At 45.9% G+C, this 57,671-nt stretch carries 48 protein-coding genes and 4 pseudogenes (1 of these 52 cut by a window edge); 24 read left to right on the plus strand and 28 right to left on the minus strand.

Annotation, left to right across the window (positions count from 1 at the left end):
• Both V7126_RS06265 and V7126_RS06270 read left to right on the plus strand, forming a co-directional pair.
• Positions 1-346, plus strand: a pseudogene (locus tag V7126_RS06265) (glycosyltransferase family 2 protein); the annotation flags it as partial.
• Positions 347-355: 9 nt separating this feature from the next.
• A complete protein-coding gene (locus tag V7126_RS06270) occupies positions 356-1,030 on the plus strand; it encodes a hypothetical protein (protein WP_046130170.1) in 675 nt (224 codons plus the stop codon).
• 83 nt (positions 1,031-1,113) lie between these two features.
• Here the strand turns inward: V7126_RS06270 and V7126_RS06275 are convergent, their stop codons facing one another.
• From V7126_RS06275 to tagD, 4 genes are all read right to left on the minus strand, one after another.
• On the minus strand, positions 1,114-3,612 hold the full coding sequence (locus tag V7126_RS06275) for a CDP-glycerol glycerophosphotransferase family protein (protein WP_438823794.1): 2,499 nt from the start codon (positions 3,610-3,612) through the stop codon (positions 1,114-1,116).
• Between the two features lie 432 nt (positions 3,613-4,044).
• Positions 4,045-6,180 carry a CDP-glycerol glycerophosphotransferase family protein gene (locus V7126_RS06280; RefSeq protein ID WP_046130106.1) on the minus strand — a complete coding sequence of 712 codons (2,136 nt, stop codon included), beginning with the start codon at positions 6,178-6,180 and terminating at the stop codon, positions 4,045-4,047.
• A 48-nt stretch (positions 6,181-6,228) separates the two neighbouring features.
• Positions 6,229-7,770, minus strand: coding sequence for a glycosyltransferase family 2 protein (locus V7126_RS06285; RefSeq protein ID WP_046130107.1), 1,542 nt, complete (start codon positions 7,768-7,770; stop codon positions 6,229-6,231).
• A 126-nt stretch (positions 7,771-7,896) separates the two neighbouring features.
• Complete coding sequence (gene tagD, locus V7126_RS06290) at positions 7,897-8,286, minus strand: glycerol-3-phosphate cytidylyltransferase (RefSeq protein ID WP_023857183.1); 390 nt, start codon at positions 8,284-8,286, stop codon at positions 7,897-7,899.
• Positions 8,287-8,690: 404 nt separating this feature from the next.
• Between tagD and V7126_RS06295 the strand changes: the two genes are divergently transcribed.
• Together V7126_RS06295 and V7126_RS06300 are read left to right on the plus strand one after the other, a co-directional pair.
• Positions 8,691-9,470: a WecB/TagA/CpsF family glycosyltransferase gene (locus V7126_RS06295; protein WP_046130172.1), complete on the plus strand. Its 780-nt coding sequence runs from the start codon at positions 8,691-8,693 to the stop codon at positions 9,468-9,470.
• A 19-nt stretch (positions 9,471-9,489) separates the two neighbouring features.
• Positions 9,490-10,653, plus strand: a complete 1,164-nt coding sequence (locus tag V7126_RS06300) for a CDP-glycerol glycerophosphotransferase family protein (protein ID WP_335497286.1) — start codon at positions 9,490-9,492, stop codon at positions 10,651-10,653.
• A gap of 30 nt (positions 10,654-10,683) precedes the next feature.
• On the opposite strand, the gene V7126_RS06305 is transcribed toward V7126_RS06300, so the two are convergent.
• The 8 genes from V7126_RS06305 to V7126_RS06340 form a co-directional block, all read right to left on the minus strand.
• A complete protein-coding gene (locus V7126_RS06305; protein WP_335497289.1) occupies positions 10,684-13,317 on the minus strand; it encodes an N-acetylglucosaminidase in 2,634 nt (877 codons plus the stop codon).
• Between the two features lie 126 nt (positions 13,318-13,443).
• The gene (gene manA / locus V7126_RS06310; protein WP_175075801.1) at positions 13,444-14,391 is read right to left on the minus strand and encodes a mannose-6-phosphate isomerase, class I; all 948 of its coding nucleotides are present in this window, start codon (positions 14,389-14,391) and stop codon (positions 13,444-13,446) included.
• A 143-nt stretch (positions 14,392-14,534) separates the two neighbouring features.
• Positions 14,535-14,981 carry an anaerobic ribonucleoside-triphosphate reductase activating protein gene (nrdG, locus tag V7126_RS06315; protein WP_046130110.1) on the minus strand — a complete coding sequence of 149 codons (447 nt, stop codon included), beginning with the start codon at positions 14,979-14,981 and terminating at the stop codon, positions 14,535-14,537.
• Positions 14,978-16,846 (minus strand): anaerobic ribonucleoside triphosphate reductase, encoded by a 1,869-nt coding sequence (locus V7126_RS06320; protein ID WP_175075802.1) that lies wholly within the window; start codon positions 16,844-16,846, stop codon positions 14,978-14,980. Before V7126_RS06320 ends, nrdG begins: the two co-directional genes overlap by 4 nt.
• A 175-nt stretch (positions 16,847-17,021) precedes the next feature.
• Complete coding sequence (gene kdgT, locus V7126_RS06325) at positions 17,022-18,005, minus strand: 2-keto-3-deoxygluconate transporter (RefSeq protein WP_046130112.1); 984 nt, start codon at positions 18,003-18,005, stop codon at positions 17,022-17,024.
• A gap of 75 nt (positions 18,006-18,080) precedes the next feature.
• Positions 18,081-18,692, minus strand: coding sequence for a bifunctional 4-hydroxy-2-oxoglutarate aldolase/2-dehydro-3-deoxy-phosphogluconate aldolase (locus tag V7126_RS06330; RefSeq protein WP_175075803.1), 612 nt, complete (start codon positions 18,690-18,692; stop codon positions 18,081-18,083).
• Between the two features lie 5 nt (positions 18,693-18,697).
• Entirely contained in the window at positions 18,698-19,660 is a 963-nt protein-coding gene (locus V7126_RS06335; protein ID WP_175075804.1) for a sugar kinase, read from the minus strand.
• Positions 19,661-19,749: 89 nt separating this feature from the next.
• Complete coding sequence (locus V7126_RS06340) at positions 19,750-20,772, minus strand: LacI family DNA-binding transcriptional regulator (protein ID WP_046130115.1); 1,023 nt, start codon at positions 20,770-20,772, stop codon at positions 19,750-19,752.
• A gap of 252 nt (positions 20,773-21,024) precedes the next feature.
• On the opposite strand from V7126_RS06340, the gene kduI reads away from it, so the two are divergent.
• Positions 21,025-21,852, plus strand: a complete 828-nt coding sequence (kduI, locus tag V7126_RS06345) for a 5-dehydro-4-deoxy-D-glucuronate isomerase (protein WP_046130116.1) — start codon at positions 21,025-21,027, stop codon at positions 21,850-21,852.
• 14 nt (positions 21,853-21,866) lie between these two features.
• Positions 21,867-22,631 carry a 2-dehydro-3-deoxy-D-gluconate 5-dehydrogenase KduD gene (gene kduD / locus V7126_RS06350; protein WP_046130117.1) on the plus strand — a complete coding sequence of 255 codons (765 nt, stop codon included), beginning with the start codon at positions 21,867-21,869 and terminating at the stop codon, positions 22,629-22,631.
• 47 nt (positions 22,632-22,678) lie between these two features.
• On the opposite strand, the pseudogene V7126_RS06355 reads toward kduD, so the two are convergent.
• Positions 22,679-23,810, minus strand: a pseudogene (locus tag V7126_RS06355) (zinc-dependent alcohol dehydrogenase).
• Positions 23,811-23,960: 150 nt separating this feature from the next.
• Between V7126_RS06355 and V7126_RS06360 the strand changes: the two are divergent.
• Positions 23,961-24,107, plus strand: coding sequence for a hypothetical protein (locus V7126_RS06360; protein ID WP_175075746.1), 147 nt, complete (start codon positions 23,961-23,963; stop codon positions 24,105-24,107).
• Positions 24,108-24,131: 24 nt separating this feature from the next.
• Here the strand turns inward: V7126_RS06360 and V7126_RS06365 are convergent, their stop codons facing one another.
• Positions 24,132-25,505, minus strand: coding sequence for a sugar porter family MFS transporter (locus V7126_RS06365; protein WP_046130118.1), 1,374 nt, complete (start codon positions 25,503-25,505; stop codon positions 24,132-24,134).
• 303 nt (positions 25,506-25,808) lie between these two features.
• Here V7126_RS06365 and V7126_RS06370 point away from each other — a divergent pair, with 303 nt between their 5' ends.
• Entirely contained in the window at positions 25,809-26,765 is a 957-nt protein-coding gene (locus V7126_RS06370; protein WP_046130119.1) for an LCP family protein, read from the plus strand.
• A gap of 171 nt (positions 26,766-26,936) precedes the next feature.
• Entirely contained in the window at positions 26,937-27,797 is an 861-nt protein-coding gene (locus tag V7126_RS06375; protein ID WP_046130120.1) for a Cof-type HAD-IIB family hydrolase, read from the plus strand.
• 261 nt (positions 27,798-28,058) lie between these two features.
• Here V7126_RS06375 and V7126_RS06380 read toward each other — a convergent pair whose 3' ends face one another.
• The 5 genes from V7126_RS06380 to pgsB all read right to left on the minus strand — a co-directional run bounded on the left by V7126_RS06380 (position 28,059) and on the right by pgsB (position 32,703).
• Positions 28,059-29,279: a C40 family peptidase gene (locus V7126_RS06380; protein ID WP_438823795.1), complete on the minus strand. Its 1,221-nt coding sequence runs from the start codon at positions 29,277-29,279 to the stop codon at positions 28,059-28,061.
• A gap of 424 nt (positions 29,280-29,703) precedes the next feature.
• Complete coding sequence (locus V7126_RS06385) at positions 29,704-29,871, minus strand: hypothetical protein (protein ID WP_099047078.1); 168 nt, start codon at positions 29,869-29,871, stop codon at positions 29,704-29,706.
• Positions 29,868-31,037, minus strand: coding sequence for a CapA family protein (locus tag V7126_RS06390; protein WP_175075808.1), 1,170 nt, complete (start codon positions 31,035-31,037; stop codon positions 29,868-29,870). Before V7126_RS06390 ends, V7126_RS06385 begins: the two co-directional genes overlap by 4 nt.
• A 19-nt stretch (positions 31,038-31,056) precedes the next feature.
• A complete protein-coding gene (pgsC, locus tag V7126_RS06395; protein ID WP_046130123.1) occupies positions 31,057-31,506 on the minus strand; it encodes a poly-gamma-glutamate biosynthesis protein PgsC in 450 nt (149 codons plus the stop codon).
• Positions 31,507-31,521: 15 nt separating this feature from the next.
• Positions 31,522-32,703 carry a poly-gamma-glutamate synthase PgsB gene (gene pgsB, locus V7126_RS06400; protein ID WP_046130124.1) on the minus strand — a complete coding sequence of 394 codons (1,182 nt, stop codon included), beginning with the start codon at positions 32,701-32,703 and terminating at the stop codon, positions 31,522-31,524.
• Positions 32,704-33,489: 786 nt separating this feature from the next.
• On the opposite strand from pgsB, the gene V7126_RS06405 reads away from it, so the two are divergent.
• From V7126_RS06405 to rbsB, 6 genes are read left to right on the plus strand one after another with little or no spacing between them, the layout of a single operon-like run.
• Complete coding sequence (locus tag V7126_RS06405; RefSeq protein ID WP_175075809.1) at positions 33,490-34,479, plus strand: LacI family DNA-binding transcriptional regulator; 990 nt, start codon at positions 33,490-33,492, stop codon at positions 34,477-34,479.
• Positions 34,472-35,353, plus strand: a complete 882-nt coding sequence (gene rbsK, locus V7126_RS06410) for a ribokinase (RefSeq protein WP_175075810.1) — start codon at positions 34,472-34,474, stop codon at positions 35,351-35,353. The genes V7126_RS06405 and rbsK overlap by 8 nt, the downstream gene beginning before the upstream one ends.
• On the plus strand, positions 35,350-35,745 hold the full coding sequence (gene rbsD / locus V7126_RS06415; protein ID WP_046130127.1) for a D-ribose pyranase: 396 nt from the start codon (positions 35,350-35,352) through the stop codon (positions 35,743-35,745). Before rbsK ends, rbsD begins: the two co-directional genes overlap by 4 nt.
• A 20-nt stretch (positions 35,746-35,765) precedes the next feature.
• The gene (locus V7126_RS06420) at positions 35,766-37,247 is read left to right on the plus strand and encodes a sugar ABC transporter ATP-binding protein (protein ID WP_175075811.1); all 1,482 of its coding nucleotides are present in this window, start codon (positions 35,766-35,768) and stop codon (positions 37,245-37,247) included.
• Between the two features lies 1 nt (position 37,248).
• Complete coding sequence (gene rbsC, locus V7126_RS06425; RefSeq protein ID WP_175075812.1) at positions 37,249-38,217, plus strand: ribose ABC transporter permease RbsC; 969 nt, start codon at positions 37,249-37,251, stop codon at positions 38,215-38,217.
• A gap of 14 nt (positions 38,218-38,231) precedes the next feature.
• A complete protein-coding gene (gene rbsB, locus V7126_RS06430; protein WP_046130130.1) occupies positions 38,232-39,146 on the plus strand; it encodes a ribose ABC transporter substrate-binding protein RbsB in 915 nt (304 codons plus the stop codon).
• Positions 39,147-39,199: 53 nt separating this feature from the next.
• Here rbsB and V7126_RS06435 read toward each other — a convergent pair.
• A pseudogene (locus V7126_RS06435) lies at positions 39,200-40,133 on the minus strand (LysR family transcriptional regulator).
• 112 nt (positions 40,134-40,245) lie between these two features.
• Here V7126_RS06435 and V7126_RS06440 point away from each other — a divergent pair.
• Entirely contained in the window at positions 40,246-41,013 is a 768-nt protein-coding gene (locus tag V7126_RS06440) for a class I SAM-dependent methyltransferase (RefSeq protein WP_082094067.1), read from the plus strand.
• 46 nt (positions 41,014-41,059) lie between these two features.
• Here V7126_RS06440 and budA read toward each other — a convergent pair whose 3' ends face one another.
• Both budA and alsS read right to left on the minus strand, forming a co-directional pair.
• Entirely contained in the window at positions 41,060-41,824 is a 765-nt protein-coding gene (gene budA, locus V7126_RS06445) for an acetolactate decarboxylase (protein WP_175075813.1), read from the minus strand.
• Positions 41,825-41,875: 51 nt separating this feature from the next.
• Positions 41,876-43,594, minus strand: a complete 1,719-nt coding sequence (gene alsS / locus V7126_RS06450) for an acetolactate synthase AlsS (protein WP_175075814.1) — start codon at positions 43,592-43,594, stop codon at positions 41,876-41,878.
• A 160-nt stretch (positions 43,595-43,754) separates the two neighbouring features.
• Between alsS and alsR the strand changes: the two genes are divergently transcribed.
• The gene (gene alsR / locus V7126_RS06455; RefSeq protein ID WP_046130135.1) at positions 43,755-44,639 is read left to right on the plus strand and encodes an acetoin biosynthesis transcriptional regulator AlsR; all 885 of its coding nucleotides are present in this window, start codon (positions 43,755-43,757) and stop codon (positions 44,637-44,639) included.
• 62 nt (positions 44,640-44,701) lie between these two features.
• On the opposite strand, the gene V7126_RS06460 is transcribed toward alsR, so the two are convergent.
• Together V7126_RS06460 and ggt are read right to left on the minus strand one after the other, a co-directional pair.
• The gene (locus tag V7126_RS06460; protein WP_175075815.1) at positions 44,702-45,301 is read right to left on the minus strand and encodes a nitroreductase family protein; all 600 of its coding nucleotides are present in this window, start codon (positions 45,299-45,301) and stop codon (positions 44,702-44,704) included.
• Positions 45,302-45,384: 83 nt separating this feature from the next.
• A pseudogene (gene ggt, locus V7126_RS06465) lies at positions 45,385-46,963 on the minus strand (gamma-glutamyltransferase).
• A 231-nt stretch (positions 46,964-47,194) separates the two neighbouring features.
• Between ggt and V7126_RS06470 the strand changes: the two are divergent.
• The 3 genes from V7126_RS06470 to V7126_RS06480 are packed head-to-tail and all read left to right on the plus strand — an operon-like array spanning position 47,195 to position 48,804.
• A complete protein-coding gene (locus V7126_RS06470) occupies positions 47,195-47,671 on the plus strand; it encodes an Lrp/AsnC family transcriptional regulator (protein ID WP_046130136.1) in 477 nt (158 codons plus the stop codon).
• Positions 47,672-47,686: 15 nt separating this feature from the next.
• Entirely contained in the window at positions 47,687-48,271 is a 585-nt protein-coding gene (locus V7126_RS06475) for a chromate transporter (protein ID WP_175075816.1), read from the plus strand.
• Entirely contained in the window at positions 48,268-48,804 is a 537-nt protein-coding gene (locus V7126_RS06480) for a chromate transporter (protein ID WP_046130138.1), read from the plus strand. Before V7126_RS06475 ends, V7126_RS06480 begins: the two co-directional genes overlap by 4 nt.
• Here V7126_RS06480 and V7126_RS06485 read toward each other — a convergent pair.
• The 4 genes from V7126_RS06485 to V7126_RS06500 form a co-directional block, all read right to left on the minus strand.
• Positions 48,754-50,133, minus strand: coding sequence for a UDP-glucose dehydrogenase family protein (locus tag V7126_RS06485; RefSeq protein WP_175075817.1), 1,380 nt, complete (start codon positions 50,131-50,133; stop codon positions 48,754-48,756). The two genes, V7126_RS06480 and V7126_RS06485, sit on opposite strands and share 51 nt — an antisense overlap.
• Before the next feature lie 44 nt (positions 50,134-50,177).
• Positions 50,178-50,930 (minus strand): tyrosine-protein phosphatase, encoded by a 753-nt coding sequence (locus tag V7126_RS06490; RefSeq protein ID WP_046130140.1) that lies wholly within the window; start codon positions 50,928-50,930, stop codon positions 50,178-50,180.
• Positions 50,931-50,952: 22 nt separating this feature from the next.
• Positions 50,953-51,678, minus strand: coding sequence for a YveK family protein (locus V7126_RS06495; RefSeq protein WP_046130141.1), 726 nt, complete (start codon positions 51,676-51,678; stop codon positions 50,953-50,955).
• 220 nt (positions 51,679-51,898) lie between these two features.
• A complete protein-coding gene (locus V7126_RS06500; protein WP_175075818.1) occupies positions 51,899-52,042 on the minus strand; it encodes a hypothetical protein in 144 nt (47 codons plus the stop codon).
• A 217-nt stretch (positions 52,043-52,259) separates the two neighbouring features.
• Here V7126_RS06500 and V7126_RS06505 point away from each other — a divergent pair, with 217 nt between their 5' ends.
• From V7126_RS06505 to ureB, 4 genes are all read left to right on the plus strand, one after another.
• A complete protein-coding gene (locus V7126_RS06505) occupies positions 52,260-53,858 on the plus strand; it encodes an SWIM zinc finger family protein (protein ID WP_175075819.1) in 1,599 nt (532 codons plus the stop codon).
• The gene (locus V7126_RS06510; RefSeq protein WP_175075820.1) at positions 53,845-56,610 is read left to right on the plus strand and encodes a DEAD/DEAH box helicase; all 2,766 of its coding nucleotides are present in this window, start codon (positions 53,845-53,847) and stop codon (positions 56,608-56,610) included. Before V7126_RS06505 ends, V7126_RS06510 begins: the two co-directional genes overlap by 14 nt.
• Before the next feature lie 413 nt (positions 56,611-57,023).
• Positions 57,024-57,341, plus strand: coding sequence for an urease subunit gamma (gene ureA / locus V7126_RS06515; protein WP_046130144.1), 318 nt, complete (start codon positions 57,024-57,026; stop codon positions 57,339-57,341).
• Positions 57,338-57,671, plus strand: the 5' portion of a protein-coding gene (gene ureB, locus V7126_RS06520; protein ID WP_175075821.1) for an urease subunit beta. 41 nt of this gene lie beyond the right edge of the window; only the first 334 of its 375 coding nucleotides appear in the window; its start codon is at positions 57,338-57,340; its stop codon lies off the right edge, out of view. The genes ureA and ureB overlap by 4 nt, the downstream gene beginning before the upstream one ends.

Below are 57,671 nucleotides of genomic sequence, written 5' to 3' on the forward strand. Positions count from 1 at the left end.
TTTAGATGCGGATGAGTTTATTTATGGTGATATCAATGAAATAAAAAACAATATTATCCCAGGAAATGTATATCAAATGGATAGACTAGAATATGTGTATTTTAAAGATGTTCCATTTAACGAAAATATTTTAGATAAAATCAGATACAGAAGAAAAAAATACCAATCTGCCAAATCGATGATTTGTCATGATAAGAAGCACTATATTGACTATAAGATCGGCAATGGAAATCATTATGTTTATTATAAAGGGAAGCAAAAAATAAATGGTAAATTAAATTTAAAAATAGCACATTTCCCTTATAGATCAACAAGTCAATTCATTAATAAAAACATTCTGAATTGAATTTCACTTATGTTTAACAAACCTAAACTTCTGAATGCTGAAAGTACAATAGGTATCCATTGGAGAAACTCATATAAATACCTGCTAGACAAAAATGTGAAATTAACTTCTGATGAATTATTTTTATACCTTTATAAAAGCACCGATAAAGACGCTTTTAAAAAGGAATTGATATATGAGCCGTTAGATATTAATAATTTGAATTTAAAGTACACAAATATAGACAATGAAAAATCGTTGGAGTATATGTTAATAAAAGACCTTGAAGCAGCTATAAATCATCTTTACGAAATTAAACATAATAGTTCAGCACAAAATAATTTTGATAGAGCCGTTAAAAATGAAGAAGAAGACGATACCGGCTATATTTATAATGATGTTAAATTGTTAAATAACGCTAAAGTATATGCCAAAGACACTATCCCTAGGATAAGAAGGATTGGAAACGAAGTGGAACTATCAGGTGCGATAAAAGGTATTTCAAACGGAAATGCTGGTGAATATATCGAATTTCCAAAAGATTTAGCACCTGATAGAAACTTCCAATATACAAACGTCTCGTCTCATACAAGCTCTGCATATTGGCAGGTCCAACCAAATGGACGACTAAAGCTTCTAGGGGTTACCAATAAAAATGCTGATGAATTGTCATGGTATCCTTTTCATATTCGGTGGTTTGTTTAAAATATCTCAAAAACCCGAATGAGACATTTACGATCTCCATTCGGGTTTTCTTTTATATTTAATAGCATAGCTTTAGTGTAAGATCAGACTGATAAACTTTGAGATTGAATTTCAATTTCTTCAAAACAAACTTCCCTATAAAACATTTGCATAGCCTGAATATTATAATTTTCGTAGTCAAATTTTTTATATTTCTTTTTATAATCAAGGTCTTTTTGTAATTCGTTTATTTCAGAAAGTGCTTGATTACAATTTTGGCCACTAATTCTTTCTTTTATTGTTAAAACTTTATCTTTGAAACTTTTTTGTATGACGAATTTTTCCATTTCAATCAAAAGGCCTTGAATATTATTTTGAGCAAGTATTCCGTATCCATCTTCCAATATACTCCTAGATCCGGCAATATCAGTAGCAATAATAGGTTTGTTTAAAACTAGAGTTTCCAGCAATACCATGGGTTGACCTTCATGATTTGAAGATAAAACAAAGCAATCTGCTTTATTGATTAAATAAAATGGATTTTTCAATTGTCCTGTGAATATTACTTTTCCTTCAATATCCATTCTTTTAACTAATTCAGTCAATTTCCCCTTTAAAACTCCATCACCAATAATATAAAGTTTAATATCTAAATCGTCATATTTATTAACTAATTGATAAAATGCCTTAATTAATTTCTCTTGATCCTTTTCTGGCGATAATCTTCCCATATTGACGAAATTGATTCCATTTTCATTAGGAACTTTAATGCCTTTTATACTCAAAAGTCCTCCATTTACTTCTTCCTTTTGAATAATATACTCTTCTCCGTCAAATTTTTGAATAGTTAAGTCATGTTTTTCGACAGCATTAATTATTTTTTCTACATTCAGAGAATTATGCACATAAACCAATTTTTCTGAATCTACATATTTTTCTAGGCTTTTGACATTTAAATCCCTAGTATGTTTTGCAACAGACACAACTTTATCAAATAGTTTATAGAGCGAAAAAACAATACCCAACTTCTGTTTATGCTTATATTTCCCATTTATCTTCTTTTTCGTTTCTGCATACATATCATTATGTTGGTATATGCTTTTCTTAGAGAAATCACCAAAAGCCATTATCATTGTCCAAAAAGGTACATAGCCACTAAAATCAATTGCAATATCAATCTTTGCATTCCCCAGCATACGATTGATTTCTCTTTGATAAATTTCCCCGGGGTTTCTTCTTGCAAGTTCTTCAGTATATCCTCTTCGATTCATTAAACCATGCAAGTACCATTCCTTGATTGTTAAATTCATGCTTCCAACTCGATAAACTCTCTTAGTTTTTTCATTTAACCTATTTATATTGTAAGAAGACTCAGAGTCATAGGAACCCTTATCAATTACGACTACATTGTACCTATCATAATCAATATTATTCAATAAATTAATAGCTGAAGAAGTTATCCCGTTATTGAGAAATCCTCCACAATAAATTAAAATATTTTTCTTATCCGGCTCTTTAACATCAAATATACAATCATCTTTTTTTCTATTTTCATCAAAAATTATATTTACTACCTTTTCGGTAGAATCTCCAACTCTTTTTATAAATTTTTTATTCATTTCATGATAAATCGAGTGATATTTTTTTTGTACATACTCTATATTTTCTACATTTTTTGCAACTTCATCGGTTGTTTGACAAATGGGGCCAGCCAGAGTATTAACATCCAGGTACATACCACGCTTTTTTAAATACTGTGTTTTATCATACATAAAATAAATGATGGGTTTATTAGTCGCCATGTAATCAAAGAATATACTTGAATAATCCGTTATTAATATATCTACAATTGATAATAATTCATTTGTATCTATATAATCAGGAATACATTTCTTCATCAATACTTCATTATGTTTGATGTGTTTAAATAAAAGTGTATGTACCTTTAGAATAAGTTGATAATCACTAGGAAGCTTCTCGTTTAACTCTGTAATATGATTGATGAGCTCCTCATTAATATTGGAAACATTTCCAACCTCGCCTCTCCACGTTGGCGCATAAAGAACAGTTTTTTTATTTGGATCAAACTCTATTATATTATCTAATGTTTTTCTTATTTCGTTTTTATCTGTATCAAAAGTTAAATCCATCCTTGGATAGCCCTCTTCAATGATTTCCCCGTTATACAGACCTCTTAAGTCATGCGAGTCTATCAATTTTTCCGAAGTAAACTTATTAGGTGAAAGAATATAATCACAATGCAGAAAGTTTCTTTGAATATTTTTATGTTGCCCAATAGGGCCTTCCATATCTTTACCGAGAGTTTTTAGAGGGGTTCCATGCCAAGTGTTAACGTATATCTGCCCCTCTTTTTTTTGGAAATAAGGAGGGAATGTAACATTATTAATTAAGTATTTTGCTTTAGTTAAATACTTTATATACTCTTCACTATGTACTTTAACAAACTTTACATTTTTTGAATTTTTGTACTTTTCGGCATAAGGGTTGTCCTCTTGATCATTTAAGGCCCAGACATGAGTAAATCTCTTATATTTCTCGTCATTCACTAAAAATTTAAATAATGCATAAGGATTGTCATTCATAGCTTTGCCATGGTATGATTCATAGAGTATTATATTAGAATCGATATCATTTTTTTAAAAATTTACAGTATAATCGACCGAACGTTTAAAGTTAATATTATTTCTATAAGTTCTAAATGGATCTAATAGAAATTTCACTTTTCTTTTTGCTATTTTCACTTTTTTCTTCATTATAATCCCCTTTAATTGATTATTTATAAAAAAATAAATTTTTATGCTCTCTTCAAAATTGACTGCACAAGAACCTACAGAATTAAATCGATTTCCAAGAAAAATAAACATGTTTTCATATCTTTGAATTTATACATGGGAACTATAATAACATAATTCTATTTAAAAGTTAAGACCAATTATGGGACAGTTTACAGGGGGGGAATTACCTAGTTATAGACAAAAGAGCCATCGCAAATGCAACGGCTCTTTTTGTTTCAACTATTCAAAAACCTTCTCCACAACTCGCTCAGACGATTTCCCCGTCTCCAGATAACAGAACTTCTCATAGAAAGGCTCGAATATATCCGGCAGGCGGTAGTCCGGCGATTCCGTTTCCCTGATTTTTTTGATGACTGCGTCCGTCGTTTTGACGAGCGGGCCCGGAGCTTCTTTTTCGAAGTCAAAGTAGAAGCCGCGCAGTTTATCGCGATATGTCTCAATGTCGGGAACAAAGAAAATCATCGGCCGCTTCAAATTTGCAAAATCGAAGAAGACGGAAGAGTAGTCCGTGATCAGCAAATCGGATACCATGTAAAGCTCGCGGATGTCCTCATATGAAGAGAAGTCGTATGCAAACCCTTGGTATGGCTCAAGGTCGAAGTTTTCAGCCACCAAGTAGTGCATCCTGAGGACGATCACATAGTCATCTCCGATTTCCTCCCTCATTTTCGCCAAATCCAAATCAAGGTCAAATTTGTATTTTCCCTTTTTATAAAACTGATCATCCCGCCATGTCGGCGCATAAATGATCACTTTTTTGTCAGCCGGCAGCTTCATTTTTTCTTTTAATGCGCGAACCGTTTCGGCATTGTTGTCCGTATGGAGAAAATCGTTTCTCGGATAGCCGGATTCGATCATCGTTTTATTGAATTGGAATGCACGGGCAAAGATCTCGGTTGAGTATGCGTTCGGCGAGATTAGATAATCCCATTTTGATGCTTCCATCGTGAAATTCTTTTTGTATTTTTCCGTGTTGGTGCCTGGCATATGGACTTCATCCATATCGACGGCAAGACGTTTTAGCGGCGTGCCGTGCCATGTTTGAAGATATGTCGTGTGCTTCGGCTTTGGAATCCATAAAGGCATGCGGCTGTTTACAACCCAATATTCGGCTCTTGCCATGGCAAACAGCCACTTCAGGGTAAACCTTTTGATGTAAGGAATGCCTTTTTCCTCAAAGATATCTGTATAATCCGGATTTACGCTCCAATACATGTCGTAATCCGGTTTGTTCTCTTTCATATATTCGTAAATCGCCCGCGGATTACAGCTGTACTGCTTTCCGGCGAAGCTTTCAAAAATGACGGTCTTCTTTTTGACGGGCAGTTTTGCAGCAAGTCCGAAGGTGAAATAATATGCCTTTTTCACGCCTCTGTCTATTTTCTTCTTCAGTTTATTTTTTCTTCTGCGGAAAAAGGAAACAGCCCTGTTCTTTTTCCCGACGACGAAATAAACAGCCCTTGTTTTAAATGTATAATCATTCATTCTTAAGCGCATCATTCTCTTTTTCTTTTGCGGATAGACATGAAAACGCGCCGGGCCTTTTTCCGTTTCGAGAATCGTAAATTGGCTGTTTTGCGGATTCGCTTTATCTTTCAGCATTAACGCTTTGCTTCGTTTAACGACTTCCTCGCCTGTTTCGGGATCTTTGTCTTTGCCTATAAATTCGATATGAAACTGAAACATGGCAGGCATAACGTTTTCTTCGTAAAGCTTTTTAAGACCGATTCGCACGGTAAAACCGGCATTTTTTTCTTCTTCCAAAGGAAATTGGAAAAGCCTTTTTTCCTCTGAATCCGAGATTTCATTTAACACAAGCCGTCTTTGCTTGACGCCGAATCCTTCACTGTCAAGCAAAAAAGCATATCCCTTAAGCGTCAATTCACCTTCAGGATTTAATTCGACACGCTCAACTTCAGCAACGGCTTTTTTCGTCAGAACCTTCAAAGAAAAGTTTCCTTTTTTGGTCGTATACGGAAGGAAGAAAACTCCTGCTTCATCATCCCGCTTCCAGGAAAGTTCAATCGGTTGAAACTCTGTCTTCATTCTTTTCTTCAGAAGGATGTCAGTCATGTCCTCAGTCATCCGATATGTCGCATAGAAATCAACACACCCCGTCCCTCTGACATGGCTTAAAAGGTCCTCTAAATTGATGACTGTCTTGTATCGCTGTTCTTCTGATCCCCCCACTTTTTCGCAGGGGAACTGCAGCTCTTCCTTTGATTTCCGATTGACTGCCAGCAGACCAATTTCTTCAGCAGGGGCTGAGCTTTCAAAAGAGAAAACGAGGTGGACCTGCCAATCTTTCATTTTTAGATCGATTAAATTGCATTTTATTGCAACTGCATTAACCATAAAATAAGTCTACTCCTCTTTTATCAAATCCAATTAGCAGAACGTTTTTCACTTTATTTTCAAAGAAATATTGCCTTTTACGGTTTTATAAAAAATATACGTTTTTTGATTGATGTCTTTCTCAGATTTAACATCTGTATCCTTTATTAAATTAATTCTTTCATAATCATTATACACAAGATACATGACATATCCACCTGCGCGCAGGTCAGCCAATTGTTGAATGGTCAGCTTCAGGCTGTAGGAACCGTCATCTTCTGCAGTCACGTTGAAATCATGATCAATATTGGCTTTTTCCCTGTGCTGAAACTGTATTCCGTTTATATTGACTCTTTGTTTGCCGTAAGCGGAAAAATTCATGACAAATACATCATCGTTAAATTCGTGGCTGTTTACCTCTGCATACAGCGGTATTTCGATCAGTTTATATGCTTCATCTTTTAAAGGGCCTTCATAGTAAGCTGTATCACCTTTAATGACGATTTTTTTATTAGGCTCCTTTTTCGACCAGCGGAATAATTGTTCGATCTCGTCATACCGTTTTTCTTTCAATAGATCAAAGGCGATTTTATGCATCGGCTTGAAAAACGTTTCGGAAATATCGTATTTTGTTTTCTTTAAGATCCCCAGAATTTCTTTGAACTTTTCATAATACTCTTCTTTGCTTTCGCTCTTTAAGAAGTGGTGCCTGTCAAAAAGACGGGTAATGGCATCGAATTCAACCAGGCGGTTGATAGCCATTTTCTCTATATCTTTGTCCAGTTTTTTACTCAAAACGTATTTCATGACGGCTATGTTTGAGTCTGTTTTTTCTATAATATTTGTCTGTTTCGTCAGTGAACCGTTATTTTCATCCAGCCGGTTCAGATAGTAGACAGGGTCTGTTGTGGTTGAAATTTCACGGCAATTAAATAAAACATCCATGAAAAACTGCTTGTCCTCCGCAAATTTCATTTCAGGAAACCTGATCTTGTTTTCCTTGATAAAATCGAGGCGCATCATTCTAGCGCGCGGGCCAAGATGATAAAAAATGTGCGGAATCGAAAGCGGAGAAACATTCAGTCTTTTCTTCACAGATTCATATTTGCCGATTATTTTTTGACCGCCTGCTTCAACCTGTATGGTTTTCCCTACCGCGTAGTTGACTTGACTCTCTTCTAGTATTTTATATAAACTTAGAATTCCATTCGGGGCAAACCAGTCGTCTGCATCAAGAAACGTGATGTATTTCGCATTTGCCAATTCGATTCCCAGGTTTCTCGGATGGGCCGGCGTTCCGGTATTGGTTTCTAAAAGAACGACCGTGATGTTTCCATAAAGGTCTGCATATTCGTTCAGGATTTCCCTTGAACGATCTGTTGAACAGTCATCAACCAAGATTAAAGATATGCGATGAAAACCGAAATTTTGTCTGATGACCGAGTCTACCGTTTCTTTGAGATACTTTTCCGCATTGTAGACGGGAACGACTACTGCCACTTCTTTTTTCTCTTCTAAAGCATCTCTATTTAATACCTGAAAACCATGTTTTTGAAGAATATCTTCCTCTTTTTCAGTTCGTTTAAAGTTAAATAAACGATTTATATTCATTTATTTTCTCCTCTATCCATAGGAATTTGTGCAATACAAATATAGCTAAACAAGCTCAAAATTACAAGAAGTACTTTTCCTTTTTCAGGAAAAGTACTTCTTGAAAGAACTCTATTTCTCTTTCCATTACAGGCCGGCGATTTCCTCTTTGATCTTTGTCGTCGAAATTCCTTCTGTTCTCGGCAGATAGACGACCTCACAGTGTTCTTTTAAGAAATCAAATTTTCCTTCCCAGTCATCCCCCATGACAAAAACGTCAATATCATGGTCGATGACATCCTGGACTTTCTGATCCCAGCTTTTTTCCGGGATGACTTCATCGACGTAGCGGATGGTTTCCAGGATGAGCTTGCGGTGCTCATAGCTATGATAAGCTTTTTTCTGTTTTTGAAGGTTGAACTCGTCCGTAGAAATCGCTACGACAAGATAATCGCCCAACTGTTTGGCGCGTTCCAATAATTTGATATGTCCCCAATGCAATAAATCGAACGTTCCGTATGTGATGACTTTCTTCATGTTAAATGTACTCTCCTTCCTAATCTATAACGTTCAAAAACAACTATGATTAACTTTCCGAAATTTCTCTATCCGAAAAACACGTATACTCTTCACTAAAAAAAGACAATTTTTCCGCATGTCTTCACTGATCATTTATTATAGCACATTGCATATTAAACGTTAAGCATTGTAAATAGCAAATGAAATTCCAAATTTTGTTTTAAGATTCATCCCGTTTCGTCTGATGTCTGAAGACAGCGTAAAAAATCTTAATCTGCTGTAAAGATATTGTTAAGCTTTTATGAATCATCTATGTTAAAATATACGTTAGACCGATGGAATTTTTGGGCTGTTTTTTTCTTAGACATTTTCATTTCGTTTAAATATAAATTGGACTTTTATATCGGAAGGAGGAGACGATGTTGCAAACAGAGCGAATTTATAACCTGTCATATGTAAACGCCGATTTATCCGGCTTTTTGCATCATCTTGAGAAGTCATACATTAATCAGCGGGTCGGTGCTTATATCGCCACCGTCAACCCAGAAATCGGATATGCAGCTGCGAAAGACAGCAGCTACTGCGACGTTTTGTCAGCAGCGGATTTTATACTGCCCGACGGCATCGGCGTCGTGATGATGTCAAAGCTGACGAATAACCGGTTAAAATCTAGAATTGCGGGATATGATGTGTTTGTCAACCTGCTGAAGATCGCCAACGAAAAACAGAAAAGAATCTTTTTATACGGTGCGAAGAAAGAAGTCAATCAAGCGGTCGTGGACCGCATCTCTTCTGAATATCCGGGCATCAGCATTGTCGGTTATTCAGACGGCTATGCCAAGGACAAAGAAGCGGTGGCCAAACGCATCGCGAAGGCCAAGCCTGACATGGTGTTCGTAGCTCTCGGCTATCCGCATCAGGAAAGGTTTATTTATGAATATAAGCATCTGTTTCCGCAGGCCATTGCAATCGGGCTTGGCGGAAGTTTCGACGTTTTCAGCGGCACGGTAAAACGCGCGCCGAACTTCCTGATTCGCTTGAACCTTGAATGGCTGTACCGGCTTTTGACAAACCCTTCAAGATGGAAACGGATGCTCAATATCCCGAAATATGCTTTTACTGTTCTGAAAGAAGAAAAGGTTCAAAAACAGAGCTACTATCCTGAACAGGTAAAAGAGCGGTCAAAACAAATCGATGCATAGAAAGAGATTAGGCTGAATCATGAATATACGATCTTTGCTCGTCATGTTTTATTCCGGCTTCCTTTCGGTGATCAGCTTTATGCTGGCAAGGGTGAAGCCCCGAAACAGAGCCGTTCTTCTCGTTTCCTTCCAGGATAACGCAAGAGCGCTCCTAAATGAATATGAGGACTCAGGCTGTCCGTTTGAATTGGAAGTGCTGTATACCCGGCATGCGGTTTCTCTTGCTAATGAATACCCGTCTGTTTCATCATGCGTCATCAATGAAAAAAATCCTTTTCATTTGATGCGGGCCGTTTACAGCATGTTCAAAAGCAAATGCGTGATTACGGATAATTATTTTTTGCTGACGAGCGTGCTTTGCAAACGGCCGCAGACGAAGTGCATCCAGATTTGGCATGCAAACGGCGCGCTGAAGAAGTTCGGCCTTGAGGATATCGGAAACCGCCGCAGAACGCCCTCAGATATGAAGAGGTTTAAAAAAGTATACGCCTCATTTGACTATATCGCTGTCGGATCGGAGAAGATGGCAGACATTTTCAGGCGCTCATTCGGTGTAAAGGATGAGCAGATATTGCGGACAGGCGTTCCCCTGACTGATCAGTATTTTAAAATTGAGACACGCCCTTTGGAAACTTCGGGGCAAAAGGTCATCCTTTATGCGCCGACATACAGAGACTATAATATGACAAGCGTAAAACTCCCTTTCTCAAAAGAGCACCTCTCTGAAGAATTAAAGGGAGAATTTTTGCTTTGGGTCAAGCTGCACCCGGCTGTCCGCGAACATGTAGGGCTTGAGGAATATGAAGGCATGATCAAGGACGTTTCAGACCTTCCGTTAAAGGATCTTCTGCATGCAAGCGACGTGCTGATATCGGATTATTCCTCGATCCCTTTCGAATACGCCCTGCTGGATAAACCGATGCTTTTTTATACGTATGATTTAAAGGAGTATGATGAAAAGCGGGGACTGATTGATGACTATGAAGCGGTGATCCCTGGGAAAGCCTGCATCACCCGCGGCATGCTTCTTGAGGAATTAAAGAACCTTCACCATGCGCATGAAGAGGTTAAACGGTTTTCAAATGAGTGGAATGAGTATTCAAAAGGCGATGCCAGCAGGAAGCTGCTCGAGTTTATCGAACAACATATGCTTGAAGGAAAAAAAAGACCGGCCTGTTCCTAATGGAGCAGGACCGGTCTTTTTTGTGCCAGCCTATCGATAAACCGGCACATCATAATACAGCGTATAATCATCAAGCAATGTATAAAGACTGTACATCCTGCTGACCTGCTTGGAAGCCCAGCCGACGTCTGTCGCATATTGATGCAGGGCGTTCGGAGACCATCTCATTTTATAGAGCGTATCCTGCTTGTAGGCCGGATTGTGGATGTACGTTTGGCCGATGAATTTGGCTCCGCCGATAATGGCGGCTTCCGGGGTGAACCAGCCTTGTTCATAGGCGTATTTTGAGCCGTAGTAGAGCGGGTTGCTGTCATACGCCCCGACGCCGTACATATTGTAGACCTTCTTGCCGTTGAATGTCGTTCCTTTTGCCAATTGCGAGGTGCCGTTCCCTGTTTCAAGGAGGGAGTGCGAGATGAGATACAGTTCGTTGATGCTGTATGCTCTCGCGGCATCGATGAATGCCTGGCCCTTTCCGGCTAAAATCCCTTTATTATAAAGGATTTTGGCATTGACTTCTGCAGCGTTCAAACCGGCTGTTTTCGACAGCTTTAAAAATTGGAAGTATGCCGAGCTGTCTTGTGTGAAATTGTCCGGATTGACGTATTTCTCGACTTCTTCCCTGCTGGCGTTTCTCCAGTTCATCCGGATTTTCCCCCAGCCGTTTTCTTGTGAGATGATGTTGACCTTATCGCCTTTTTCAAGCTGGCCGATGATATTTCCGCTTGTGACGCGGGGGGTTGATCTGACATTGAGAACATCCGCAGTTACGGTTTGGTTTGCGGTATTGATGTATGTTAATGAAACATATGCCGCGGCATCCGTTTGCGGGCTGACTTTCATCTGTTTATCAATCATCTGGCTCAGCGTGATTCCGTAATCGGTCGTCATCATTTGCGGACCGTCTTTGATTTTTACGATATTTGCCGTCCAGCCGTAATTCTTTTTGAGTACGCCGGCGGCAGCTTCTGCCCGGTCTTTGCCCGTGAATTGTTCGTTAATGACGACATTGTACAGGCTTGTCGTTTTCGTGTTGTAAGAGGCGCTGACAGCGTTCTTTTTGAAAAAATTCATGCCTTTGTCAAGGCTTGATTTGCTCGTGATCCGGCTTGCAGTGATCTTGTACTGTCTGTAGCCGTATTTCCCTGTTTGCCGGATGGTGCCCGCAATGTTTTTCTTGCTGTAAAACTTGAGGGCCTGGTTCAGCTTGTCCTGGCCGATGACCGCTTCTGACATCAGCTTGTATTGGCTGTAGACCTGTCCTGTTTTTTCCGAAACTGCTTTAATGCCGTTCGTTTGGAAAAAGCGGAGCGCTTTTGCTATTTTTTCTTGTTCGAATACGGCTTCAGATGTCAGTCTGTATTGGCTGTAGATTTTCTTTCCCGTCTGAACTGCTGTTCCCGGAGCGCCGTTTTTGCTAAAGAAATCAAGCCCTTTTTTCATTTGGCTTTGCGAGGCTGTTTCGGATGAGACGATCCGGTAGCGGCTCGTCGTTTTCGTGCCGCTCTTTTGAACAGAGGCCTGCACCTTTTTTCCCTTAAAGAAATTGACGCCTGCGGCTGCTTTGCTTTGTGCTGCAACCTGGGATGAGACGATCCGGAAAGCCGCTTGCTTTGTTCCCGCTTTTGAGGATGTGTAGCGCCACGTTTTCTTTTTGAAAAAAGCTTTTATTTTGTTGAGCTGCTGGCCGTTCACGTTTTTCATAGTGACGACCCAGTAGCTCGTTTTTTTCACCCGTTCAATGCTTGAGGAAACGCCTGTGCCGTTTTTAATCTGTGCGGCAGCATTTTTAGCGCTTTTTTCACCGTTGAAATATCCTGAAACTGCATTGTACAGCTGCTCAGGCCTGCCGGCTGCTTCGTAGGAACCTTTGATTTTCACCTGTTGTTCAAACTGCTTCAGCAGGTTTTTGGCGTTTGCTTCGCCCTGTATGGCGCCTGTTACGACTTTATATTGAACTTCCTGTTTTTTAACAGTCTCAAGCGATCCTTTCAGAGCGGTCTGTTTTCCAAATTGCGACAGCAGTGTTTTCGCTTTGCTTTCCCCGCTTATTTCACCGGAAGTCAGCTTTACCACGTTTTGTCCCGTTCCGTACGGGACGTATGTCCCCTTTAGTCCTGTCTCTTTTTCAAAACGCGGCAACAGGGACTTTGTTTGGCTTTCGCCTTTGACCGGATCAGACACGATCTTGACGTAAGGCGTTTGTTTCCCGGATGATGCATAGGATGCGTTCAGACCGGTTTCTTTTTCAAATTGGAGAGCGAGCTCCTTCGCTTTTGTTTCTCCGGAAAATTCCTTGGATACGGCTTGTACAAAAGGTTCCTGCTTTCCAACAGGTGCGTATGCCCCTTTCAGGCCTGTTGCTTTCCCGAATTGAAGAAGCAGGTCTTTCGTTTTGGCTTCTCCTTCGATGCCGCCCGTTGCCAGTTCATATGTCGTGCCGTTTTTTCCTGATTCTTTTGTACCGGCTTTCCACCCCGTATCTTTTGTTAGTTTTTCGGCTGCTTTTACGGCCTCGGTTTTACTGCTGAACTCTTTAGGTGTTTCAATTTTGTATACGGAAGTATCCGTATATGCTGCACATGCAGGATTTACTGTAAATCCCGCCTGGACGATCAGCAGACCGGCAGCGAAAAAAGCGGCTTTCTTGATGTTTTTGTTCACGTATCCTTTCCCCCTACCCGAGACTCTTAATATATGAAACTCGCTTTCTTTTTTTATCGTCATCCCGAAACGATTTTTTCACAATAAAAAAAGCTTAGGCTCCTTTTTAGGCAGCCTAAGCTTTTTCTAAATGTGTGAAACGATCAATTCGCACGATCCGTCTACGGTAAAATCGTTCGTCTCAGCCGGCAGGATAAAGTTTGTTCCTTTCTTTATACGGTACGCTTCGCCGTCCTGAATCAGTTCAGCATCTCCTTTAATGACGCTGCACAGCAGGAAAGGATGATCCTGCGTCAGTTCGGCGCATCCGTCAATCTCCCATTTGTACACTGAAAAATACTCCGCTTCCACAAACGTTTTAATCGTGATTCCTTTTTGGGTTTCCGTCGACTCGTCGGTATACCCGTCAACGTGCGGCACGGTTGTGACATCGATCGCCTGTGCAAGATGGAGTTCGCTCTTTTCTCCGTTTCGGTCTGTCCGGTCATCATCATAGACGCGGTACGCCGCTTCGGAGTTTTGCCCGATTTCAAGCGCAAGCGTGCCTTCGCAAAGGGCATGGATCGTTCCGCTCGGCACGTAATAAAAATCGCCCGGTTTGATTTTGATCCGTTTCAGGCAGGTTTCCCAATCGCCGCTGTGAAACATCGTGACAAGCTCCGTCCGGGTTCTCGCGGTGTGACCGTATACTATCTCGGCATTCTCTTTGCATTCGATGATATACCAGCATTTCGCCTTTCCCGGTTCATCGTCATGTTCTGCTGCATCATGATCATCGGGATGAACCTGCACCGGCATGTTTTTACTGGCATCAAGAATTTTTGTCAGCAGCGGAAAACGGTCGCCTTCCGTTCCGCCGAACAGTTCGCGGTGCTCGTCCCAAAGCTGGGCGAGCGTTTTTCCTTGATAAGGCCCGGAGGCCGCTACATTCGCTCTGCCCGGTCGGGCGGATACGGCCCAGCATTCACCTGTTAGATCAGAAGGGATGTCATAGCCGAAATGCTCCCTTAAACATGTCCCTCCCCATATCCTTTCTGTGAATTCAGGCTGTAAAAATATCGGTGATTGCGTCATGCAGCCTTCTCCTCCCTTTGTCGTCTCTAATCGCTAAAAATAAAACGCTTTCTTTTTTGTCTTACCCCTTTTCATATTCATTATGACGCTATTATAAAAGAAGTCAATCCCGGACTTATTCCAAAAGCCCGGGATTTTCTGCTTCATGACAGTTTGATGATTCTTTGATTTGAACTGCCTCTGTAGAGCAATGTCAAATCTCTCTTTTTGATCTCGAACGGCCCGTCCACCAGCACATCGCAATATTCCAAAAGGGCGCTGTGTTTGTCATTGTTTAAAATCTGTTCGTACGTGTAGCCGCTGTACAGCCAAATATCTTTTTCAGAGTTCCGTTTAATTTTCTTGGATAATTCGATCAGCTCGGCTGTGTGCAAGAGCGGTTCTCCGCCGGAATAGGTCACGTTTGTCAAAGGGTTGGTCATAATTTCCTCAAATACTTCGTCAATGGTCATGTCAAATCCGTTGTTGATATTCCAGCTTTGTTTATTATGGCAGCCTTCACACATGTGCGGGCACCCCGCCAAAAATACAACGGTTCTTAAACCTTCTCCGTCTACGATGCTGTCATGGATAATGTTCATCACTTTCATTGGTGCTTCACTCTGTCCTTTTCTTCTTGTCTTTTAGCCGAATTCCATTTTGACATATCTCCGACCAAATAGCCGGTAATCCGTCTGATTCTCTCAATTAAAGATTCATCGCTGTTTTTGCATTGCGGGCATTCATTGTCAATGATGCCGGTGAACCCGCACGCTTTGCAGTGGTCGACCGGATGGTTGATGGAAGCGTAGCCCATGCCTTCCCGGCGCATCGCACCTACGATCGTATCCATCGCCTGAACGTTTTTCTTCGGATCTCCGTCGAGTTCGATATAGCTGATGTGCCCGCCGTTGCACATCATGTGGAAAGGCGCTTCTTTTCTGATCTTTTCGATCGCCGTCAGTTTGTAGTGAACGGGAATATGAAACGAGTTGGTGTAGTACACCCGGTCTGTTACATTTTTGATGGATCCGAATTGGATTCTGTCTTTTTTGACGAATTTTCCTGACAGCCCTTCGGCAGGGGTCGCGATCAGCGAAAAGTTAAGCTTGTGCTTCTCCGTTGCTTCATCAGCCTTGTCTCTCATAAATTGGACAATTCTTTTGCCTAATTCGAACGCTTCATCGCTCTCTCCGTGATGTTTGCCCGTCAAGGCGGTCAAAGCCTCAGCCAGTCCGATAAATCCGATGCTGAGCGTCCCGTGCTTGAGGACGTCTTCAAGCGTGTCATCAGGCTCCAGCCTTTCGCTTTCATGCCAGATGCCTTGTGAATACAGAAATTTAAAATCGTGTGCTCGTTTTTTGCATTGAAAAGCGTACCTCTCCAGCAATTGCTTAATGGTTAAATCGAGATAGCGGCTCAAGCGTTCGAAAAACTGCTCGACGCTTTCACTCAGCAGGGCAATTTTCACAATGTTGATTGAGGTAAAAGACAGATTTCCCCGTCCGATGCTGTTTTCTTTCCCATTGATGTTGGACATGACGCGGGTTCTGCATCCCATATAGGCAATTTCGCTTTCAGGCGTTCCGTCATAAAACGGTTCGTTCACTGGAGAATCGATAAAGCTGAAGTTTGGAAACAGCCGTTCGGCGCTCGTTTCCAAAGCCAGCCGGTACAAATCGTAGTTTTGATCTGTCTCGTGAACATTGATTCCTTCTTTCATCTTGAAAATTTGAATCGGAAAAATAGGCGTCTCACCCTTGCCGAGTCCGGCTTTTGTCGCCTTAAGAATGTTCTTGATCAGCATGCGGCCTTCCTTTGATGTGTCAGTTCCGTAATTAATCGAAACGAAAGGAACTTGTCCGCCCCCTCTCGAATGCATGCTGTTGGCATTATGTATGAACGCTTCACAGGCCTGGTATGTGGCATTGTCCGTTTCCTGCCAGGCGATTGCCGTGATCTCCTCTTCGGTTAATGCTGCCGGATACCCTTTGAGCCTGTTTACGTGCTTTTCAAACGTTTTGCGGACGTAAGGCGCCAAGTCATAGTCAAACATCGGAAACGACTGGCCGCCATGCTGCATATTTTGGTTGGATTGAAAAATAATCGAAGCCAAAGACAGCGCGCTCATGATGTCTTTCGGTTCCCTGAGCGAGCCGTGGCCCGTATGAAATCCGCCGTTCAGCAGCTGCCCCAAAGGGATCTGGCAGCAGGTCGTCGTTCCGCTGGCCATAAAATCCAAATCGTGCGGATACAGAAAATTGTCATCGACTGCTTCTTTAATTTCCGGCGACATCAAATAATGAAGCGCATAGTGCCTTGCGCTCTCTGACGCAAACCGGCTCATCTGCCCCATCGGCGAGCGGCCGTCGACATTTGCGTTTTCCTGCATAATATCGTGGTCTCCATAGCCTACAATGTCATGAAACGTTTCCGTTAATTGCACTAACCCTTGCTCTTTATCGCCAGGTGTCATCGTTCCCTCTCCTATCAAACAGCATATATTGTGTTTCTTTTAAAGTAAAAATACTACATATTGATGTTAGCACAAATTTCATTCTTTAATTTTGGCAATTTCGTGACGTTCCCCGAAAAGTCCGGAAAAAAAGCGCTGCAGAACGGAATGTTCCGCGCGCTTTCAGCCGGACGATTTATTTATAGTCAATGGTGATCTGTTTTGGAGGTTTTCTTTGTTTAACCCGTTTTTCGATCCAAATCGTTGCAAGCGGCGTCAGAAGGGAGGTGACGATGACGCTTGTCGCGATGATCGCCGTAGCCGACTCAGCCACCGGGGCGAAGACCGGGTTTGCATCTGCTAAGGCATATGGAACGGCGACTGCCGCACCTGCCGTTGATGATGCCGCCACTCCGGCCACGCCGTCTCCCCTGGCGATGAAACGGTCAAGCAAATAAAGGGAGGCTCCGGACAGGATAACGACTGACACGCCGACAACAATGCCTAAGATACCGGATTTGATGAGCATTCTAAAGTCGAGCGTATTCCCCAGCGAAAATGCAAAAAACGGAATGATTGCCGGAACGACTTTGCTGAATAAATCTCGCAGCTCATGGTCAAGATTCCCGAGTATGCAGCCGATCAAAAACGGAATGACGGTGGCGGCGAGCGTCTCCCACGGAAATGCCGCGAGACCCGTGACCCCGAACGTGACCATCGTCATAAACGGTCCCGACTCCGTGCTGATAAAGGCAAAGGCCCCGGCGTCTTCCTTGCGGCCTAAATGGTTCATCAGCGCCAAATACAGCCCGCCGTTCGTTTCATTCATGACCGCTACAATTGCAAGTACGGACAAGCCCGCGAAAAATCCCGATTGAATCCCTTCGTCAGGAATGAACTGTGCGGCGATCAGTCCAAGCAAAGCGGCAAATCCCACCTTGCCAATCAAGAGGGTCAACCCTTTTCTGGCGATATAGCCGGAAGAACGAAAATCGATGGTTGCCCCCACGCAAAAAATAAATACTCCTAGAATCGGCAGCGTTCCTGTAATCAAGGCACCTGTAAATCCTCCGAAAAAATCTGCCGTGCCCGGAGCAAACGTATTCAGCGCCGCCCCCAAAAACAGCGGAATAATCATCATGCCCCCCGGCACGCGTTCAATCGTTGCTTTAATTTTCATCATTTTTTCTCCCATCTCAGTTAATGACAAAACAAAGCTATTGATCTTGAATCATGATGACGCTGCGGCATATCGTTATTTTTGTTTGGTCCTTTTAAAAATGCGCTGAAGGTCTTCTTCTGACGCTTTATCAAGCTGACTTCCGACCCCTACGGCCAGCGCTCCGGCGTCAAGCCATTTTTCGACATCTCCGGGATGAATGCCGCCGGTCGGAATAAAACGAATATCCGGGAATGGACCGGCGAGATTTTTCATATAGGAGACGCCGGATGTGCCGCCGGGAAACAGCTTTAAAATGCGAAACCCCTTTGACACCGCTTCCATAATTTCGCTCGGCGTGATAACTCCAGGGATAAAGAACGTATGCAATGAGGCAATATCATCGGCCAGCTCTCCTGAAAACCCGGGGCTGACGATAAACTTTGCCCCTGCATCTGCAGCTTCCCGCGCCTGATCCGCGTTGATGACCGTGCCCGCTCCCACAAGAAGACCGTCGATTTTGGCGAACTTTTCGATCAAATTGGACGCTCCCGGAGTCGTGTATGTGACTTCAATCGCAGTGATGCCTTTGTCAATGAGGCGACGTATGGCAGCTTCGGCAGCCTCAGCATCCTTGGCGCGAATCACCGCAATCAGACCGGCATTTGCAAGCTGTTCCTGCGTTTTTTCGATCATGGACATTTCCATCAAAGTCAACCTCCTATTTTTTGATTTTCCATAGCCGCCAAAAACTCGTTCAACCGTTTTCTTGACGGGAGGCCATCCATATCCCCCGGGGCCATGACCGCAAGCGCTCCAATGGCATTCGCTCTCTGTACCGCTTCCTCGATTGGGAGCCGGTCCAAAAGACCACTGATGATGCCGACAGCAAAGCCGTCTCCCGCACCAACGGTGTCTACCACTCGATCAACTTCAAATCCCGGTACATAGCCGCTTTTTTCCTCCGTCCGGTAATAGGCCCCTTCTTTTCCGAGCTTGACGACTGTAAGCCCGACTCCCTGATTCAAATAGAATTCCGCGATTTCTTCAGGGGTGCTTAGACCGGTAAGAAGCTTCCCCTCGCTGATCCCCGGAAGGAACCAATCGGCCATGGCGGCGATCTCATTGATCGTATGAATCATCGTCTCCTGATCAGGCCAAAGCTGGAAGCGGAGATTCGGATCAAATGAAATGGTTTTCCCCTCTTGCTTCATGTGTTTGACGGCATGGCATGTGAATTCCCTCATATCTTTTGACAATGCCGGGGGTATGCCTGTGATGTGCATATGCTTCGCCTGTTTAAAATAGTCCCCGGGATAGTCGAACACGCTCATCGTGCTTGCGGCAGATCCTTTTCGGTAATACGTCACATCAGGATCACCGCTTACAACTTTAGACTTGAGCAGTATCCCCGTCTGCCTTCCCGCCGTGCGTTTGACTTCCGAAATGTCGACCCGCTCTTTTGTCAGTTCGTTTAAAATGAAGGTTCCGAGCGAATCATCGCCGACCTTGCTCATCCAGCCCACCCGGAAGCCTAAACGGGCGAGTCCGACGGCGACATTTGTCTCGGCTCCAGCGAGCGCCTTTGAAAATGATGAAGCTTCATGGAGTTCCCCCGCTTCATTTGCATAAAACATCGTCATCGATTCGCCGAACGTGATAATATCAATTGTCATCTTTCCCCTCCTCCTTCAAATGGTACCGGTTTCAAACCCGGGCAAAAAAACACTCTCCCCTGAATCCCAGGAGGCATGAGTGCTTTTGGCTACAGCGAATGCCTCAGAACCAATTCCGCCTCGAGCTGGATCGTTTGCGGAGCGCTTTCGTCTCCTTCAAGGCGTTTGACGATCCTCTCCATTGCGACCTTTCCCATTTCGTGCGACGGCTGGGCAATGGTCGTGATCCCGGGCCCGATTAATCTGTACCATTCGGTGTCGTCAAATCCGGCAATGCCGACATCTTCGGGTATCGCTGCACCGATTTCATAAAGACAGCTGATGATTTTCAGCATTAGAAGGCCGTTGTTTCCGAGAATCGCTTTTTTGCCTTGATCACAGCCTGACGCCAAAAAACTTTTGACAGACTTCAATAGAACCTCTTTGTCTTTTACATCAACTTCATATATTTGAGGGGTGCGCCCTGCATTTCTCTCAAGGGCAATTTCGGTGTAGGCGGAAGCCCTTTCTACCCTCGGACTGATTCCCGTAATCGGTTCTGTAAACAGGCCGACACGGCTGTAGCCTTTGTCATACATGAGATTGACGATTTGACTGGTGACTTCTCGGTTATTGGTCGTAACCGCATCAAGCTTAAGCCCGGGTACTTTCCGGTCGACTAGCACGATGGAAACATCCTGGCTGATCAGATCCATAAGGACATCGTTGTTTTGGCCGGTTGTGTTGATAATCAGTCCTTCAATGTAATGGGCGTTCAGCTTGTGCAGCATTTCCCTTTCCTTCTCAGGGCTGTTATCCGTGTTGCAGACCATGATGCTGTACCCGTGCTGGTCGCAGACCTCTTCCACTCCCCTCAAGGTTGCAACGGAAAACGGGTTTGTAATATCGGCTACCAAAAAACCGATAAGCTTGCTCTTTTTCACCTTCAGGCCTTGCGCCATCTGGCTTGGTCGGTAATTCAGCTCCTCGATCGCTTTTTTGATGCTTTTGACTTTTTCCGGCGATATCGCATCGATTTTGCCGTTGATGTACCGGGAAACCGTTGATTTCGATACGCCCGCATGTGCTGCTACTTCGTTGATCGTTGCTTTTGATGTTTGTTTATCCTTCATTCAAGTACTCCTATGCGCCTAAATTTGAAACCGATTTCAAAAACTTCATACAATCAGCATACCATATTCTCAAAAATTTGGAATATCTTTTTTTAGATTTCAAGATTTATCGTGATCATTTTTAGAAAAAAGCGAAAACTTTGTTGACGATTTCCATTATTTACTTTACAATTTGTGTTTGAAACCGTTACCAAAAACTTTTCTGCTTCATTCAAGTCAAACCGAAAACGTCCAATCCAAGGAGGAGAACGTATGGAAAATCGTTATTCTGTTCATCCTGAACAGGCAAAACGCTTCACGACCGCAGAACTTCGCGAGCATTTTTTAATAGAGTCATTGTTTGTGGAAAATCAAGTGAATATGTTTTATTCGCATGAAGACAGGGTGGTAATCGGCGGGGCCGTTCCGGTCAAGGAGCCGCTTAAACTCGATGCAGGCGACTTTTTGAAAACGGATTATTTCCTCGAACGGCGCGAGATCGGGATCGTGAACGTCGGACAGGCGGGCGCCGTAAAGGTTAACGGTGAAAAGCACGTTTTGGGGCATAAAGATTTTCTGTATATCGGACTCGGGAACAAAGACGTTTACTTCTCAAGCTTGAATGAAGGCGCTGCCAAATTTTATTTCGTTTCGGCAACGGCGCATCAGCATTACCCGGTGCAAAAAGCCGCGCTTTCCGAACTTCCGTATGATCACCTTGGGGATGAAGCGTCTTCGAATGTCCGCAACCTTTATAAAGTGATCCATGCAGACGGGATCAAAAGCTGCCAGCTCATGATGGGCATTACGTTCCTCGAACAAAACAATACGTGGAATACAATGCCGGCCCATGTTCATGACCGCCGGATGGAAGTATATCTTTACCTTGACCTCGACGAAGATGAGAGAGTGTTTCATTTCATGGGCGAACCGACGGAAACGCGCCACCTCGTCGTCGGCAATGAGCAGGCTGTTATTTCTCCCGCCTGGTCGATTCATTCTGGGTCCGGAACATCGAACTACTGCTTTATTTGGGCGATGGCCGGTGAAAATTATACATTTAAGGACATGGATGCTGTCCCGATGAATGTCATTCGGTAAAGGACGTGAATCAGATGGGTTATCTTGAATCATATTTTTCTCTTGAAGGGAAAACCGCTCTTGTCACGGGCCCGGGCACAGGAATCGGCCAAGGCATCGCCGAGGCGCTTGCCAAAGCAGGCGCTGATATTATCGGCACAGCCCACACGAGCAGCCTCGATGAAACAAAGCGGCTCGTTGAAGAAGCCGGCAGATCGTTTGTTTCCTATCAGCTTGACATGGGGAATGTCGATGAAGTCGAAGCCTTCGCAAAAGAAGTGTCCGCCCGTCATCAAATCGATATTCTCGTCAACAACGCTGGGACGATCCGCAGAGAAAAAGCGGCCGAGTTTTCCCGCGAAAACTGGGAGACGGTCATCAATGTCAATTTGAACAGCCTGTTTACGCTCACACAGGCGGTCGGCAGGCAAATGATCGGGCGGAAGCAGGGGAAAATCATCAATATCGCTTCCCTCCTTTCGTTTCAGGGAGGCATTCTCGTTCCCGCTTATACGGCGAGCAAGCATGCTGTCGCTGGATTAACGAAGTCATTCGCAAACGAATGGGCCGCGCATAACGTTCAGGTGAATGCGATTGCTCCCGGTTATATTGCGACAAATAATACAAAGCAAATCCGCGAAGACGAAAACCGGAATGCCGAAATTTTAAAACGGATCCCGGCGGAGCGCTGGGGACGGCCCGCTGATATCGCAGGCGCGGCGGTGTTCCTCTCATCGCCTGCCTCCGATTATGTAAACGGGCATGTTTTAGCCGTCGACGGCGGATGGCTTGCGAGATAAAAGTTGAAGGCTGCCCGGCGAACGCCGGCAGCCTTCAGTGCGTCAGCTTATGGTTTTAACACCACTTTGATGCAGTCATCCTCATGATCGTTGAACAAATGATAGGCGCGGCTCGCTTCCTCAAGCGGAAGCCTGTGCGTAATGATTTCTTTCGGGTCAAATTCCCCGGCTTCGATTCCGAAAAATGTCCGGCATTAAATGGATTACTGGCGCCTGCCCCATTTTCAGCGTCACATTTCTGGCGAAAAAGGCGCCGAGCGGGAACATGTTATAGTTGCTTCCATACACTCCGGTGATTTGCACCGTGCCGCATTTTCTGACCGCCTTCGTGGAAATCTGAATCGGTCCGAGCGTTCCGCCCTGAAGCTTTAATTTTTGCTCTATATACTCAAGCGGCGATTTTTTTCCGTCCATGCCGACACAGTCAATGACGACGTCTGCGCCGCCTTTTGTGATTTCCTTCAGGTGCTCTCCCATATCGGGATATTCCGTAAAATCAAACACCTCTACATTGTTCAAAGCTTTGGCCTGTTTTAAACGGTAGTCCAGGTAGTCGACGGCGATAACCCGCTTCGCGCCCTCCATCCAGGCGAATTTCTGCGCCATCAGGCCGACCGGTCCGCAGCCGAGGACGATGACGGTATCCCCTTTTTTAACGCCTGCGTGAAGCACGCTCCAATAGGCGGTCGGCAGGACATCGGATAAAAACAGGAGGGACTCATCCTCAAGCTCGCACGATTCGGGAATGACAAACGGCGTAAAATTGCCAAACGGCACCTTCAAATATTCGGCCTGTCCGCCGGGATGGTTGCCGAATTTCTCCGAATATCCTAAATATCCGCCCGAATCATAATGCGGGTTGGAATTGTCGCATTGGCTTTCGAGTTTATTTTCACAATAGTAGCAATGCCCGCAGGCAACCGTAAACGGTATGACGACCCTGTCGCCTTTTTTTACTTTGGTCACGTCAGGTCCCGTTTCTTCTACGATGCCCATCGGCTCGTGCCCGAGCTGAAACCCTCTCGGAAGCGGAAAATTCCCCTGATAAAGGTGCAGATCAGACCCGCAAATCGCAGTAGATGTAATCCTGACGACGATATCGTCCTTTTTCTCAATTTTGGCGTCCTCCACCCGGCTGACCTCAATATGCTGAGGCCCCTGAAAAGTTACTGCTTTCACTCGTCGAACACTCCCATTATATTGAAGTACCTATAGTTTTGGATAAAACGCCGATCTTATTCACTTAAACAAACGTTTGATTAAAAAACGAATGATCGGGAGCATCCATTCATACATAAAATAAACGGACGTTTTGCGGGAGGTGCAGCCATGCTGCCAGAAATATTGGTCGGCGGAATGTTTGTGTTCATCGTTTTCTTTTTGGTTTTCCGGGGGATCAAATCAGGGCATTTGCCCCGATTTGACGATTCGCAGGAAGAGGACGCCCCTGAAGAAAAAAACGACAAACCGCAGTAAAAAGGATGGCGGCATCCATCCTTTTTACTGCTCCGCTGCCCGGCTTTCGGCTTTCAAGCTGCTGCCGTGCTTTTCCTTTAAATCCTGTTCTATTTCTTCAAGGCTCTTTCCCTTTGTCTCCGTTACTTTGAAAAAGACGAACAGGAATGCAGCAATCCCGATTGCAGCATAGCAAAGGAACAAATAGCTGATGCCCATTACTTCAAGGAGCGGCGGGAAGCTTAGCGTCACGATGAGGTTTCCGGCGTGGAGCATGAACGTCGATACCCCCGTTCCGATTCCCCTGACGTGAAGCGGGAACAGTTCGGGGAGCATCACCCAGACAATGGGCCCCCAGCTGACAGCAAACACCACGATGAAGACGCCCAAGCAAATAACCGTCGTCCATGCCGCTCCGGTGGTATCGCCAAAATAGATGTTGGCTGCTGACAGCACGATCAGGCTGATGACCATCCCCGCATTTCCGAACAGCAAAAGCGGCTTTCTGCCGATCCGGTCGATCATGCGGATCGCCACAAGCGTCATCAGTACGTTAACCGTCCCGATGCCGACCGTTCCTAAAATAGCGGCTGAATCTTCAAAACCGACATTTGTAAACGTTTTTGGAGCATAGTAAATAATCGTATTCGTCCCGATGAATTGCTGAAGAAATGCGAGGCCGAGACCTGCAATCAAAGCCGGGCGAACCCATGGCTCAAAAAGTTCTTTCACCCCCCCTTTATCCTGCTCTTCCGCATTCTTGATCTCAGTTACCTCCTGCTCGACCCTCTTTTCGCCTCTCATCTTGTTCAGAACCGCTCTCGCTTTTTCCTCTTTCCCCTTTGCGAGCAGCCAGCGCGGGCTCTCAGGCATGAAAAAGATGCCGATCAGAAGAGCGATTGACGGTACAAGCCCCAAACCGAGCATCCAGCGCCATGCCCCAGCATCGCTAAACGCATAATTAATCAAATAAGAAATGAGAATCCCGATCGTAATCATCAACTGATTCAGCGAAGAAAGAGCGCCTCTTGACTCCTTCGGCGCCAGCTCTGAAAGATACAGGGGAACGATCGTTGTCGAACAGCCGACAGCAAGTCCGAGCACGATTCTAAAGGCCACCATATATTCCATCGTTGGCGCTAGCGCCGTACCCAGTCCGCCGATGCAAAACAGGACGGCCGCAGACATGATCGCCTTCCTTCTTCCGAAGCGGTCTGTCAGCTTTCCTGAAAAACCGGAACCGAACATCGCTCCGATTAAAATCGAGCTGACGACAAGCCCTTCTGAAAATGCGTTCAGTCCAAGTTCCTTTTTCATAAACAGGATCGCTCCGGAAATGACGCCAGTGTCATAACCGTAAAGAACCCCTCCCAATGCTCCGAAAAAATAGAGCCATCTATTCGGCCTATTTTTACTCATGAATGAACTCCTCCTCTTTTCAACAAGAGTGCTGATGTCTTTATGAATCTTTTACCTTATCTCTAATTCTTCAAACATCAAAAGTAAATTCCATTAAAAGGAATCTAATTAAATGAAACATTTTTATGTTTTTGACGTCCTATTATAGGTGTCAAAAATAAATAGAAGCAAAACGCCGAATCCCCGCGCCCGGAAACTTGATATATGGTAAAATCTAATACTGGGAAACAAGTATTTTTATAAAAATTTGAACTTATTCAACAATAATGGTACGTTTCAATAAATAGAAGAGGAGATTACAAAATGTCACGATCGCAACGAACGAAGAAAAGAAAACTGAGAAAATGGGTCAAATACTCATTGTTCTTGATCGCTTTAATTGTGACGGCTACAGTAGCTGCAGGCGGTTACGCCTACTATAAAGTCGCCAGCGCATCAAAAGAGGCGCATATCGACCTCGCTAGGGGAAGCCAATCCGTTAAACGGATTAAAGAATTCAATCCGGCCAAAGATAATTTTACAGTCCTCCTGATGGGAAATGACGCACGACCTGGCCAGGATATGAATAAAGAGCGAAGCGATGCCATGATTCTCGCTACTTTCAACCGAAAAGACAAGTCGGTAAAACTGCTGAGCATTCCACGGGATTCCTATGTGAATATCCCCGGGCACGGATTGGATAAAATTACGCACGCCCACTCGCTTGGCGGCCGGGATCTCAGTGTGGAAACCGTTGAGAATTTGCTTGATGTACCAGTGGATTATGTAGTGGATATCAATTTTACCGCCTTCGAAGAAATTATCGATGAGCTGGGCGGCGTTCCGGTTACGATTAAAAATGAATATATCGTCAAACAAATTACAAAAGATACAAAAGGCAAAGTCAATCTCACAACCGGTTCTCAGACTTTGAACGGCGAAGAAGCCCTGGCTTATGTCAGAACGAGAAAAGCGGATACCGACTTAATGCGCGGGCAGCGGCAGATGGAAGTGATAAAGGCGATCATCAGCAAATCCAAATCGATTACTTCCATTCCTGCATATGACGATATCCTTGACACACTTGGAAAAAATGTTTCGATGAACTTGTCACTAAATGACGCGATCGGATTGATTCCGTTTATTTCATCGATCCAATCAGTTGATTCCCTTCAGTTGAAAGGAAGCGATTATCAGCCGGGGGATATCTATTATTTCAAGCTTGATCAAACAACCCTCGCCGAAATCAAACAGGAATTAAAGCAGCAATTAGGCTCATAATACGAAAAAGGATGATCTGGCATCATCCTTTTTCTGCTTTATATCCTCACGATTTACTATTGAAAAAAATGAAATTTAGGTTTAGCCTTTTTACATAACAGATTTTTAGAAAGTTGTTTTTTTGCCTCTGAAAAACAGAAATTCGCTCTTACAGGAGGTCATATTTACATAATGAGGTTAATTGCAATCGATTTAGACGGAACCCTTTTAAACGCCGAAAGCAAAATTTCCGCTGAAAACCGTGCCGCTATCAAAAAGGCGCTTGTCTCAGACTGCATCGTAGCGATCTGCACAGGAAGGGCAACGTTTGACGTGAAAGCGCTGCTCAACGGTTTGGACATTCCGATTATCGCAGCAAACGGGGGAACGGTTCACGATTTTAACTATAAACTGCTCAGCCGGACCTTGATGGATCGGGAAGCCGGGCAGAAAACCGCCAAATATTTGACAGAACAGGATATTTATTTTGAAGTATATACGGATGATGCCCTTTTATCGCCGTTTGACGGCAAACAAAAACTCGAAGCCGAGCTTGATATTGTCGCAAGCGCCAATCCGGATGAAGACAGGGACACGCTGTGGCAGGGAGCGCTGACACAGTTCAAACAATTCGGGATCAAGCCGGTTCCCGATATTCGCAAAGTATTTGAAAGCGATGAAAACATTTATAAGCTGCTTTGCTTTTCGTTTGATACGGAGAAACTCAAAAAAGCAAAAGCTGATTTGTCGGCAAATCCGAAGCTCGGACTCACTTCATCAGGAAAGCATATTATCGAAATTCTCCCCGCCGAATCAGGCAAAGGCCGGGCCCTCAGAGAATTTGCGAAACACTACGGTATTGAGAAACAGGATATTTATGCAATCGGCGACAGTCCGAACGATTTATCAATGTTTGAAGAGGCCGGCCACCGAATCGCGATGGGAAATGCGATCGATGAGTTAAAACATATGAGCACGTTTATTACGAAAAGCAATGACGAAAATGGCGTCGCTTATTTTATCAATAAGCTGCTGGAAAACGAATATCATTAAAAAACAGATTGATGACAACATCCTAAAAAGGTTTAAAGTTTTAGGATGTTGTCATCTTTTCCGTACGGCCCTAAACCTCTGCAGTCTAGGAAGACCGAGCATCGGACTTTCACAAGACGTAATGACGACGGTATTCGGATAGGGCGTCCTTGCACTTCGTGGTGACGGAAGCCGTTTCCTCGACGTTTCGGTGAGCACCGGCTTGTAAGGTCTGGCAGCGAATGCGAGGGTTTGTCACACCGCTTGATGCTTCAAGCGGTTTTATTGAATTCTGATGCTTCCAACGTATTTATCCTTCCAATACGAGCTCGTCTCCATATCGGCGGTCGTCACGCCAGAAGACAGGGTGACCAAGGCGACTTGGCCGTTTCCGATGTAAATCGAAGGAATAAGGGTCGTCGTTCCTTTGAAGAACACGATATCTCCTGCCTGAAGCTCTCTTTTTTTAATGCTTGCGCCTGCTTTGTACTGCTTATCGGCATAGCGCGGAAGGTCGATGCCTGCTGCCGTTTTATAAACATACTGGATAAACCCGGCTGTATCAAAACCGTGCTTAGGCGTTGTACCGCCTTTTTTGTAAGGGACTTCGCCAATATACTTGATCGCTTCAGATACGATCGGATTTTTCGGGAGCGACAGATTGTCAAATCGGCGAATACCCGTAAATTTCTTTTGCCAGTATGAAGCAGACAAGTAAGAGATCGTCACTTTATCCGAGCGGCTCGCATGGATGAACCTGCCGCCGCCGGCATAAATACCGTTGTGTGATATGCCTGGCTTGTACGTGTTGCTGAAGAAGATGACATCTCCCGGCTGTATATCCTCCAATTTCACTTTTTTGCCGACTGCCCATTGCTGTTCGGCCGATCTCGGCAAATATACGCCGAGCGTCTCTCTAAACACATATTGGGTCAGGCCGGAACAATCAAATCCGATATCAGGGAACGCACTTCCAAACACATAAGGAACTCCAATGGAATCGAGGGCTTTTTGAACGACGGGATCATTGGATATTTTCGGCTCTTTCGTAATTCTTCTCGCCTGTTGATAGGCCGAACTCCAATAGGTGCTGCCTTCAAGTTTTGTAATGGAGATTCCGCCTGTTTTCGTGCTGTGAATGATTTGATCTTGTCCTAAATAAATGGCGACATGCGTCGGACCGTCTGCTTCAAGGGCAGCGTTTTTGAAAAAGACAAGGTCGCCTTTCTCAAGGTCTTTCCGATCCACCTTTGTCCCTAGCTTCGCCTGCTCCTTTACCGTTCTCGGAAGCGAGACATCAAGCGCTTTTTGAAACACGTACTGCACAAAGCCTGACGGATCAAAACCTTCCTTAGGCGAAGCGCCGCCATAAGCGTATTTTGTTCCTTCGAGTTTTTTTGCCGTTTCTGCAATATATTCGCCTTTCTCCTGAGCCTTGGCGACTTTGCCGCCATGCCAAAATGGAAGCATTAAAAACGCTGCCATCCCGATAAATAAGAGCATCCGTTTGTACGCAGTTATTTTCTCCAATTGATCTTTTCCTCCTCTTTTTCTCTATCATCGTCGGTTTTACTGGGATATTTAAGGGCTGGGCTGATTCAATATATCGTTTGAAGCGTGAGAAGAAATGGCAGGCAACGAATGATCTTGCATTTCAAAACATCTGAGGGATATGATGCAGCAGGTGATAGACATGAGGTGTTTGTTTCATCCCGATCGGCCGTTTTCAACAAATCCGGGTATCATTCGCAGTTTCTTCTTTGACCGGGCTTTTACCCCTTAAAAGAATACAATAAACGCCGGCTGTTACCAACACCAAAATCCTCCTGAATTTTTATAAAACTTTTTTCCCTGATTGATTATGAAATTTGTCGCTGGTTCAGAAAAAAAGACTGCCGAGATGCTCTCGAACAGTCTTAGGGATTACTTATTGCTCAGCGCCTGTTGTGTTGTCCTGCTGACGCACTTTCTGCATTTCCGTTGAAATCTTTGCTTTTTCATCGTTTGACAATTCATCAGTGTATTTAAAAGCGGACATGAAGGAAATGATCAGAACGAGTCCTACAAACGGCCATAGCGCTTTAACAAATTTCATTTGTTCGTCACTCCGTTTTCGTTATTTTTCAGTTTGTCGGTATGATCGACTTCAAACGTTAATTTTCCGTTTTCCTCTTTCCAATCCAGGTTTGTCCCTTTTGTCAATTGGCGGAAAATCGCTTCCCGCTTCATGAAATCGCTCTTGCCCAACGGCGACGGCGTTGCTTCGCGAATATTGAGAGGCGTGACCTCGAAACGGCCTTTGCCGTCGTTCATTAAATGGTATTGAACAAGCGCGCTGTCGCGAGTTCTTGACCATCCCTGGTCAAAGACGAAGTTTCCAAGGCTGTAAAAAATAACTGTGCCTTTATACACTTCAATCGGTTCAAGAACGTGCGGGTGAGCGCCGATGATAATGTCGGCTCCCGCATCGGCGATCGCTTTTGCCAAATCTTTCTGCCTGTCGTTCGGTTCGTTGTCATACTCCTGACCCCAGTGAACATGCACGATGACGAGATCGGCTTTTTTGGACGCTTCCGCAATCATCGGAATGAAAATTTTCGGGCTTAACGGCAATACTCCGCCTCTGTCCTTTTTCGCTGTGAAATTTTTCGTGTAGGTGTCTGTAAATCCGAGCGTGGCAATGGTTTCACCGTTCACATTCTGATAAGATACATGCTGCTTCGCATCATCGAGGTTTTTGCCTGCGCCCACGATGTCCAGATTCTCTTCTGTGAACTTATTAAGCGTATCATCCAAACCGTTTTGCCCGTAATCCATCGCATGGTTGTTGGCGAAATTCAGCACATTGAAATTCATTTTTTTCAAGGTTTCCACAGACTCCAGATTGGTTTGAAGGTGAATGTTCTTTTCTGCGGGCTGGTAGTCTTTTTTATTGGTTGCCGGGTTTTCAAAGTTCCCTGTTATATAATCTGACACATCAAAGTATGGCTTCACATGTTTAAAGACACTTTCCGAACCGTGCAGATTCGTCACTTTTTCTACATTTCTGCCCATCATGATATCGCCGACAAAGGTTGCCGTCAGTTTAGCGTCCGTTTGCTTCGCGACTTGTGGAGGAGTTTTGGCGCTTCCAATCCAGGTGAAGACAAACATGAGACAAAATATTACAGGCAATGCGATAAGAACGTGTTTATTCGTTTTCTTTTTCTCCTGCTTTGTCAATTTCAGCAGCTTTTCCTGAAAGTTCAGTTGTTTTTTCATCGTTTTGACACACCTAACTTTAGATTAGATAGTAAGCATACATAATGACGAATGTTGCTCCGCTTAACAAAAGCGTACTTCCGAGCGTAATGGTCAGCCCTTGTCTTTGGATCGTATTGGCTATTAATCCCGGAACGATGATACCGATTCCCCTGAATTCCGCAATCTCAAACGGCATGGCCGGGTAGATGAAATCAAATCCGATTTTAAGAAGAATACCTGTAATCAGCATGGCCGCAAATTTTCTGCGTCCGTACAAAATCATGATCTTTGAAAGTCCGAATTTTACGATCACATATGTCAAGAGACTGACAAAAAGGACGAGCAGCATGAAAATCGGCTGATTGAACACAAGCCCCAAATAACCCGGTACGACAAGTCCCGCCGGTACAATTCCCGTTTTTTCTGCAAATATTAGACTGAGTAAAACTCCTAATATGAGGGCGATATATAAATCTGATCCAAACATTTTGTTCTCTTCCTCCTAGCTAACGAGCTGTTTAATCTTGTAATCTTGAATTTTTTCGATGAGAGGCTCCGCTGCCCCGTGAATATTGCCGATTCCGTAAATGACGCGGCCCTCTAATTTATTTTTCAGCATGAACATAATTTCTTCTGTCGTTTTGTGCTCCAAATCAAACAGCTTGTCCGCAGGAATTTTGCCCGCTTCATACGCTTTGACGATCGGCTCTGTCGTTTCCCCAATCAGCACAAGTTCACTTGCCTCAATATAAGGAAGAACATCATCTGCAAACTGCTGTGTCCTGTCTACCCGGTCGGCGCGGCAGTTCATAATGATGATCGGCTGATCCGTCGGGTAGCCTATTTCCTTCACGCGCTTCCAAATGTTCAGCGTGGAAGCTGCGTCATTTGCCGCAAAACCGTTGACGAAATGGCCAGGGTTTTTGGCGTTCATCAGCGGCAGCACCCTCATCGCTCCCGGATCAGGCGGCGCATTCAACATGCCTTTAAAGGCTGTTTCTTCATCAATTCCCAATGCTTGCGCAACCCCGAGAGCAAGCGACGCATTATCCGGGAACACCATATACTCAAACTGGCGGAGATAATCATCCGTTATTTTCGAGTTATCTGCGATGATGACTTTCGTATTCCGTTTTTCAGCTACTTCTTTAAAGAAATCCGTGTAAGGGCTATCCGTAATAACCAAATGGCCGTTATAAGGAATCGTTGCCGTAAACGCTTCTGCGATTTCATCCAAAGTCGGTCCCATGACATCCATGTGATCTTCAAGAACGTTTACAATTACCCCGATATTAGCCTGAAGCAATTCTTCCTGAAAGATGATTTGGTAATCAGGGTTAACGGCCATACACTCGCTGACGATCGCATTGGCTCCCCTTTCCACCGTCTCTTTCATGACTTCCTTTTGTTCACCGATATTCGGCCCTTGAGGCTTTCTTTTAATCGGCTTTTCTTCCGGTGTGTCCCAATAAATCATCCTTGCATCAGTCCCGGTTGTTTTTCCAACTGTTTTGTAACCTGCTTCGATTAATATCCCTGTTGTTAACCTTGTCACCGTGGACTTTCCGCGTATCCCGTTGATGTTTACCCGGACCGGCAGTGCATCGATGTTTTGCTGATGGCGCCTCTTTTCATAAATGCCGATCCCAACAACGACCACACAGGCTAATAGCATTACCCACATTGTTTGTCTACATCTCCTTCTTGGAATCTGATTGTAAATTCATTCATCAGTATATAGGTTCAATATGAAATCACAATCGGCATTATGTAACAGAAAACGACTTTATTTTTTGTGACAAAGATCATCTCACTTACGTTACTAATACCTACCCTCATATTGATAATTTTGGAAATCGACAGTTCTTATCTCTCACTTATTTTTCAACACATTTCGATGTATGCGTTTTCAAAATTACTCACATTTCGTTTTGTACGTTTATCCCTATTTTCTGAGAAAGGCTGAAAGATGGACTGGCAATGAATCTTTAAACGTCCGAAATCCGCTTATCATAGGGAAAACACCGGTGTTTCCGTTTATTTTTTAATCGGCATACAGTTAAAAAAGTCACCATTTCTGACTGATAAAGAAAAATCCGTCCTATGACACAAAGACTATATCTAAAAAACGCTCATTTCCTTTCTTCAATGAACGGGATTGATTAACAAAACCAAACAATTTGTGAGCCGATCGATTCACCTCGTTTTATCGTTTTTTAGGTTATAATCCTAGGTTTTAAACGGCTCTTAAATTTTTTGATCTATATTTCATCAAACTTTAACATTTTTAATTTTTCTTACTATTCTATTGTTTATGAATTCGACATATTTATGATCCCGTCCCTATATTTTTCTTTCATATATCATTGCTTTGCAGAAATACAGTCTGGCAGTTTTTTTCATTGTCAATTCTTCAAGCTCGTGATACTCTTTGTGTAAACGGTTACATAAAGAGGGGGTGAAGTCTTCGTTGGCCACGATTAAGGATGTCGCACTCGCCGCTAAAGTATCCGTCGCTACGGTTTCCCGCGTTCTAAATGAGTCCGGATACGTCCATGAAGAGACGAAAACCCGGGTTCTAAAAGCGATGGAAGAACTGAATTATCACCCGAATGAAGTAGCCAGATCCCTCTATAAAAGGGAATCGCGGCTGGTCGGGCTGCTGCTTCCCGACATTACAAACCCGTTTTTTCCGCAGCTGGCCAGAGGCGTCGAAGATGAGATTCATCAGCATGGCTTTCGTCTTATCTTCGGAAACAGCGATGAAGATCTTGAAAAAGAGCTCGACTATTTGCAGACATTTAAACAAAATCACGTCGTGGGCGTGATTTCAGCGACAAATCATCCAGATGCGCCAAATTACAAAGATTCATCAATGCCGATCGTCTTTCTGGACAGAACGGGTGCGCATGCGCCGTCTGTTTTTGCGGACGGCAGAGAAGGCGGCCAGATCGCCGCTTCAGAAATCATAAAACGACACTCGAAGCGAATCACTCTTATGAAAGGGCCGGGCCATTTGCAGACGGCAAGAGACCGGTTTAACGGGGCCCTCGATATATTAGGCGAAGCCGACGTCGATTTTCATGTCATGGCGACCGAGACGTTTTCTTTTCAGGAAGCACAGCAGCGGGCTGCCGAGCTGTTTTCCCTATATCCCGGAACAGACGGTATTGTCGCAAGCAATGACATTGTGGCAACGGCCGTTCTGCACGAAGCATTAAAACGGAAGATCAAAGTTCCGGAGGATCTGCAAATTATCGGCTTTGACGATATTCCGCAAAGCGAATTGCTGTTTCCTCCCCTGTCCACGATCAGACAGCCCGCTTATGAGATGGGAAAAGAAGCGGCAAAATTGCTGCTTTCGGTCATGAAAAACGAATATATTGGACAATCGGCTGTGCAAATGCCGGTGACTTTTATTGAAAGACAAACGACGAGAAAGGCGGATGACAATGAGTAAAATATGCGTAATCGGCAGCTCTTCAATGGATTTGGTCGTGACGTCCAAAAAACGTCCGAAAGCCGGGGAAACGGTGCTTGGCGATTCATTTCAGACCGTTCCCGGGGGAAAGGGCGCAAACCAGGCGGTCGCTGCGGCGAGATTGGGCGCAGACGTGTACATGATCGGCTGCGTAGGCGATGACCATTACGGGAAAGCGATCCTGGACAATTTAAAAGCGAACGGTGTTTTGACAGACTATGTGGAACCGGTTACAGGTACAGAAAGCGGCACAGCCCACATCGTACTTGCAGAAGGAGACAACAGCATCATCGTTGTCAAAGGAGCAAACGACCATATAACGCCCGACTATGTCAAACAGGCGCTCCCGGCGGTTCAGCAGGCGGATATCGTGCTGATCCAGCAGGAAATTCCGGAGGACACCGTCGATTATGTCAGCGGGCTGTGCAAATCGCTTAGCATCCCTCTGCTGCTTAACCCGGCGCCGGCCCGGCCTCTCAGACCGGAAACGATCGAAAATGCGGCGTACATGACGCCGAATGAACACGAAGCATCGATTTTGTTTCAAGGCCTTTCCCGTGAAGAAGCGCTAAAACGGTTCCCGTGCAAACTGTTCATCACAGAAGGCAAAAACGGCGTCCGCTATCACAATGGGACCGAGGAACGGCTCATCCCTTCATTTCCGGTTGAACCAGTTGATACAACAGGCGCCGGAGACACCTTCAATGCCGGACTTGCCGTCGCTCTTTCAGAAGGTAAGGATATCGAAGCAGCCCTGCGTTTTGCCAACCGTGCAGCATCCCTGTCCGTATTACAATTCGGGGCACAAGGCGGAATGCCAAAACGGGCCGAAGTGGAGCGGGCGCTGTCATGAAAAAACACGGCATATTAAACAGCCATATCGCCAAAGTGCTCGCCGACCTCGGGCATACCGACACCATCGTCATCGCAGACGCCGGTTTGCCCGTTCCGCCCGGGGTTCTGAAAATCGATTTGGCTCTGACACTGGGAACCCCCGGCTTTCAAGACGTCGCAAAGCTGATTGCCGGAGAAATGGCAGTCGAAAAAGTAACCGCGGCTGAAGAAATTAAAACAGGCAATCCGGAGCAGAACGCATTTTTACACGGACACTTTGCAAAGCAGACGATTGAATATATGTCACACGAGGCATTTAAAGAAGCGACAAAGCAGGCAAAAGCCGTGATCCGTACCGGGGAAGCAACCCCTTATGCAAACTGCATATTGCATGCCGGGGTGATTTTTTAAATAGAAGGAAGGTGCAGCAGGTGTATATCGAAATGAAGGACATCTATAAAGCATTTGGTCAAAACCGGGTGTTAACAGGCGTTTCCTTCGAGCTTCACGAAGGCGAAGTCCATGCCTTGATGGGAGAAAACGGCGCCGGAAAATCAACATTGATGAATCTATTAACAGGCCTTCACAAGCTTGACAGCGGAACGATCAAAATCAACGGCAGAGAAACCTATTTTTCCGGTCCGAAAGAAGCTGAACAACACGGCATTGCCTTTATCCATCAAGAGCTGAATATTTGGCCTGACATGACCGTATTGGAAAATCTGTATATCGGCCGGGAACTGTCTTCAAAACTCGGATTTTTAAACAGCAAGAAAATGAAAGCGCTAGCAAAAGAGCAATTTGAAAAACTCGGAGTCTCCATTTCTCTTGAAAAAGAAGCCGGGCTCTGTTCGGTGGGCCAGCAGCAAATGATAGAAATCGCCAAAGCGCTGATGACCGATGCAAAGGTGATCATCATGGACGAACCGACCGCGGCCCTGACCGACCGGGAAATCAACAAATTGTTTGCCGTTATCGAATCGTTAAAGAAAAACGGCGTTTCCATCGTTTATATTTCCCATCGCATGGAAGAAATTTTTGCGATTTGCGACAGGATTACGGTGATGCGCGACGGAAATACGGTCGATACGAAAAACATTTCCGATACCGATTTTCATGAAGTCGTCAAAAAGATGGTCGGCCGGGAGCTCACAGAGCGCTATCCTGAGCGGAATCCAAAGCCCGGCCGAATCGTTCTTGAGGTCAGGGGCGCAACGAAAAAAGGATTATTCGAAAATATCAGCTTTCACGTCCGCGCCGGTGAAATCGTCGGCGTCTCCGGGCTGATGGGCGCGGGCCGCATGGAAATCATGAGAGCGATCTTCGGCCTCGATCCGCTCGATGCGGGCGCCATTTTGATCGACGGCAAAAAAGCGGTGATCAAAACGCCGAGCGATGCGGTGCAAAAAGGCATCGGCCTGATTACCGAAAACCGGAAGGACGAAGGGCTTGTGCTTGACGCATCGATTCGGGAAAACATCGCACTGCCGAATCTTGCAAGCTTTTCCCCTAAAGGATGGATCGATCACAAAAGCGAACAGCAATTCGTCGACCTTTTGATCAAGCGGCTTATGATCAAAACGGATTCTTCGGAAACGCCGGTCGGCAGCCTTTCAGGCGGAAACCAGCAAAAAGCGGTGATCGCCAAATGGATCGGCATCGGGCCGAAAGTGCTGATCCTGGATGAGCCGACACGGGGCGTCGATGTCGGGGCAAAACGGGAAATTTATCAGCTGATGAATGAGCTGACAGACCGCGGCGTCGCGATCTTAATGGTCTCCTCCGAGCTTCCCGAGATTCTCGGCATGAGCGACCGCGTGCTTGTCATCCGCGAAGGAAGCTTAAGCGGAGAACTATCGCGGCAAGACGCCACACAAGAACGGATTATGACACTCGCTACAGGAGGGCTGTAACATGAACACTCAACCCGCAAAAGAAATGGGAAAAAACGTGTATCTCGACTCTATTTTGCAAAAGCTCGGTGCGTTTCTCGGCCTCATCATTCTTGTTGTTATCGTATCGCTGTTAAACCCGGGCTTTTTAGAACCATTAAATATTTTAAACCTGTTAAGACAGGTCGCCATTAATGCTTTGATTGCGTTCGGTATGACTTTTGTTATTCTGACCGGGGGGATCGACCTGTCCGTCGGAGCAATTCTCGCCCTTTCAAGCGCTTTAATCGCAGGGATGATCACGGGCGGAATCGACCCGATACTCGCGGTCGTCATCGGCTGTCTGATCGGGGCATTGCTCGGCATGGTAAACGGACTTTTGATCACGAAGGGGAAAATGGCTCCATTTATCGCAACGCTGGCGACAATGACGATTTTCCGCGGCCTCACGATGGTGTATACGGACGGAAATCCGATTACGGGGCTCGGTAACCACTACGGCTTTCAGCTATTCGGACGCGGATACTTTTTAGGCATCCCCGTCCCCGCCGTCACGATGGCAGCCGCCTTTATCCTGCTTTGGGCCATCCTTCACAAGACGCCGTTCGGCCGCCGCACATATGCGATCGGCGGCAATGAAAAAGCGGCGCTCATTTCAGGCATCAAGGTATCCCGCATCAAGATCATGATCTATTCTCTCGCAGGCCTTTTATCTGCATTAGCGGGCGCCATTTTGACGTCGCGCCTCAATTCGGCGCAGCCGACGGCAGGGACCTCTTATGAGCTGGACGCCATCGCCGCGGTCGTATTGGGCGGAACAAGCCTTGCCGGAGGAAGGGGAAGAATCGCCGGCACGTTGATCGGCGTGCTGATCATCGGGACATTAAACAACGGCTTGAACCTGCTCGGCGTTTCTTCGTTTTTCCAAATGGTCGTCAAAGGGATCGTCATCTTGATCGCAGTTTTGCTTGACCGCAAGAAATCCGCATAAGGGGGACACGATTCATGAAAAAATTGCTAACGGTAGTTACGGCGCTGGCGCTGCTTTTCCTGTCAGCCTGTTCATTGGAGCCGCCTGAGTGGGCGAAGCCCAAAAAAGAAAACGGAAAAGAAATCAAAATCGGTTTATCTGTCTCAACGCTGAAAAACCCGTTTTTCGTATCGTTAAAAAACGGCGTTGTGAATGAAGCGAAAAAACGCGGCATCAAAGTGATCGTCGTTGACGCCCAGGACGATTCGGCAAAACAGACAAACGATGTCGAGGACCTTCTTCAGCAAGGCGTTGACGCGCTGCTGATTAATCCGGCCGATTCATCGGCGATTTCCACCGCCGTCCAATCGGCAAATTCGCTCGGCATCCCGGTCGTTACCCTTGACAGATCTGCCGAAAAAGGAAAAGTTGAAACCCTTGTGGCTTCAGATAATGTCAAGGGCGGACAAATGGCGGCCGATTACATCGTTGAACGGCTCGGCAAAAGCGCAAAAGTCGCCGAGCTCGAGGGCGTTCCGGGCGCGTCTGCTACGCGGGAACGGGGTTCAGGCTTTCACAAAACAGCCGACCAAAAGCTCGATGTCATCGCAAGGCAAACGGCCGACTTTGACCGCACAAAGGGATTAAACGTCATGGAGAACCTCCTGCAGGGAAATCCTGATATTCAAGCCGTATTCGCCCACAATGACGAAATGGCGCTCGGTGCGATCGAAGCGATCAGAAGCTCGGGGAAAGACATTCTCGTCGTTGGATTTGACGGAAATGAAGATGCGATTAAAGCGGTCAAAACGGGAGAAATGGCGGCAACGATCGCCCAGCAGCCTGAATTGATCGGAAAGCTTGCCGTCCAGGCGGCGCAAGATATTCTGAACGGCAAAAAAGTCGATAAAACCATACCTGCTCCGCTAAAGCTGGAAAAATCAAAATGATTCTCGGGTAACCCGCCAGGCGGCCTGCGGAGCGAAACGGCTAGACCTCTTGATCACAAGAGGTCTTTTTTCAAGCTGTTTTGCGCCGTCTCCATAAAAGCTTGTGCGGCGAGACTGACATAACAGCTTTCCGAATAAGCAAACACAATCGTTCGGGTCGGTGCAGATTGCAAAGGGACATAGACGAGACGCGGAGACGATTTCCTCATCACCATTTGCGGGACAATCGTGACGCCCATTCCGTTTTCAACGAGGGACTGTGCGGTTTCAATGCTGCTCGTTTTGAATGTGACCTTTGGTTTGAACCCTGCTTTTGCGCACAAATCAAGCACCGTTCTGCGGAAACCGTATCCCTCTTTTAATAAAATAAACGGCACATCCTCGGCAGCTTGCAAGGAAACGGCTCTTTTTTCGGTCTCTCTCCGAACAGAATAAATGAACGACTGCATCTGTTCAGTCATCCAGCTCTGCTTTTCAAACGGAACGGCGAGAAAAAGCGGCTCCGTCAATATCGGAACGGTAACGAGCCGTTCATTATCGATGGGCAGCGGCAAAATCGCCAAATCAATTTCGCCTTTTTCCGTCATTTGTTCTAATGCTGCAGGTGATTCTTCTATCAGCTGAACGCGCACGCCCGGATGTTTTTCAAAAAACGTCTTCAATAGCGGAGGCAAAAGGTGCCCTCCCGTTACCGCAGGTACACCGATCGACAGCCCCGTACCCATCCCCTGGCGCTGATCCTGCATTTCGCGCAGCAGATCGTCTCTTGCCCGCAATATGTCCTGGGCTCTTTGAATAAACCTCATTCCTTGCGGAGTGGGTGACACGGCTCCCCTTTTTCGATAACAAAGGAAAACCGAGCTCGCCCTCCAGTTTTTTGATCTGCTGGCTCAGCGATGGCTGGGCGATGTGGAGGCTGTCAGCCGCCTTCGTAAAGCTGCCTTTTTTATATATTTCCGCCGTGTATTCAAAAAGCCTCATATCCATGGCCGCACCTCCATAGTTTCAGACTATTGTATTCATACATTTTATATCTTGGACTGATAGATGTCGATGTCGTTACGATAAATCTATAACCATTTTAAGGAGGATGATGGTTATGAAAACGAGAGCACAACAGCAATTTTCGAAAAACGCTGAGCAATACCGTGATGAACCGCTGTTTTCAGCAGGAAAGGATCTTGAAGCAATGGTAAAAAGCGTGCCGCTTGCAGGAGATGAAGCCCTGCTTGACGTCGGAGCGGGAGCGGGGCATACAGCGATTGCATTTTCGCCCTTCGTCATGCAGTGCACAGGCATCGATGTTACTGAGGAAATGGTCAAGACCGCTGCCCTTTATGCGAAAGAAAAAAACGCCTGCAATGTGACGTTTCTTCAAGGAGATGCGGAAAAGCTCGATTTCCCGGACGCTTCTTTTGATATCGTCACATGCCGGTTTGCGGCTCATCATTTCCCTGACATCAGCCGGGCGATGTCAGAAATCGCCCGCGTATTAAAGCAGGGGGGCAACTTTATCCTCGTGGACCATCACGCACCTGAAGACAAGGCCCTCGACCAGTTTATCAATCGGCTCAATCGGATGAGAGACCCGTCGCACGTCCGGGAATATTCGCTGGCCGAATGGAACAAATGGTTTGAAGAAAACGGCCTGGATTATATGGAACAGGGAAGGTGGAACATCCCCATTGAATACGACAACTGGATTCACCGGGGAGCGGTACCTGAGGAAAAAAGGCCGGACATTGCCGCCCATTTGACCGGATCATCACAAGCATGCCGCGATGAATTCCAAATTGTCCTGGCCGAAAACGGCCATCCGCTTTCATTCTGCCTTAAAGGGGTGTTGATTTTAGGAAAGAAGCGGTAATGGCTGAAAAAAAGCCCTCTTTTTTCGGAAAGAGGGCTTCACTTCATTATTGCTCCGGATTTCCTTCCGTCGCTTCAATGCCTGCCACAAGATCGTGGCTTGCTAAATCAGCTTTAAAGAAATCCTTCGTATTCGGCAATCTGAGGTTCATATTCAGTTTTTGCGAAATCTGAACCGTACATTTTTCGATTTCATAATCAAATACATGTCCGCCGCCATTGCGATCTTCATCAATAAAATGAAGGTGGAAGCCTGATACGGCGATGCCGTGGGCAAACTGAGGCGTCCAAAAACCGACGATCGTGCCTTTGATGTCGTCAAAATCGAAGATCGGCTGGGATTTCACCGCTTCGACCATCGGCACGTACGGTTTTTCCTGCAATTCCACCGTTCTCGTTTTTACTTTTTTAAAGACGCCGTCCATGCGGATCGCGTAAAACAGGTTTTCGCTCGGCATGATCTTCTTCATCTCTTTTTCAAACTCTTCGAGCGTCATTCGCTGATTGATCTCATGGTAAATGTCCGGACGGAAGAACGTCAGCGAACAAAAAGGAGAACAGTCCGTTTCTTGAACGGGATAGGCTTTTCCATCTGAACGGAGACGGTAAAACTCGCCGTCAAACCCGATCAGTTCCCCGTCGAGCTGATTAAACGTGCCGATCCCGAAGTCGCCGTGCTCTTTTATTTCCGACATGTAAAAGTCCCCGTCATAAATACCGTCCAATAGGGAAACCATCGTTGAGACCTGATAGACCTGGTCAAGATTTTTATCGATGGATTGAATGACTTTCTGCTTGCTTATACTTTTCATTTTCCTCTTTTCACTCCCTTGATTTTAATATGATGACTGAACGTGCTGTGATCAAGATTGCTTAGAGGTTTCTTTTTTTAATTGTTCCTCAAACGCTTTAGGGAAACGTTGGTCTGCCAAATGAATGTTGTCGCTGTAATCGACAGGAATATCAATGACGACAGGACCCTCTGCATCAAGACCCTGCTGAAGCACTTCTTTCAATTCTTCCGGCGAATTAACCCTTAAGCCTTTTGCTCCAAAGCTTTCAGCGTATTTTACAATATCTATATTGCCAAAGTCGACTCCGGAAGTCCGGTTGTATTTCATTTCCTGCTGGAACGCCACCATGTCATATGCGCTGTCATTCCATACAAGGTGTACGATCGGAGCTTTTAATCTGACCGCTGTTTCCAATTCCATCGCCGAGAACAGGAAGCCGCCGTCTCCTGAAACGGATACGATTTTTTGTCCCGGGTTTACAATAGATGCTGCAATCGCCCAAGGCAAAGCGACGCCGAGCGTCTGCATGCCGTTTGAAATCAGCAGGCCAAGCGGACGGTAGCATCGGAAATATCTAGACATCCAAATGGCATGAGAGCCAATATCGCATGTCACCGTGACATCATCGCTCACCAAATTGCGCAAATCGTGAATGATTTGCAGCGGATGCACGCGGTCTGATTGCTTCTCTTTAGGGGGCTCGCTTTGTTCCTTCAATGCTTTGCTTAACTGATGTAGCACAGGCACGAGCGATTTGTCGATTGAGACAGGAAGCGAATCGTGTTCAATATGGTCCAAAGTCGCTGCGATATCCCCGATTAGTTCGATGTCCGGCTGATAATCGTGATCGATTTCCGCTTGAATTTCATCTAGGTGAATAATGCTTCGTTCGCCTTTTTTATTCCACAATACCGGATCGTATTCAATCGGATCGTACCCGACCGTCAAGACGACATCCGCTTTTTCCAATAAAATATCTCCGGGCTGATTGCAGAATAATCCAATTCGTCCGAAGTATTGGTCTTCCAAATCATGAGCAAGCGTTCCCGCTGCCTGATACGTTTCGACAAACGGAAGCTTCACTTTTCTCAGCAGACGGCGGACAGCTTCTATTGCTTCAGGTCTTCCGCCTTTCATTCCGACAAGCACGACAGGAAGGTTTGCATTTTGAATTTTGGCGATGGCCGCACTGATGAGTTCATCCGGAGCTGCGCCCAGTTTCGGCGCAGGCAAGGTTCCTACCGGTTTAGCGGTAGCCGGACCGGCTGTTACGTCCTGCGGAAAGCTGAGAAAGGCTGCGCCGGCCTGTCCAGAAGCTGCCGCTCTGAACGCATTTGTTACGGCTTCAGGAATATTGTTAGGATCTTCAACTTCTGCGCTGTATTTCGTAATCGGCTGAAATAACGCCGCATTATCCATTGATTGATGGGTCTTTTTAAGACGATCCGCTCTCTTTACAGCACCAGCAAGAGCAACAACCGGATCTCCTTCTGTATTGGCTGTTACAAGACCGGTAGCTAAATTAGAAGCTCCCGGACCTGAGGTCACCAGGCAAACACCGGGCTTTCCAGTCAATCGTCCGACTGCCGCCGCCATAAATGCTGCATTTTGCTCGTGACGGCATACGATCAATTCAGGCCCTTTGTCTTTCAACACGTCAAATACCGCATCGATTTTTGCTCCCGGAATACCGAAAACATGAGTGACACCCTGCTGAATGAGACTATCCACCACAAGCTCTGCTCCTCTTACCGTAAGAGTTTCATTTTCAGCGGCTACTTTTTTCAAAGCCCTCACTCCTCCATTTTCATTCATTTACAATGAATTTTTAATAAAATTATTGTATTATTAAATATACATCTTGTGGAAATTGTTTTCCAATACTTCTTTGTCTTACAATTAATATGTAAAACGACTGAAATCGCATTCAGAAAGGAATGAGTGAAAAATGGAGCTGCGCCACCTTCGTTATTTTATGGTTGTAGCCGAAGAGCTGCATTTCGGAAAAGCAGCTCTTCGGCTGAAAATGACTCAGCCTCCGCTCAGCCAGCAGATTAAGCAGCTAGAAAGTGAGATTGGCGTCACCTTGCTGAAGAGGTCAAAAAGAGCCGTCAAGCTGACGGCGGCAGGCGGCGTTTTTTTAAAGCAGATAAAAGAAGGCCTGTCCCAGATCGATCAGGCGGTTGACATGGCCCAGCGGACCGCCCGGGGTGAACTCGGCAGGCTCGTGATCGGCTTTGTCGGCTCGGCGACATACGAAATTATGCCGCCGATCATCAGGGAGTACCGCAGACAATTCCCTTCAGTCAACATTGAATTGCGGGAGCTGTCGACCCCAAACCAAATCGAAGCCTTATTAAACGGACACATCGACATCGGCGTTTTGCACCCTCCGTTAGGAAACGATGAACTGAAGTCATACACAGTGAAGAAAAGCCATTGCGTACTCGCGCTTCCTAAATACCACCCGCTTACTAAAAAATCCCGGATTTATCTGCGTGATCTTGAAGACGAGTCACTGATTGCGATCGACAAATCAGCATGGCCTTCTTTATACACTGACTTCATTTTTTCGTGCGAGCAGGCCGGCTTCGTTCCCAACATCGCCCAGGAAGCGACCGAATATCAAATGGTGATCGGCCTCGTATCTGCCGGAATGGGGGTTGCGGTCGTGCCGACGGCGGCCAAACGGCTGTTTAACCTTGATGTGGTCTACAGGGAAATCGATGACCTTTCGCTTCGGGCAGAATGGGTCACCGCCCACAGAAAGGACAACCGCAATCCGGCTTTGCAGCATTTTATAGAAGTTTCGAATGAGGTTTCAACATCATAGACTGGTAGAATATGCAGCAAAATACCCAATGAACGGCCGTTCATTGGGTATTTTTGTTCCTTTTATTTATGGATTTTCACGCGTTCTGAAATCGGCGCGAAATCTTTTTCTCCAGGCTCTGCTACTGGATGGCCGAACGGCATTTGCGCGATCAGCTTCCAGCTTTCAGGGATGTTCCATTCTTTTTTGACTTCCTCATCAACGAGCGGGTTGTAGTGCTGCAAAGTAGCTCCGAGACCTTCGCTCTCCAAAGCGGTCCATACGACAAGCTGGAGCATGCCAGAAGACTGCTCAGACCAGATTGGGAAATTGTCTTTATACAATGCAAATTGTTCTTGAAGTCCTTTAATGACGTTTTGATCTTCGAAAAACAGAACCGTGCCGTAGCCGCTGCCGAAAGCGTTCATTTTTTCTTCCGTGCTTGCAAATTGATCGGCAGGAACGATTTTTCGCAGCGTTTCGGTTGTGATTTCCCAAAACTTATCATGCTGCCCGCCCAATAGAACAACGGCCCTTGAGCTTTGCGAATTGAATGATGACGGGGTGTGGTTGACGGCAAACTCGACGATTTCCCGAATTTTGTCGTCCGATACCTTTACATCTTTAGAGATTCCATAAATTGAACGCCTTTCTTTAATCGCGGTGTAAAAATCTTTAGCCAACGTTTTCGCCTCCCAAATTATCTCGATTTCGAGATAATTATAGCTCGTGGAAAAAATTGTGTCAAAAGATTTGTTTCGAACATTTACTTTCCTATCGCTGCCCCGTCGCAGCGCGGATCAGTTCCCCCCCCTCGGGAAGCCTTGATCATCGATTTGGATCGCTGCCGCATGTCCCATCACGCCGTCAAAATCATCGACAACGGTGACCAGATGCCCCCGCTCTTTCAGCTTTTGAATCACTTCTTCGTCCACCCTGTTTTCGATTCTCACGCCTGCGACATAATCTCCCCACGTTCTGCCCCACAACCATCTCGGCTCATTGATAGCCGTTTGCGGGTCCATTCCGTAATCGATCATTCTCGTCAAAAGAGCGGTTTGGGTTTGCGGCTGCCCTTCCCCTCCCTGTGTCCCGTAAAGGATTTTCGGTCTGCCGCCTTTGCACGCCATGGCCGGCATCAATGTATGGAACGTTCTTTTTCCGGGCTCCAGTCTGTTGACATGCCCGGGGTCAAGAGAGAAAAACGATCCTCTGTTTTGCAGAATGATTCCCGTTTCGCCCGCCGTCACGCCTGATCCGAATTCAAAATAGAGGCTTTGAATAAAAGACACAGCATTTCCTTCTTCGTCTGCAACCGCTGCATATGCCGTATCGCTGCCGACCAGCGGGCTTGCAAGCGGCTTCGCTTCATCGCCGATATTCTCCGCGATATCTCTCGCGTACTCCTTGTCAAGCAAACGTTCGAGCGGCACCGGCGAAAAATCGGGATCTGTCAGAACCTCGTTGCGGTCGGCAAAGCTTCGCTTTAATGCTTCGATCAAGAGATGATAGTATTCAAAGGTACCATGGGGGATTTTCGTAAAATCATAGTGTTCCAGGATGTTCAGCGTCATGAGCCCTGCAAACCCTTGGGAATTAGGCGGCATTTTATAGACGTCATACCCTCTGTATGAGGAAGAAAGCGGTGTGACCCATTCCCCTTTATGGCGCATGAAATCTTCCAGTGTGAGCAATCCTCCGTTGTTTTGCAAATAACCGGCTATCGATTGGGCGATTTCCCCTTTATAAAATGCGTTTTTTCCTTTTTCCGCAAGAAGGGCTAACGTCCCGGCCAGCTCTTTTTGCACAAAGCGTTCACCTTCGGCGGGAGGCCTTCCGCCCGGAAGAAAAATGTCTGATGTCACCGGGATTCCGGAAAGCCATTCGGCATGTTTTTCGGTGGTCCGGCATTGATCCGTCGAGGCGGGGAACCCCTCTTCAGCGTACGCGATCGCCGGCTCAAGCACCTCTTTCAGCGTTAAACGACCGTAAGTTTTCAAAACTTCGTCCCAGCTGTCAGCCATGCCCGGAACCGTAATTGCGCTCAAAACGCCTCTCTCCGGGATGACAGGCTCCCCTTTGTAGCATTCGCGGGTCACCCGCATGCCCGATCTTCCGCTGCCGTTGAAACCCGTTACCTCTCCGCTCTCCGAACGGTACATCAGCCAAAAAGAATCCCCGCCGAGTCCCGTCATATGGGGATAGACGACCGCGAGGCAAGCGCTGACGCAAACGGCTGCATCAAACGCGTTTCCCCCTTTTTCCAGCATCCGGTGTCCGGCAAGCGACGCGAGATAATGGGGACTGACGACCATCTGTTTCGTTCCGATTCTTAATTTCTCCATATTCCTTCCTTTCTGTTAAAACGTCTGTTTTTCTTTTGAAGTATATCGGCCGGAATCTCCAGGTTCTACCTCCGCGGAAGAAAACCTTCCAATCATTTTTCATAAAGTTGAATAAAATCGATAAAACCATTCATACCGAAATCCAATATATGATACAATTTACAAAACGTTTTTCAAAAAACAAAAAAGATTGCGATACGATGAAAGACGATATGAAAGGAAGGTACGTGTATGAGTCTTGATTACCATATGCCAAATTTAGTTCTTGATGAAACAGATAAAAAAATTCTATCGATTCTCCATGAGGAAGGAAGGATTTCTTATACTGATCTGGGGAAGCGTGTAGGTCTGTCGCGGGTTGCCGTTCAAACGAGGATCAACAATTTGATGGAAGAAGGCATCATCGAAAAGTTCACCGCCGTGATCAACCCAGTGAAGGTCGGAATTCCCGTATCGGTCTTTTTTAATGTAGAAGTCGAGCCCAAATATTTAGAGGCCGTTGCCGCTGCGCTCGAAAAGGAACCTGCCGTCACAAGCCTCTATCATATGACCGGGCCGAGCAAGCTCCATATGCACGGAATCTTTGCCAATGATCACGAAATGGAGGAATTCCTGACAAAGCGCCTCTACCCTTTGGAAGGCGTCGTCAGCGTGGACTGCCAGATGCTGATCAAGCGCTATAAGAGCCGCATGGGAATGAAGCTGTAAAAAGGAGGAAGTGACATGAAGCATCCTTACCGCGAACTGATCATCGCGATGATGAGGGCCGGGATATTGGGGTTCGGCGGCGGACCTTCCGTTATTCCGCTGATCCGCCATGAAGCCGTTACAAAATTCAAATGGATCGATGATGGTGAATTCGGAGAAATCCTGGCGCTTGCCAATGCGCTGCCAGGGCCGATCGCAACAAAGATGTCGGCGTACTTAGGGTATAAAATAAAAAGTATTCCCGGGGCCGTCGTGGCGACAGCGGCGCACATTTTGCCGACTTGCACAGCGATGGCCATGCTGTTTGCTGCAGTCAACGTGCTCAGCCATTCGAAGGTCGTAAACGGCATGATCGGCGCTGTTACCCCGGTCATCGCCGTGATGCTAGGGCAGATGGCATACGAATTTGGCCAAAAAGCGCTGAAAGGCTTCGGAATCGTCACCGGCGTCCTTTTTTTCATTATTGCATTTTTGGGTCTTCAGGTGTTTTCGATTCATTCGGGCATCGTCGTCACGGTGTTTCTGGCTTACGGCGCTTTCCATTTTAAATTGAAACGAAAGGCCGCAGAGCGAAAGGATAAAGGAGTGTCTGCTTCATGATCGCATTGTACTTGTTTTGGGCGTTTTTTATCGCAAACCTGCTCGGGTACGGCGGCGGTCCCGCTTCGATTCCCCTTAATTTTGAAGAGGTCGTCCGCCATTTTCATTGGCTTTCAAAAGATGAATTTTCCAACATGCTGGCGCTTGCGAACGCTTTGCCCGGCCCGATCGCCACGAAAATTGCCGCATATGTCGGCTACAGCGTATTGGGATGGCCCGGAATAATCGTCGCTCTGATAGCGACCGTGCTGCCTTCAGCAATCGCTCTTATTTTATTGCTTAAACTGATCCGCCGCTTCCGAAAGTCAGATGCGGTAAAAGGAATGACGCTGTCCGTCCAGCCCGTGCTCGCCGTTATGATGCTGTTGTTGACATGGGAAATCGGCGGTGATGCGATTTATTCCATCGGCTTGATCCAAGCGCTTGCAATCGCATTGGTCTCTTTGATCGCCTTGACAAAATTCCGCGTTCATCCGGCGTTCTTAATCGCAGCAGCGTTCGCATACGGCGGGATTGTCATTCCACTGCTGTAAAAGATGCGCCGCCTGCATATGAACGGGGACAACTTGCCGCCTGCCGACGGAATGGTATTCAACACCGGCTTCTATCGCTTCCCGCAATTCGTGGCAGTTTCGCCCGTCAAAAATGATCGGGGCATCCATCAGCTCTCTGTAGGATGCTAAAGGGAATGCTTTTATGTCTTCCCAGTCTGTCAAAATCATCACCGCATCAGAGCGTTTTACCGCTTCTTCAATCGTCTCCGCATATTGAACGCCTTCTGCTAAGACCCGTTTTGCATTTTCAGCCGCAATCGGGTCGAACGCTTTCATCTTCGCTCCCCTTTCGGCAAGCGCTTCGGCAATGACGATTGACGGAGCCTCCCTCATATCGTCAGTATTCGGTTTAAAGGAAAGGCCAAGCAGAGAAATCACTTTGTCTTTCAAGCCTCCGAGCCGCCTTTCCGCTTTCTCGACCAACAGGATCGGCTGCTCATTGTTCACCTTGATCACAGACTTGAGCAGTTCGAAATCGTGCTCCACATGGCCGGCAATTTGGACAAGGGCGTTCGTATCTTTCGGAAAACAAGAGCCGCCGTAGCCGATGCCGGCTTTTAGAAACCGGTGGCCGATTCTTTTGTCCTGTCCCATTCCGTATGCGACAGACTCAATATCTGCGCCGACCTTCTCGCAAATATTCGAAATTTCGTTTATAAAGCTGATTTTCGTGGCAAGAAAGGCGTTTGATGCATATTTAATCATCTCTGCACTTCTGATATCCGTTTTAAAAACAGGAATGCCAAAAGGAGCAAAGACTTGTTCGAGAATAGCGGCCGTTTGTTCATTCTCGGCGCCGATCACGATCCGGTCTCCGTGAAACGTATCATAAATCGCTGAGCCCTCCCGCAAAAATTCGGGATTGGATGCAGCCGATATTTGCACACGATTCCTTGCGTAGCGTTTAATGATGTTTGAAATCCATTCGCTCGTGCCCACGGGGACGGTGCTTTTCGTGACCACGAGGCAGTCCCGCTTTACATGGCGGCCGATCATTACAGCCGCACTCTCAATATATCGGAGGTCGGCCTGGCCGTTTTCCTTTTGCGGAGTGCCGACCGCAATAAATATAATATCAGCCCCTGAAATGCCTTTTTTAAAATCCGTTTCAAAGGCGAGTCTGCGGCGGGCGAGGTTCCTCCGGATCAAATCCTGGAGCCCAGGTTCATAAATCGGCGATAACCCTTTTCTCAACAGCCCGACCTTTTGTTCATCGATATCGATACATGTAACATAGTGGCCGATGTCCGACAGGCAGGCGCCTGTCACAAGACCGACATACCCGGTGCCAACGATGGAAATGTTCATGGTGCTCCTCCTCTGTCTGTATATATGCCGGTTGATGCAACGCTTTAGAGCAGACCCAAGAGCTTTTTCTTTTTGACCGGTAGCGGCGTAATCTTATGAATATCACGGTTTTTGATAAGAAGCCCGGCATTTTCTATAAACATACTCAAAAAATCAGGGCCATATTCGTTTTCCAATACGTCAAAAAAGAAGGAGCGAACCTTTACATTATGTGCATCCGATGCGATGAAGTGGACGAGATTGGCTTCGATGAAGCGGCGGGCCAGCTTTTTGACGTTTCTCCCGAAATGCCCGGTCAGACTTGAGCAAGTAATCTGGACGCATGCGCCTGTTTTGACGAGCCGATATAAACGGTCGGGGTTTTCCATTATTTCCATATTCCGCTCAGGGTGGGCGATGACCGGGATGAATCCGTTCAGCAGAAGATCAAACATCAGCTTTTCTGCATAGCGCGGCACATGGTGATAAGGAAGCTCGATCAGCACATATTTTGTTCCGGAGAGACTTAGCAGCCTGCCGCGTTCGAGGTCATCTTTTATTTCGCCGTATAAGCGGATTTCCTGGCCAGGCAGGATGGTCAGCGGAATGCTTTCCTGCCTGAGCCTTGTCTTCAATGCTGTCATGCGGGCGAGGACCGCCTCTTTTGGATTTTCGCATATGCCGATTCTGTGGTGCGGGGTGGCAATGACGGTGTCTATTCCCTGAGAAACGGCTTGTTTCGCCATTTCAAGACTGTCGTCCATACACCCTGCCCCGTCATCAAGGGCCGCAAGAATATGGCAGTGAATATCAATCATAACCAAACCTCCCGTAAAGCGGTCAAAGCGCCTGACCTTTTCCGACCGTACCGTTCATCCGGCTGACGGCCTGTCCTTTTTTCGGCTTCGTGAATAAAATGTTCCCCAATACGGGAAGTTCCAGCCTATTTTCAACGTCACCCTCGTTTTTCACCGTGTTGTTCAAAAGCTCAAGAATAAAGGCGAGCCCGGCTCCAAACAGCAATCCAAACATCGTGAAGACAGCGATATTGAATGTTTTGTTCGGGCTGACAGGCGCAGGTGAACCGTACGGTACGGCTTTTGTGACGATGGTGACCTCGGCTTTATCGTTCATGATGTCTTGAATGTCTCTTTGAAAAACGGAAGCGACTGTATTTGCGATGGCGGCCGCTTTGGAATAATCCTTGTCAGTCGCGGAAATACTGACAATCTGTGATTCGTTTTCGCTGACAACGGTCATTTTATTCTTGAGTTCGTCCGCCGTTTCGCGAAGGCCGAGATCATCTTTCACTTTATTCAAAATGACAGGGCTTTTCATGATGACGTTATACGTATTGATGAGTTCAAGATTGGTCTGAATGTCGGCAAAATTTGAGGTTTGGCGGCCATTGACGAGGATTTGGGCGGTTGCCTGGTAGATCGGTGTGAGCAGAAAATAATTGACTGCGGCGCTCGATGCAGCCGCCGCCATCGTGATCAGAATGATGATCGCGCACCTTTTTTTCAAAACGAAGAACACGTCTTTAAAGCCGAGCTTGTCCCGCATAAGAGCCCCCCTAAGCTTCTTTCATTTATTTAAATTTTCAGCAAATTTCACCTTTACCTTGATTATACATATTTATCGCGGTTCTGAAAGAAATGAATCCTGACAAATAGCGGGAGATTCCGGGGATGGAGGGTCTTTATATGATGTAACATAGCGGTTTTTGCAGGAATGGGGCTGTTTTTGCTGAACGAAAAAGCCGCCAAACAGAGTTTGCGGCTTTTTACGTTGTATAACCATTTTTGATATGAACAATCAGATCTTCAAGCAATTCTTTTGTCGTAATGTCATGCGACTTTTCGCCAATGTCATAAGCGTGCATGAGAATTTTCAAAAACTCTTCCTGATTCAATTCCTTATCATCCATACCTTTTTCCTTTCAGCTTCCATGAAATCATACTCATTTTTGCGTTATATTCAGATTATATGCTGTTAAGTATCGATTTGCCATAGTCTATTACATTATTCGACAGCTGTCCGTTTTTATGTCCTTTTCCAGAGAAAATCTTTTTTGCATCAGCGGATTAAGCTATAATAGAGAGATTGGAAACTTTTTAAAAGTCATTCGGTTAGGAGCGATAGACATGCTTCAGGAAATGATCTCAAAAACAGTTGTAATGGAAGCCGCTGAACAGTTTAAGCATGTGCTTCCGCACGATGAAGATAACATTCAGCTTCTAAAAAAAGCCCTTATTTTATACAGGCAGGATTCGGTCTATCGGGTCAAACCGCTCAGCGGGCATACGGCGGCAGCCTACGTACAGGACGTCGTGCCGGTGAAAGTGACAATCGATCTGTCCGACGTCAAAAAAAGCAGTTGTTCATGCCCGGCAAAAAAAATCTGCCGCCACATCCTTGCCGTTTACTTATATTTATATGCACAATATGAACGATTGGGAACTTTTACGGAATATTGGAAAGAACAGCGCCAATCCTTTGATCAGCGGCTTTTGTTAAACCAGCTTCGGCTCAGCCCTGAAAACGTGCGGCCAACGTTCGAAAACTGGAAACGTTTTTTCGAATCGGAATTCAGGCATTGGGAACAGCGGACGCCGAAAGGCCAGCAAACGATGCAATACCTTTACTACGGCTATTTTTCAGCGCTAAAAAAGCGGACGCCGTCTGAACCGGAGCTGAAAAAAATGTACCAGATCCATGCAGCCCTTGCGACATGGCTTGCGATGCATACGCTGATCGAAAACATGCGCATCGATCCGGAAAAAGATTTTTATTCGCTCAACCCTTATATCGAACAGCTGATGGACACGATTTACAGCTCGATTGATGAGCTGAAAACGTATGCGCTCTCTTTTTCGCTCGATCCGTTTTTAGAAAAAACGCCAGGCGCCGTTCGCGAACTCCTGCTCAAGAAAGACATTTTTCAATATGAAAGACTTCGGATATTCGGGGAGATTTGGAGCGCCCTTCTGTCCCGGCCGAAATGGCTGAAGCGGGAACTTGACGTTTTGCACGGACTGCCTGACACTCCCGAAATTCAGTTTGCCCGGCTTCACCTTGAATTCCTGCTGAAAAACGACGAGGCCATCTTTGAAAAAGCCGGAACTTTTTCTCCTGACATTCTGCCTTATACGTTTCAGTGGCTCAGCGTCATGACAGCCAAAAAGGATTGGAAGCGCCTGAAAAAATGGTATGAACGGATGGAAGGGATTGTCGAAGGCTTCTCAAAGCTTGATAGACCTTACCGGGAAATCCGCGACGCCTTGAGCGAATTCTTCCTGTTTCTCGACAACTACAGCAAAAACGCGAACGATGAGCAATTATATGAAAGGTACTGCAAAAAGTGCCTGCCGTACACATTTACAGAATACAGCCAATTTCTATACAGCAGGAAACGGTTTATCGAGTGGATGGAAATTCACAGCCTCGTCGGCTTTTCAATCGAGGAAATCGGTCAGAATGCGTTGAAGGACATCGCAGCAGAGGTTCCCGAGGCGCTTGTTCCTTCCTACCACAGGGAAATTTCCGGCTTGATTGAACAGCGGAACCGCAGCGCATATAAAGAAGCCGTCCGCTGCTTGAAAAAGCTGCGCACTCTTTATAATAAGATGAAAAAACAAGATGTCTGGAAGCGCTACATGGAACAGCTGACAGCCCGCCACAAAAGGCTGCGGGCATTCCAGGAGGAGCTAAAGAAAGGAAAGTTGATCGATGGCGAGTCTTAAAGAAATCGTGATACATGTCGAACAGTCCGAAGACTATACATTCATTTTATCCTGCTATGACAAGGACCATCAGCAGCTCACGCACAGCCAGATGGAAAGGCATTTATTTCAATGGCACGAATCATCCTTTTACGGCACTTTTCTGGAGGATGCAGGCCTGGAAAAACCGGCCGTGCTTCTATCTCCCTGGATGGCTGCTGAATTTCTCGGCAAAAACTCGTTTAATTCCTTTAGTGATATTTTGCTGACTGAGGAAACAGAGCCTTTGATGAAAACAGCTTCAACGATTTACGAATTTATCCTGGATCAGGATTTTGTCCCCGATTATGGAGCGTGGAAAAAGGGAATGCTGCGCTGGAAAGACAAAGAAGGCTTTTTGGAAGGTTATACGGCCGAATGGTTTTCCCGGGCAGTCGACGACTACATCGATTATAACGGAGAACTGAAGGCAAAATGGGAGAGGATCGTTGAACATTCCCCCGCCGTCACCTCATTTAAGGGACATTTTCTTGATGAAGAGGATTTTCTTGAAACGATCGGCTGGATTGAAAACCCCGTCCCGTTCACCGTCGGACTCAGATTAAACGAGCCCGATTTTGACGGTGATGATTGGAAAATCGAATTGTTTTTACGCGATAAAAAAAGCGGGGACATCCAGTTTTTCGACGGCTTGAAAGGGCTGAAAAAATCGTGGCGCGCATATGCCGATCGAATCGCCCGCGAACAGGACCGCTTCCGCCAAACCGTCCCATGGCTTTCGATCGACTCAGGCACAACGCTGCTTTCTGAAGAAGAAGCATGGATCTTCTTGTCGGAAGCGAGCGAAACACTCGTCAGCATGGGGATCGAAATCCTGCTGCCGTCCTGGTGGCAGATCGTCAAAGACAGCAATATGCTTTTGAAAGCGAAAGTTTCATCAGCCCCGAGGGGCGAATCTTTCGTCGGGATAAACGCTCTCATGGACTTTAACTGGCGGTTTGCGACAAACGGTATTGAGCTTTCGGAAGAGGAGTTTAACCAGCTTGTCGCGAATAAAAGGCGGCTCGTCAACATCCGCGGCCAATGGATCAAAATCGATCCGAACTTTATCAAACAAATGAAAAAGCTGATGGAACGCGCCGAAACCGAAGGACTTCACATGTCAGACATTCTTGCCCGCGAGCTGACGGACCGCGGCTCGGAACAGAAAGAAGACGACCTGTTTGATACGTCCGCTTTCAGCGAAGTGCAGTTTGAATTATCCTACCAGCTGAAAAACATGATTAGGAAGCTGAACAATCGTGATGAGCTCCCTTCATACCCCGTCAGCAAACATTTTAAAGGCACGCTCAGAGCGTATCAGAAAGACGGGCTGAACTGGCTGCTTTTCCTTCGCAAATGCGGCTTCGGCGCCTGCCTGGCAGACGATATGGGGCTCGGGAAAACGATTCAGATGATCGCGTACTTTTCTTATTTAAAAGAAAAAGGGCAAAAAACGCCGTCGCTGATCATCGCGCCGACTTCGGTGCTCGGGAACTGGCAGCGCGAGCTTCAGTCCTTTGCCCCCGAGTTATCGGCAGCGCTCCATTACGGACCAAAGCGCCCGAGGGGAGAAGCTTTTCAGGAGCGCTACAAAGACACCGATATCGTGCTGACGTCATACGGCCTCGCCCAATCCGATTTTGACGATCTCAGAGGCGTGACGTGGAACTGTATTTGCCTTGATGAAGCGCAAAATATTAAAAACGCGCATACGAAGCAATCACGCTCGATCAGAAAACTGAAAGGGATTCACCATATCGCGCTAAGCGGGACTCCGATGGAAAACCGCCTGACAGAGCTGTGGTCGATTTATGACTTTATGAACAAAGGCTTCCTCGGAAGCCTCGGAAGCTTTCATAAGCGCTTCGTCCTGCCGATCGAAAAAGACCGCGATGAAAAGCGGATTGAACAGCTTCAACAGCTCATTAAGCCGTTTTTATTAAGACGGACAAAGCAGGATCAGGAAGTCGCCCTCAACCTTCCCGATAAACAGGAGGAAAAGGAATTCGTTCCGCTTTCTGCAGAGCAGGCTTCCCTTTACGAGCAGCTTGTAAAAGACACGTTTGAGCACATGTCGACTCTCGCCGGAATGCAGCGGAAAGCGCTGATCCTCAGCATGCTCGGCAAATTAAAACAAATTTGCGACCATCCGGCCCTCTATCTAAAAGAAATGGAAACGGAACTCCTAGACGGCAGATCAGCCAAGCTGGAAAAACTGCTCGAGCTGACGAAAACGATCCGCGACCGGGATGAAAGCTGCCTGATTTTCACCCAGTATATCGGAATGGGCGAGATGATGAAGCGGCTGCTCGAAACGTCATTCGGCGAACCGGTCAAGTTTTTAAACGGAAGCTTATCAAAGCTTGAACGCGACAAGATGGTCGAGCAATTTCAAAATAAGGAATTCCCTTTTCTGATCTTGTCCTTGAAGGCGGGAGGAACAGGCCTGAATCTCACCGCAGCCAATCATGTCATCCATTATGACAGATGGTGGAATCCGGCCGTTGAAAACCAGGCGACAGACCGTGCATACCGGATCGGCCAAAAACGATTTGTGCATGTCCATAAGCTCATAACAACCGGAACGATCGAAGAAAAAATCGACCGCATGCTCGAATCAAAGCAATCGCTGAACGACCAGATCATTCAAAGCGAAAACTGGATTACCGAGCTTTCCGAAGAAGAACTCGAAGAACTGTTTACATTAAGCGCATCCGCAATGTCGGGGTGACTCCAAAAACAGCCGCCTAAGAGGGCGGCTGTTTTTTATTTTCAAAAGACTGGCAACTTCCCGCCCTACGGCGACAAAATCGCTGTCGGTAACCCGATGCCGGGTATCGCTGCTTTTGTCTGAAAAGGAACGAAACGCCGATACATCACACAGTGTTACCCCGGCACAGTAACGTTACTGTTGAAGCAGTGTAGTTCCTCCCTAAGTTTTGAAATTTGTCACAAACCATTAACTGAATTTTAGAAATATTCTTTAAAAAATATTTCCGTTAATTATATAATAATTACATGAACTTGTTAATTTATGACATGAACATTTATATGTTTACATATTTTTGATCTTTAAAGGGGGTGGTACCGGGAGATCCTGTCCATTTCTTTTTCATTTCAATTTGCACAAAAGGAGGAGAAAGGATGAAACTAACACCGGTCGAACAAGAAAAGCTGCTTATTTTTGCTGCCGGGGAGCTTGCAAAACAAAGAAAGAAACGGGGCGTGCTCCTGAATTATCCGGAAGCTGTAGCCATTTTGACCTGCTTTATAATGGAAGGTGCGCGCGAAGGGAAAAGCGTAGCCGAACTGATGGAAGCGGGCCGGCACGTCCTTGCGGCTGACGACCTGATGGAAGGCGTTCCCGAAATGCTTGAAAGCATTCAAGTCGAAGCGACATTTCCTGACGGCGTTAAGCTTGTCACGGTTCATCAGCCGATTTCTCAGGGGGTGAACCAATGAAGCCGGGAGCAATCCAAGTTGCGGATGGCATGATTTCGATTAACGAAGGGCGGGCAACTAAAGAGATTACCGTGAAAAATACAGGGACGCGCTCGATTCAAGTCGGATCGCATTTTCATTTTGCGGAAGCCAACCGCGCGTTGGCGTTTGACAGAGCAGCGGCTTTAGGGATGCGGCTTGATATTCCGTCAGGCACCTCTATCCGGTTTGAACCCGGGGAAGAAAAAACCGTTTCACTGGTTGAGCTGGGAGGCCGCAGGACAGTCCGCGGATTAAACGGCATGACAGAGACATTGCTTGATGAAAGAGGCAAAGAAAAAGCATTGAATC

Source organism: Bacillus sp. JJ675, assembly GCF_036963165.1.
GTDB classification, from domain to species: domain Bacteria; phylum Bacillota; class Bacilli; order Bacillales; family Bacillaceae; genus Bacillus; species Bacillus glycinifermentans.

What these genes read in the sequence shown, in the direction of transcription:
- V7126_RS06370 (WP_046130119.1), top strand. Translation starts at nt 25,809, where the DNA reads ATGTCACGATCGCAACGAACGAAGAAAAGAAAACTGAGAAAATGGGTC.
- V7126_RS06490 (WP_046130140.1), bottom strand. Translation starts at nt 50,930, where the DNA reads ATGATTGATATTCACTGCCATATTCTTGCGGCCCTTGATGACGGGGCA.
- ureA (WP_046130144.1), top strand. Translation starts at nt 57,024, where the DNA reads ATGAAACTAACACCGGTCGAACAAGAAAAGCTGCTTATTTTTGCTGCC.
- rbsC (WP_175075812.1), top strand. Translation starts at nt 37,249, where the DNA reads ATGAACACTCAACCCGCAAAAGAAATGGGAAAAAACGTGTATCTCGAC.
- manA (WP_175075801.1), bottom strand. Translation starts at nt 14,391, where the DNA reads ATGACGCAATCACCGATATTTTTACAGCCTGAATTCACAGAAAGGATA.
- V7126_RS06300 (WP_335497286.1), top strand. Translation starts at nt 9,490, where the DNA reads ATGAATATACGATCTTTGCTCGTCATGTTTTATTCCGGCTTCCTTTCG.
- kduD (WP_046130117.1), top strand. Translation starts at nt 21,867, where the DNA reads ATGGGTTATCTTGAATCATATTTTTCTCTTGAAGGGAAAACCGCTCTT.
- V7126_RS06340 (WP_046130115.1), bottom strand. Translation starts at nt 20,772, where the DNA reads ATGAAGGATAAACAAACATCAAAAGCAACGATCAACGAAGTAGCAGCA.
- budA (WP_175075813.1), bottom strand. Translation starts at nt 41,824, where the DNA reads ATGAAAAGTATAAGCAAGCAGAAAGTCATTCAATCCATCGATAAAAAT.
- V7126_RS06505 (WP_175075819.1), top strand. Translation starts at nt 52,260, where the DNA reads ATGCTTCAGGAAATGATCTCAAAAACAGTTGTAATGGAAGCCGCTGAA.
- V7126_RS06475 (WP_175075816.1), top strand. Translation starts at nt 47,687, where the DNA reads ATGAAGCATCCTTACCGCGAACTGATCATCGCGATGATGAGGGCCGGG.
- kdgT (WP_046130112.1), bottom strand. Translation starts at nt 18,005, where the DNA reads ATGAAAATTAAAGCAACGATTGAACGCGTGCCGGGGGGCATGATGATT.
- pgsC (WP_046130123.1), bottom strand. Translation starts at nt 31,506, where the DNA reads ATGTTTGGATCAGATTTATATATCGCCCTCATATTAGGAGTTTTACTC.
- V7126_RS06470 (WP_046130136.1), top strand. Translation starts at nt 47,195, where the DNA reads ATGAGTCTTGATTACCATATGCCAAATTTAGTTCTTGATGAAACAGAT.
- V7126_RS06485 (WP_175075817.1), bottom strand. Translation starts at nt 50,133, where the DNA reads ATGAACATTTCCATCGTTGGCACCGGGTATGTCGGTCTTGTGACAGGC.
- V7126_RS06280 (WP_046130106.1), bottom strand. Translation starts at nt 6,180, where the DNA reads ATGGTTAATGCAGTTGCAATAAAATGCAATTTAATCGATCTAAAAATG.
- V7126_RS06285 (WP_046130107.1), bottom strand. Translation starts at nt 7,770, where the DNA reads ATGAATATAAATCGTTTATTTAACTTTAAACGAACTGAAAAAGAGGAA.
- rbsD (WP_046130127.1), top strand. Translation starts at nt 35,350, where the DNA reads ATGAAAAAACACGGCATATTAAACAGCCATATCGCCAAAGTGCTCGCC.
- nrdG (WP_046130110.1), bottom strand. Translation starts at nt 14,981, where the DNA reads ATGAAAGTGATGAACATTATCCATGACAGCATCGTAGACGGAGAAGGT.
- pgsB (WP_046130124.1), bottom strand. Translation starts at nt 32,703, where the DNA reads ATGTGGGTAATGCTATTAGCCTGTGTGGTCGTTGTTGGGATCGGCATT.
- V7126_RS06330 (WP_175075803.1), bottom strand. Translation starts at nt 18,692, where the DNA reads ATGGAAATGTCCATGATCGAAAAAACGCAGGAACAGCTTGCAAATGCC.
- V7126_RS06375 (WP_046130120.1), top strand. Translation starts at nt 26,937, where the DNA reads ATGAGGTTAATTGCAATCGATTTAGACGGAACCCTTTTAAACGCCGAA.
- V7126_RS06385 (WP_099047078.1), bottom strand. Translation starts at nt 29,871, where the DNA reads ATGAAATTTGTTAAAGCGCTATGGCCGTTTGTAGGACTCGTTCTGATC.
- V7126_RS06510 (WP_175075820.1), top strand. Translation starts at nt 53,845, where the DNA reads ATGGCGAGTCTTAAAGAAATCGTGATACATGTCGAACAGTCCGAAGAC.
- V7126_RS06320 (WP_175075802.1), bottom strand. Translation starts at nt 16,846, where the DNA reads ATGACACCTGGCGATAAAGAGCAAGGGTTAGTGCAATTAACGGAAACG.
- V7126_RS06440 (WP_082094067.1), top strand. Translation starts at nt 40,246, where the DNA reads ATGAAAACGAGAGCACAACAGCAATTTTCGAAAAACGCTGAGCAATAC.
- V7126_RS06360 (WP_175075746.1), top strand. Translation starts at nt 23,961, where the DNA reads ATGCTGCCAGAAATATTGGTCGGCGGAATGTTTGTGTTCATCGTTTTC.
- alsR (WP_046130135.1), top strand. Translation starts at nt 43,755, where the DNA reads ATGGAGCTGCGCCACCTTCGTTATTTTATGGTTGTAGCCGAAGAGCTG.
- tagD (WP_023857183.1), bottom strand. Translation starts at nt 8,286, where the DNA reads ATGAAGAAAGTCATCACATACGGAACGTTCGATTTATTGCATTGGGGA.
- kduI (WP_046130116.1), top strand. Translation starts at nt 21,025, where the DNA reads ATGGAAAATCGTTATTCTGTTCATCCTGAACAGGCAAAACGCTTCACG.
- V7126_RS06270 (WP_046130170.1), top strand. Translation starts at nt 356, where the DNA reads ATGTTTAACAAACCTAAACTTCTGAATGCTGAAAGTACAATAGGTATC.
- rbsK (WP_175075810.1), top strand. Translation starts at nt 34,472, where the DNA reads ATGAGTAAAATATGCGTAATCGGCAGCTCTTCAATGGATTTGGTCGTG.
- V7126_RS06480 (WP_046130138.1), top strand. Translation starts at nt 48,268, where the DNA reads ATGATCGCATTGTACTTGTTTTGGGCGTTTTTTATCGCAAACCTGCTC.
- V7126_RS06335 (WP_175075804.1), bottom strand. Translation starts at nt 19,660, where the DNA reads ATGACAATTGATATTATCACGTTCGGCGAATCGATGACGATGTTTTAT.
- rbsB (WP_046130130.1), top strand. Translation starts at nt 38,232, where the DNA reads ATGAAAAAATTGCTAACGGTAGTTACGGCGCTGGCGCTGCTTTTCCTG.
- V7126_RS06390 (WP_175075808.1), bottom strand. Translation starts at nt 31,037, where the DNA reads ATGAAAAAACAACTGAACTTTCAGGAAAAGCTGCTGAAATTGACAAAG.
- V7126_RS06500 (WP_175075818.1), bottom strand. Translation starts at nt 52,042, where the DNA reads ATGGATGATAAGGAATTGAATCAGGAAGAGTTTTTGAAAATTCTCATG.
- V7126_RS06495 (WP_046130141.1), bottom strand. Translation starts at nt 51,678, where the DNA reads ATGCGGGACAAGCTCGGCTTTAAAGACGTGTTCTTCGTTTTGAAAAAA.
- V7126_RS06275 (WP_438823794.1), bottom strand. Translation starts at nt 3,612, where the DNA reads ATGAATGACAATCCTTATGCATTATTTAAATTTTTAGTGAATGACGAG.
- V7126_RS06365 (WP_046130118.1), bottom strand. Translation starts at nt 25,505, where the DNA reads ATGAGTAAAAATAGGCCGAATAGATGGCTCTATTTTTTCGGAGCATTG.
- V7126_RS06380 (WP_438823795.1), bottom strand. Translation starts at nt 29,279, where the DNA reads ATGCTCTTATTTATCGGGATGGCAGCGTTTTTAATGCTTCCATTTTGG.